The sequence below is a fragment of the Streptomyces scabiei 87.22 genome (assembly GCF_000091305.1).
In the GTDB taxonomy this organism is placed as follows: Bacteria; Actinomycetota; Actinomycetes; order Streptomycetales; family Streptomycetaceae; genus Streptomyces; species Streptomyces scabiei.
Genome location: NC_013929.1, coordinates 4,255,410 through 4,312,485, shown reverse-complemented (window position 1 = coordinate 4,312,485; position 57,076 = coordinate 4,255,410). Strand labels below are relative to the sequence as shown.

The following is a 57,076-nucleotide window of genomic DNA, read 5'->3' as shown; positions in this document are numbered from 1 at the left end:
GGCTGGAGGCGGCCGGGGTCATCACCGGCTATCGCGCCACCGTCGACGCGGCCTCCCTCGGCCTAGGCGTGACCGCGCTCATCGGCATCTCCCTCTCCGACGCCGCCGACCACGAGGACGTGGCGACACGCCTGCGGGACCTGGCCGAGATCGAGGACTGCTGGTTCATCGCGGGCGACGACTCCTTCATGCTCAAGGTGCGCGCCCCCGACGTGGACGGCCTGGAGAAGACCATCCGCCGGCTCTCCGGCACGAAGGGCGTCTCCCGGACCCGTACGACGATCGTGCTCTCCACGAAGTGGGAGAACCGGGTCGGTGAGCTGCCGGAGGAGGAGCAGTAGGGCGGTGCACGTAGGGTTGAGCGGCAAGTCGGTCCAACGGTCGGTCGGTGAAAGGTGTGGGCATGGACGTCGGGCTCAAGCGTGAGCTGGAGGAGAAGGTCCGCTCCGGCGAGCGGCTGACCCGCGAGGACGGCATCGCGCTGTACGAGTCGGACGACCTGGCCTGGCTGGGCGGTCTGGCGCACGAGGTGCGGACGCGGAAGAACGGTGACGTCGTCCACTTCAACGTCAACCGCCACCTGAACATGACCAACGTGTGCACGGCCTCGTGCGCGTACTGCTCCTTCCAGCGCAAGCCGGGGGAGAAGGACGCGTACACGATGCGCATCGAGGAGGCGGTGAAGCTCGCCAAGGCGATGGAGGGCGAGAACCTCACCGAGCTGCACATCGTCAACGGGCTGCACCCGAACCTGCCGTGGCGCTACTACCCGCGCTCCCTCAAGGAGCTGAAGGCCGCCCTCCCGAACGTCTCGCTGAAGGCCTTCACGGCCACCGAGATCCACCACTTCGAGACGATCAGCGGCCTCACCGCCTCGGAGATCCTCGACGAGCTGATCGACGCGGGCCTGGAGTCGCTGACGGGCGGCGGCGCGGAGATCTTCGACTGGGAGGTCCGGCAGCACATCGTCGACCACCGCACCCACTGGGAGGACTGGTCGCGGATCCACCGCCTGGCGCACGAGAAGGGGCTCAAGACCCCCTGCACCATGCTCTACGGCCACATCGAGGAGCCGCGCCACCGGGTGGACCACGTGCTGCGCCTGCGTGAACTGCAGGACGAGACCGGCGGTTTCCAGGTCTTCATCCCCCTGCGCTACCAGCACGACTTCGTCGACATGCAGGACGGCAAGGTCCGCAACCGCCTCCAGGCCCGCACGCAGATGGCGACCGGCGCGGAGGCGCTGAAGACCTTCGCGGTGTCACGGCTGCTGTTCGACAACGTCCCGCACGTCAAGGTCTTCTGGGTCATGCACGGCGTCCAGACGGCCCAGCTGGCGCTGCAGCACGGTGCCGACGACATGGACGGCTCGGTCGTCGAGTACAAGATCACCCACGACGCGGACAACTACGGCACGCCGAACAAGCTGACCCGCGAGGACCTGCTGGACCTCATCCGCGACGCGGGCTTCCGCCCGGTGGAACGCAACACGAGGTACGAGATCATCCGCGAGTACGACGGCCCGGACCCGGCCCGCAGGGAGTCCCCGCAGCCGATGCGGGTCTGAGAGGCCGCAGGCGAGCCTGAAAAGCACGGGGCGCAGCCCCTGCTTTTCAGGGGCGCGGGGAACTGCGCGAGAAGCCCCACCGGGCGGACGTGTGGGGGCGAGGGGCGCAGCCCCTCAAGGATGGGACGGGTAGGGGCGGCGGGGGCGAAATCCCTCTTGAGGCCAGCCGCACGTAATGACTACGGTCACCTCATGCCCCTTACGTTCCACCTGGACCCACCCCTCACCCCCACCCTCCACGAGCACATCCTCACCCTCTGGTCGGACGTCTCCAACGCCGGCGGAGCCGTGGGCTTCGTCCCCCCGGTCACCCCGCAGGACATCCGCCCGGAACTCCTCAAGCACCTCACCGCCATGGCGGACGGCAGACACCGCCTCCTCGTCGGCCTCGACGAGCACGGCACCCCCGCCGCCACCGCGTTCTTCGCCTTCAACACCCACCGCCTGATGACCCACTGGGTCTGGCTCTACACGGTGATGGTCCACCCCGCCCACCAGGGCAGGGGCCACGGCCGCGCCCTCATGACGGCGGCCGAGTCCGCGGCCCGCGGCTTCGACGGGATAGACGCCATCCGCCTCGGCTGCCGGGGCGGCCACGGCCTGGAGCACTTCTACGCCTCCTGCGGCTACAAGGAGGTCGGCCGGGTCCCCGGCGCCATCCGCGTCGCCCCCGGGGACCACCGTGACGACATCACGATGCTCCTGCCCCTGACCTGAGGCCCGGCAACCCCCGTGCAAGATCGCACGCCGACCGTGCTTCACTGGAAGGCGCCCTTCGGCAGACGCGCCCCTCGGCGGCGTCCGGAACGGAAACGGAAGAGTGGATTGAGATGCTCCGCTACACACTGATGCGCCTCGGTATCTTCGCGGGCTGCTTCGTGGTCGTCTGGGGCCTCGTCTATTCCGGCGTCGCGCCGCGCGGCCTCGGCTCCTCCAACGGCATGTGGATGATCATCCTCGCCCTGCTCGTCTCCGCGCCGATCAGCTTCGTCGCCCTGCGCAAGGAGCGCGACCGGGCCTCCGAGCGGATCGCCCCGCGCCTCGACCGCTCCATCGACCGCGTCAAGTCCAACCTGGCGGCCAACCGCAACCAGGAGGACGAGGCCGACGACGAGGCGCGGACGCCGGTGGCGGCCGAGAAGGCGACGGCGGGCGACGGCGTGGACGGCACCGAAGCGGCCGAGCCCGCCAAGACCGCAGAGCCCACGTCGGGCCAGGCTTCGTAGAGTCCCTCCCCGCCGCCGGAACCGTACGCTTGCCCGCATGGGTGCTGTGAAGAGCAAACGGATGCCCCGCGCGGTACGCGAACAGCAGATGCTGGACGCGGCGGTGCGGACTTTCGGGCAGCGCGGCTACCGGGCCGCGTCGATGGACGAGATCGCCGAACTGGCGGGCGTGTCCAAGCCGTTGGTGTATCTGTACCTGAACTCCAAGGAAGACCTCTTCACCGCCTGCATCCGCCGCGAGGTCACGGCGCTCACCACCGCCGTACGCGCCGGCGTCGATCCCGAGCTGCCCGCCGACCGTCAACTGTGGGAAGGGCTGCGCGCGTTCTTCACGCACACCGCCCGCAACCCGGACGCCTGGGCCGTGCTGCATCTGCAGGCGCGTACGCACGGGGAGCCGTTCGCCGCCGAAGTGGCGGCGATGCGGGAGGACATGGTGGCGTTCGTGACCGGGCTGATCCTGGTCGCGGCCCGGGAGGCCCGGCGTGATCCCTCGCTGCCCGAGCGGGAGGTGGCGGGCCTCGCCGAGGGCCTCGTGGGCGCCGCCGAAGCCCTGGCGGCCTGGGCCAACGCGACCCCCGGCATCACCGCCCGGCAGGCCGCCGCGACCCTGATGAACTTCGCGTGGGCGGGCCTGGGCGACCTCATGGAAGGCCGCCCCTGGGCTCCGCCGCCCGAGGGGGAGCCGGGGGAGTAGCGACCTTCGTCGGCCGCGGGTCCGGTGGGGCTTCTCGCGAAGTTCCCCGCGCCCCTGAAAAGCAGGGGCTGCGCCCCGTGCTTTCCGGCCCTCGAACAGCGACCTCCTACGCCGCCCCCCACTTCCGCAGCGTGGGTGCCACCCGCTGCCGCCCCACCCGGTACAGCGACTTCGCCCCGCTGCGGGCCACCCGCCGGACCACGGCCTTGACCCGCCCCGCGTCACCCGCGGCGAACGTCCCCGGCAGGGGCCGCCCCTGCTCGTCCAGGCCGTGCCGGACGAGGAGGTCGCCCAGGTAGAGCCCCGCGCGCTGGGGCGTGTAGTAGGGCCGCAGCGGCGGCAGAACGGCACCGGCGCGCAGCGCGTCGATGCGGGCGCGCGCGGCGGCGTACGGCTCGGACTTGCCGATGCCCTGCGCCCCCGACCAGGCCGGGTCGGGCTGCGGCAGCGCCCCCGCGTCGATGTCGTCCCAGGAGGCCAGGCAGCCGGAGTGGAGGAAGTAGTGGTTGCCGTGCGCCTCCCGGACACCGAAGTCGGTGAGGATCGCGGTGGGGATGCCCCGGTGCATCGACTCCAGCGCGGCCGTGGAGCTGACCGTCACCAGTAGATCCGTACGGTCCAGGACCTCGCCCATGTTGCCGTAGACGAGCCGCAGGTTGGGCGGCACGGTGTCGGCCAGCTCCTCGACGAGGAGCTGGTACGGGTCGGCCTCGACGTGCGTGGTCGCCTCCCCCGGCATGCTGCGCAGCTTGATCAGCACCTCCCGGCCGGGATGCAGACGGGCGTGCGCGGCCGCCCGTTCGAGGAGCGCCAGCCGCGCCGCCCTGCCCTTCGGCACGGACGGCTGCACGGCGAAGGTCAGCGTGAACGGCCGCTCGACGGCGGCCGACGGCAGGTACGGGTCGCCCCCCAGGAACGGCAGCGCGCACTCCACGACCGTGTCCGGGTCGACGCCCACACTCGTGAACGCCTTCCGGAAGCGGGCCGCGTCGTAGGCCGAGTTGGCGAGGACGAGATCGCTGCCGGCGCGGGTCAGCAGGCCGTCGACCATCTTCTCGTAGACGACACCGACGTACCCGGTGACGGTGACGGGCCGCCGCTCCCGCCCGTCCCACGCGAGCCCCAGGCTGTGCGTCAGCGTGAGGACCGTGCCGCCCAGCAGCGCCATCACGACGACGTCGGCGGCGGCCAGCTCCTCGTCGCCGACCAGCTCGGCGGCGGACACCTCCCGCCGGGTGTCCGGCACGATCCCGATCTCGGCGAGCTGCCGCTCGGTCGGGGTCGACCGGCCGCTCAGGAAGTACGCGTCGAGCGCGTGCCCGGGCGCGAGCTGCCGAGCCACGGACGCGCCCCACTTCCAGCGGGTGTCGGAGTCGGCGAGAACGGCGATGCGTCTGGGAGGCATGGCTCAGGGCCCTTCCTGGCGTGAATCGTCCGGCGCGCGCCCCGGTTCGGCATGTTCGCGCGGTGCGGAGAGATTAAGAAGAAATCCTGAGCGTCGGATGAGCGATTTCCCGCGGAATGCGGGCCCGGCTGATGCGGAAGCGGTGCGTCCGCCGGGCCGGGCGCCGTAACTGCCCCGGTTTGCGGGGCAGTTGACGAACGAGAGCGCCGATCCGCGTCGCCTCCGCGTCAAGAAGAGTTCGAGCGATGTTCACGTGTGCTCAGACAACGAGCGGGTACACACGGCCGCTCACATGGACCCGCGGCCGGACCCCCTGTCCGCCCGGCGCCGCGGCGTCGCCGCGCAGCTCGAAGCCGCCCCAGGTCTGTCCGTCGGCCGCGTACGTCACCGTGCCCGGCAGGGACACCGGGGCCCGGAACTCCGCGCGGACCCGGGTCGCCGGGGGTGTGCCGTGCTCGGCGAGGCAGCGGGCCACGGTCCACATGCCGTGCGCGATGGCCCGGGGGAACCCGAACAGGCGGGCACCGAGCGGATGCAGGTGGATCGGATTGCGGTCCCCGGACACCGCCCCGTACCGCCGCCCCACATCCCCGCCCCACCGCCACTCGACCACCCCGGGCAGCACCGGCTCCCCCTCCGGCCCACCCCCACGAACGGCCTCCGCCCGGTCCGGGTCGCCCGGCACCCGCCCGGCCCCACCCTCTCCGGCCGGCCCGCTCACGTTCCCGGGCGCCTTCCCGTCCCTGCGTCCGTGCCGGGCGAGATAGGTGCTCCGGGACTCCCAGGAGACTCCCACCCCCACCCCGAAGCCGCCCTCCTCCTCGCTGCCGTCGCGCACCTCGGTCACCACCGTCGCCTCGGTGCCCCGGCGGTGGGGTGTCAGCCCGTCGACGTACACGGTGATCTCGTACTCCCCGTGGGCGGGCAGCCGTCGGCGGCGGGTGATCTCGATCGACGTGTGCACGAGTCCGAGGAGGGGGAGAGGGAAGGAGCGGCCGGACATGATGCGCATGGCCAGCGGAAAGCCGAGGACGTGCGGATACGTCAGCGGGAGGGCGTCCTCCCCGGTGGGGAACCCGCAGACGCGCTCGTACGCGGCGAGCCGGGCGAGGTCGATCCGGACGCCGGGCAGGACGAGCCGCGGGAATCCGCCGGCGGGCACGTCCGGGGAGTCCGCGCCCGCGAGCCCCCGGCTCTTGCGCGGCGAGCGGAGGGCGCCCCTGGCCAGCGCAGGGCCGAGGGCCGGTGGGGCGGCGAGGACGTGCGTCGGCTGCATCGGACGGTCTCCCCTTCCTCGCGCCGGGCTTCCACTCCCCGCGCCGGACCCGCTTCTTACTCACGAGTCAGGTTACCCGAGGTAAGGGCTGAGTGGGTCTCTCCGGGCCCGGTGGACATGAACGACCCTCAGGTAACTTGGCACCCCCTTGACCTGCGCATGTACCGCGCACCGGCGGTCTGCGACACTGCACATCCCCGGCCCCGTTCCGCCTCCGGACCATCGCTACACTCACACGCACCTCACACACCAACCCCGTACGATCCGGGCACAACGAACGCCCAGGAGCCGCCCGTGTCCAGCCTCGAACACACCGAACCCGCGCCGGTGGAGCCCGAGTTGAAGCGGCTGGACGGCACCGTGCGGGAGGCGTACGTACCCGCGCTCGCCGAGTCGGCGGCCTACGGCTCCCTCGCGGACATCCCGTTCGACAACGCGACCCACGCACCCGACTCGGTCGTCCTCAGCCGCAAGCGCGGCGGCGGGCCGGCGGACGGAAACGCCGACGGGAGCCCGGACCGGGAGCGGGACGCCGACGCGGGCGACGGCGAGTGGCGGGACGTGACGGCGGCCGAGTTCGCCGCCGAGGTGCTGGCGCTCGCGAAGGGCCTGATCGCCGAGGGCCTGATGCCGGGCGACCGCATCGCGATCATGGCGCGGACGACGTACGAGTGGACGCTGCTGGACTTCGCGGCCTGGGCGGCGGGTCTGGTGACGGTCCCCGTCTACCCGACCTCCTCCGTCTTCCAGACCCGCTGGATCCTCCAGGACTCGGGCGCGGTCGCGCTGGCCGTGGAGACGGCGGGCCAGGCCGCCGCCCTCGGCCCCGAACTGGACCGCATCCCCGACCTGCGCCACATGTGGGTCTTCGACAAGGGCCACCTGGGCCGGCTGGCCGAGCTGGGCCGGGACGTGTCCGACCAGGAAGTCGCCGTACGGCGCGGGGTGCTGGGCCCCGACACCCTCGCGACCCTCATCTACACCTCGGGCACGACCGGCCGCCCCAAGGGCTGCGCCCTCACCCACGGCAACTTCTGCGCCGAGGTCGACAACGCGATCGACCTCCTCTACCCGATCTTCCGCGCGAAGACGGACGAGGAGGCGTCCACCCTCCTCTTCCTCCCCCTCGCCCATGTGTTCGGCCGCATGGTGGCGATCGGCTGTATGCGGGCGCGGGTGCGCCTCGGCCACTCGCCGAGCTTCCGCACCGAGGACCTCCTCGCCGACCTCAAGTCCTTCCGCCCGACCTTCCTCCTGGTCATCCCCTACGTCCTGGAGAAGGTCTTCAACACGGCCCGCGCCTCCGCCGAACGCATGGGCCGCGCCTCCTCGTACGACAGGGCCGCCGCCGTGGCCCGCCGTTACGGCGAGGCCCTGGAGGCCGAGCAGCACGGCACCGGCCCCGGCCCCTCCGCCTTCCTCAGAACGGCCCGCACCTTCTACGACCCCCTGGTCTACCGCCGCATCCGCAAGGCGCTGGGCGGCAGGGTCCGTTACGTCATCTGCGGAGGCAGCCCCCTCGGGCGCCGCCTGGCCGCCTTCTACGCCGGCGCGGGCATCGACGTCTTCGAGGGCTACGGCATGACGGAGACGACGGCGGCCGTGACGGTCACCCCGCCCAACCTGCCCCGCCTGGGCACGGTCGGCCGTCCCCTCCCCGGCACGCGCGTGCGGATAGCCGCCGACGGCGAGATCCTCCTGCACGGCGGCCAGATCTTCCGCGGCTACTGGGACCCCCAGGCCGGCGGAGTCGTCCCCGCCGGCCCCGACGGCTGGTTCGCCACCGGGGACATCGGGCGGCTCGACGACGAGGGGTACCTCACGATCACCGGCCGCAAGAAGGAGATCCTCGTCACCGACAGCGGCAAGAACGTGGCGCCGGCCCCGCTGGAGAACTGGCTCCGCTCCCACCCCCTGATCGCCCACGCCATGGTCATCGGCGACCGCCGCCCCTACGTCACCGCCCTGCTCACGCTGGACCCCGAGGGCATCACCCACTGGGCCCTGATGAACGCCAAGCAGGACCTCCCCCTCGACCGCCTCGCCACCGACCCGGACCTGCGCGCCGTCCTGCAGCGCGCGGTGGACGAGGCCAACCGCCTCGTCTCGCGCCCCGAGTCCATCCGCAGGTTCACGATCGTCCCCGGCGGCTTCACGGAGGAGGAGGGCCACCTCACCCCGTCGATGAAGCTGCGCCGGGAGGTCGTGGAGCGCTCCTTCGCGGACGAGATCGAGGGGTTGTACGAGAAGTAGTCCGCGCCGGGGGCCGACGCCCGCGGAACGGACCTACATCCCGGCGGCCGGATCACCCTCCCCCAGCCCGACCCACCAGTGCCCGTCGTCCCTCACCAGCAGCAGCTCCTGCTTCTGGCCGGTCCTGTCGTAGGTGAGCCGGACGGGATTGAAGTAGTCCACGACCCCCTCCTCCACCATGACGTCGACGTGCCCGCGGGCGCCCTCGCCGAACTCCCGGACCTGGTCGCGGGCGGCGCCCCGGGGCTCCTCGTACGCGGGCCCGGCCAGCTCCGTCAGCCCCTCCACATCACCGGCCCTGAGCCGCTGCACGTACGCCCGCACGACGGTGTCGACGTCCTCGGCGGTCTCCCGGACATCGGGGTACCTCGACGTCTCGGCCCGCACGGTGACGTCGACGCGGGGGGAGGAGGCGAGCGAGTACGGCGCCCGGAACCAGTTCCCCCACACGACCGCCCCGACCCCGAGCACGACGACCAGCCCTCCCCAGCCCAGCAGCACGCCCCGTCTCTTCAGCGACCCCACGACCCACCCCGTTCCGATCCGTTCCGACCACTCGGCCGATGCCGACCCTCCCTGAGAGAGTCGTCTCGGCAGGGGGAGGTTGTACGGCCTGACGCATGCCCAGGTCAACGGCCTGTCGCACGCCGGGACGCAGCCGATACCGTGCGGTCACATGGAACGAAGACGCATGAGGCAGCTGTTGTCCTCGACGTGGGGCCGGCTCTCGGCTGCCGCCCTGCTCCTGGCCGCCGCGCTCTGGGGCTGGTCGGCGGTCCGGACCTTCGGAGAGCCGGGCGACGGGGACCCCTTCGCGGACCACCTGTCCCTCCGTCGGCTGGGCGGTCTACGCCGCCGCCGTCCTGTTCCTCGGCCTCCACCGGCGTCAGCTGCTGCCGGAGGCCGGAGCCCAGGACGCACGACGGGTGCTGGACGGCATCCGTTCCCTGCCCACCTCCGCCAACGGCAAGGTCGCCCTGGCGTTCGCCGCGCTCGGCGTGACCGGGTGGATCTACGTGGGGGTAGGGGTGCGACTGCTCGGCTGGGACCTGCCACTGTTCCCGCCCGGCGACGACGGAGAGCTGGTCGTCCTCGCCGGGACGGTCGCCTGCGCCACCGCCGTGCTCTTCGCGGGCACACACATCAAGGAGCGCCGCTGACCCGGCCGACCGACGTCGCGGACAGCTCGGCGACCACCTCGTCGTCCGCGTCCCCCTCACCGGAGGGCACCGGCACGAACCCCAGCGAGGTGTACAGGCGCTCGGCGGCGGTGTTCTCCGGGCGGTACGACAGGCGCAGGACCGTACAGTCCGGACGGTCCGCCAGCCGGCGCAGCAGGGTCCGCGCCACCGCCCGCCCGACCCCCCTGCCCTGCTCGGCACCGTCGATCAGCATCCCGCCGACCCAGTACGAGCCGTCCTCGTCCCGCCCCCACATGACGTGCCCCACCACGGTGTCGTCGGCGCGGACCGCGAGCGAGTGCCACACGCCCTCGCGAAGGGACAGCAGGAGATACCGAGCGGCCAGCGCCGGAACGTACCGCCGCTGGCCGTCCAGGGGAGCGATGTCCGCGACGGCCCGCCAGTTCTCGTCGTCGACCTCGTGCAGGGCGATCCGCCGCCCCACCCCGTCCACCAAGCCTTGATCGATCATGCGGGAAGGCTACGGCCGGCCCGGCCGGCGAGGAAGGCGGTTCGCGAGCCCTCGCCCTGACTCCCGGGGCGAGTTGATTCCCCGGCCCCGTTCGGGAACGCCCCCACGTCCCGTGCCGTCATAAAGGGCGCGGTGTCACTCCGGGGGAGGCTGACAGCAGTGGAGTCGGGGACGGATCTGCCGGGGCGTGGTGGCGCCCCCACGGGCGAACGCGGGCCCGGTACGGGAGGCGGGGGGACGGATCGTCCTCCGCGTCCGCGCGGGCCGGTCGCGGCCGTCGTCGCCCTGCTCATCGTGGGCGTGCTCGTCGCCGCCGGGGTGTACGTGGCCAACCGGGACGGGACGACCGGTGCGTCCCCGGGCCACGGGCCCGCCTCCTCGGCGGCCGACGGGTCCTCGGGCGGCGCGCGGGACGGGGCGAACGACGTCACGGTCCGTGTCACCGCCGAGGACGGCGGGAGCTGGGTCTCGGCGAAGGACGCGGCCGGCGAGCTGCTCTACGAGGGACTGCTCCGGCGGGGGGAGGCCAAGACCTTCTCCGCCGAGGAGTCGATCGATCTGGTCCTCGGCGAGGCGAGCGCCCTCCGCCTCGTGGTCAACGGGAAGAAGATCGACGGGGACTTCGCCTCCGGCAAGGTCACCCGACTGACCTATACGAAGGACGACTGACTCTCCGCGCCCCCGAAAGCCCCGGCACCGGGAAAAGGCAGGAGCCCCTTCGCCGAAAGGCAAGGGGCTCCTTGGGTACTGCAATCAGACGTCGTCAGAGGGGCATCCCTCGATCAGACGGGCGTGACGTTCTCCGCCTGCGGGCCCTTCGGGCCCTGCGTCACGTCGAAGGAGACCTGCTGGTTCTCCTCCAGCGAACGGAAGCCGTTCGCGTTGATGGCGGAGTAGTGGACGAAAACGTCCGGGCCGCCACCCTCCTGGGCGATGAAGCCAAAGCCCTTTTCGGCGTTGAACCACTTCACGGTTCCGGTAGCCATAAGCCCTCCTTGGGCCCAAAGGGTTGCCCTGCTCCAGAACCCTGCAAGTGTGAAAACAAGATGCCGCACAACTGCATACGTCTGAAAAGACGAGAGCCCGCGGTTACATGCTCCGCAGGCTCTGTACTGCAAGGGAAACCAAACTGCAACTTGCGGCGAGCCTAGCACGCGGGCAGGGGAATGCAATAGAGGGCAAGATCACGTCACCCGGATGTTTGATCGGCCCGACTCGGGGGTTGACGCATCGCCTCTTCCGCCTCACCGGCCCCGCCGACGACACGCCGCCGAAAGCATTGACACGTGAAGGGCATCCGGTGTCGGGAGCGCCTCCCGGCCCCCGGAGCCCGCACCGTACCCCATGAGGGCTAGCCTCGCGATGTGGACAATTCTCGCAACCGGCCGCGCGTCGGCCACATCCAGTTCCTGAACTGCCTGCCTCTGTACTGGGGGCTCGCGAGAACGGGCACGCTCCTCGACTTCGAGCTGACCAAGGACACCCCCGAGAAGCTCAGCGAGCAGCTGGTGCGCGGCGACCTCGACATCGGGCCCATCACGCTCGTGGAGTTCCTGCGCAACGCGGACGACCTGGTCGCCTTCCCCGACATCGCCGTCGGCTGCGACGGGCCGGTGATGTCCTGCGTCATCGTCTCCCAGGTGCCCCTGGACCGCCTGGACGGCGCACGCGTCGCACTGGGCTCCACCTCGCGCACCTCCGTACGCCTGGCGCAGCTGCTGCTGTCCGAGAGCGTCGGCGTGCAGCCGTCGTACTACACCTGCCCGCCCGACCTCCCGCTGATGATGCAGGAGGCGGAGGCGGCGGTGCTGATCGGGGACGCGGCGCTGCGGGCCAACCTGCTCGACGCGCCGAACTTCGGCCTGGAGGTGCACGACCTGGGCGCCATGTGGAAGGCGTGGACGGGACTGCCGTTCGTCTTCGCGGTGTGGGCGGCGCGGCGGGACTACCTGGAGCGGGAGCCCGAGGTCACCCGCAAGGTGCACGAGGCGTTCCTGGCCTCCCGCGACCTGTCCCTGACCGAGGTGGCGAAGGTCGCCGAGCAGGCCGCACGCTGGGAGTCCTTCGACGAGCAGGTTCTGGAGCGGTACTTCACCACCCTGGACTTCCGCTTCGGCGGGCCTCAGTTGAGCGCGGTCGCCGAGTTCGCGCGGCGGGTCGGCCCCACCACGGGATTTCCGGCGGACGTGAAGGTCGACCTGCTTTCCTGAACATTCACCCCGGAGTTCCCGTCGAAGTTACGGGAATTTCGTTTGACGAATTCCACGGTCCGTGGCATCTCCCGCCGACCGGTCGCCGCCGCCCGCATTCCCCTTCGGGCGTACGGCACTACGCTGCTGGGGAGTCGTGCGCCGGGACGAGTTCGTACGGGGGAACGTACGGGGTGACGCGCGAGAGACGTACGGGGGAGGTGCCGCCCATGCAACCGCTCGATGCCGGCGAGCCCACGGTCGTGGGGCCCTACCGGCTGCTGGGCCGGCTCGGGTCCGGCGGGATGGGCCGTGTCTATCTGGGGCGCAGCGCGGGCGGCCGTACCGTCGCCGTCAAGATCGTGCATCCGCACTTCGCCCTGGACGAGGAGTTCCGCGCGCGGTTCCGGCGCGAGGTCGACGCGGCCCGCCGCGTGGGCGGCTCCTGGACGGCCCCGGTGCTGGACGCGGACCCGGAGGCGTCCGTCCCCTGGGTGGCGACGGGCTACGCGGCCGGCCCGTCCCTCGCGGCGGCGATCGCGGACGGCGGGCACCTGCCGCCGCACTCGGTACGGGTCCTGGGCGCGGGCCTGGCGGAGGCGCTCTCGGCGGTGCACGCGCTGGGCCTCGTCCACCGCGACGTGAAGCCGTCGAACGTCCTGCTCACGGTGGACGGCCCGCTCCTCATCGACTTCGGCATCGCCCGCGCCACGGACGGCACGGCCTCGCTCACCTCCACGGGCGTGTCCATCGGCTCCCCCGGCTACATGTCCCCCGAGCAGATCCTCGGCAAGGGCATCACCGGCGCGGCGGACGTCTTCTCCCTGGGTGCGGTCCTCGCGTACGCCGCGACCGGGCAGTCCCCCTTCCCCGGCGACTCCTCCGCCGCCCTCCTCTACAAGGTCGTCCACGAACCGCCGCTGCTGGACGGTCTGGAGGGCGACCTGCGGGACCTGGTCGAGCGCTGCCTGGCCAAGGACGCCGCGGCCCGCCCGGGCCCCGACGAGATCGCCCGCACCCTGGCCCTCGAGGGCGCGGCCCGTCTGGTGTCGGCGGGCTGGCTGCCGGGGCCGCTGGTGGAACAGGTCGGCCGCAGCGCCGTGCAGGTGCTGAACCTGGAAGCGGCGGCGGACGTCCCGTCCGGGCCGGTGGGGTTCAGCAGCCCGTCGGTGGCGGGAGGCCCGACCGGTGACGGGCCCGCCGCGAGCGGGGTGTTCGGTCCGCCGCCGGTGATGTCGTCACAGGTGTCGCAGGCATCGCAGGCGTCACCCGCGTCGCCCGAGACGTATGTGCCGGGGCAGCGGACCGAAGGGGTGGTGGCGGACGCGGCGCCCCCGGCGCCCGGCAAGCTGTCGGTGAGCGTGGCTGCCTCGTCCACGGCCGCCGCGAACGGGCGCGGCCGGAGGGTGAGTTGTTCGGTCGCCCTGGCGATCGCGGGAGTGTTCGCGCTGGTGGGCGTGGGCATGCTGGTCGGGCCCGGGACGCTGTGGGGCCGGGAGGACAAGGGCGACGCGGCGGACAAGGTGCCGTCGGCCGAGGCCAGTCCGAGCGGCAGCGGCCAGGACACGGGGGCGCCGGGGGACGCGACCGGCGAGCTGCCCAAGAAGTATCTGGGCACCTGGGAGGGCGACGGCTACGCCCTCTCCGGCAGCCTCCCCGCCGGCACCTTCACCGTCACCCTCGAACAGACCGCGGTGGGCGGGACCTTGGGCACGTTCCGCTCCGTCGACCTCCTCGGCGGCACCTGCGACGACAAGCTCGTCCTCAAGAAGGTCACCGAGAAGAACATCGTCGCCACGAGCATCGCCGACACCAAGAACAACCCCGGCACCTGCACGAGGAACACCCACGAGATCACCCTCACCCCGGTCGGCAAGGAACTCGACTACACCTCGACCAACGCGGACGCGGGCAGACCGACGGCCCGCTTGGCAAAGGTGGAGTAGCGCGGCGGGCCCTGAGAAGCAGCGGGCGAAGCCCTGCTTCTCAGGGGCGCGGGGAACTGCGCGACCAGCCCCCACCGAACCCGCGGCGGGGCATCGAAGGGGCACAGCCCCTGGAGGAGGGACGGGTAGGGGCGGCGGGGGCGAGAACACCACCGCGGCGAGGGCGAGAACCCCGGTTCACCCCCACCCCGCCCCCTCATAGGCTGCCCCCGTGGATCCGGACCCCTGGCTGATCGCACTCACCCTGGCCGCCACCCTCTGGGGCGCGGCCGCGGGCACCCTGCTACCCCGCCCCGCCTACCGCTTCACGGCCGACGAGGACACCCCCTGGCACCACGCATGCCCCGCCGGTCACCCCCTCGCCGGCCCGGCGGCCGGCTGGCTGGGCCCCGCACGCTGCCCCAGCACCCCCACCGCCTCCCCGGCACCTACCGCCCCGCCCTCCACAACCCCGCCCTCCACAGCCCGACCCCTCGCAGCCCCACCCCCCACCTGCGCCTACGGCCCCCGCACCCCCGTCGTCGCGACCGTGACCGCTCTCGTCTGCGCCTCCCTCGCCCTCGCCACAGGCTTCCGCCCCGAACTCGCCGTATGGCTGCTCCTCGCCCCCCTGGGCGTCCTGCTCGCCCTGGTGGACCTCGGCGCGCAACGCCTCCCCGACCCCCTGACGCTGCCCTTCGCGGGCCTGGCGCTCACCCTGCTGGGCGGTGCCGCGTTCGTCCCCGAGCACGCGGGGGAGTGGCGGACGGCGGCCTACGGTGCCCTCGCCCTCGGCGGCTTCTACTTCCTCTTCTTCCTCATCCGACCCGTCGCCCTCGGCTTCGGCGACGTGAAGCTGGCCGTGGGCCTCGGTGCCGTCCTCGGCTGGTACGGCTGGGGCGCGCTGTACCTGGGCACGTTCGCCGGCGCGCTCATCGGCAGCGCGTACACAGTGGTCGTGGCGGTCCGGGGCCGCGCGGTGCGCGGGCAGCTGGTGGCCCTGGGGCCGTTCATGATCGCCGGGGCGTACGTCGCGCTCCTGCTGGAGGCGTACGCGGCCTGAACGGGCCCCCGTTCCCGGGTTGTCCACAGGCGGACGGGCTGACGTCGGGTGAGGCCCGGCCCTGGCGTAGGCTGGCTCGGTCTGTTCAACCCTTACGAAAGGGACGCTCCCGGTGACCGAGAAGGCCGACCTCCAGTCCGTTCTCGACCGTGCCGCCGCGGGCGGGCGGATCACGCCAGAGGAGGCGCTCGACCTCTACCGCGACGCCCCGCTGCACGCGCTCGGCGCCGCCGCCGACGCCGTCCGCCGGCGCCGGTACGCGGGCACGGAACACATCGCGACGTACATCATCGAGCGGAACATCAACTACACGAACGTCTGCGTGACGGCGTGCAAGTTCTGCGCGTTCTACGCCCCGCCGAAGGCCAAGGACAAGGGCTGGACGCGCGATCTCGACGACATCCTGCGCCGCTGCGCGGAGACCGTCGAGCTGGGCGGCACCCAGATCATGTTCCAGGGCGGACACCACCCGGACTACGGGGTGGAGTACTACGAGACGCACTTCGCCGCCATCAAGAAGGCCTTCCCGCAGCTGGTCATCCACTCCCTCGGCGCGTCCGAGGTCGAGCACATGGCCCGGATCTCGAAGGTCGGCGTGGAGGAGGCGATCACGCGGATCCACGCGGCCGGTCTCGACTCCTTCGCCGGCGCCGGCGCGGAACTGCTTCCCGAGCGCCCCCGCAAGGCCATCGCCCCGCTGAAGGAGAGCGGCGAGCGCTGGCTGGAGATCATGGAGATCGCGCACAAGCTGGGCGTCGAGTCCACGTCCACGATGCTCATGGGCACCGGCGAGACCAACGCCGAGCGCATCGAGCACCTGCGGATGATCCGAGACGTACAGGACCGGACGGGCGGCTTCCGGGCCTTCATCCCGTACACCTACCAGCCCGAGAACAACCACCTCAAGGGCCGTACGCAGGCGACGCTCTTCGAGTACCTGCGCATGATCGCCATCGCCCGGCTGTTCATGGACAACATCGCCCACATCCAGGGCTCCTGGCTCACCACCGGGAAGGAGGTCGGCCAGCTCTCCCTGCACTACGGGGCGGACGACCTCGGTTCGATCATGCTGGAGGAGAACGTGGTCTCCTCCGCCGGTGCCAAGCACCGCTCCAACCGCATGGAGATCATCGACCTGATCCGCAAGGCCGGCCGCGTCCCGGCCCAGCGGACCACGACCTACGAGCACATCGTCGTCCACGAGGACCCGGCGAACGACCCGGTCGACGAGCGCGTCATGTCCCACATCTCCTCCACGGCCATCGAGGGCGGCACGGCCCACCCCGAGCTGAAGCTGCTCAACGCCAACTAGGGCTCCTGTGCTGACGATTCACGCCGCCGAAGAGGTGCGGCGCACCTGGGACGACCCGGAGCCGATCAAGGACGGCGCCGTCGTGGTGGACGGCGCCGTGGTCCGGGCCGTCGGGGCGGCGGACGCCGTCCGGCAGCGGTTCCCGGACGCCCGGGTGCGGCAGTGGCCCGGCGTCCTCGGGCCCGGCCGGGTGCACGAGGGCCCGCTCCCGCAGGCCCCGTCGCCCCGCGAACGTATCCACGAGGTACTGAAGTCGGGCGCGACGGCCGTCCTGGACCAGCACGCCGGCACCCCGGAACTCCGTGCAGCCGCCGCGCGCAACCACCTGGTCGTACTGCCCCGCCCGCACACCCCGGCGATCGTCGAACTGGGCCGGGCGGACCTGGTGGCCTTCGACGACTCCGGCGCCTGTGTGGCCACGGTGTGCGCGGGGCGCCTGGTCCACCGTCGCCGCTGAGCCGCTGAGCCGCTGAGCCGCTGGGGCACCGTCGGCTCCCGCCGTCAGGGGCGTGGGGAGAACGCCTTCCCGAACGCCCCGTCCTCCTGGTCGACCCCACTGCAGTCGACCAGCGCGTCACGTGCCGCGCCCCCGCACTCCCGGTCCCGGAACGTCGCCCACATCGACACCCAGGCCACTCCCTTCTCCTCCGCGAACTCCCGTACCTGCGCCGCGTCCTCCAGGGTGAACGTCTCGTTGTCGATGTCGTTGACGCCCAGCATCGGGGTCAGCGCCAGCGCCCCCCACGCCGTGGCCTCGCTCGTGCCGAAGACCGCGCGCAGCTGCCGGTGCGCCGACTCGGCCGCCCGCTGTGCGTAGTCGCCCATGTCACCGTCGTACGAACGGGCGTAGTTCATGGTCATGATGTTGACCGTGGTGACCTCCACGCCCTCGGCGGCGGCCGAGTCGAGCAGGGCCATGCCGTGGGCGTCGAGGCCGGACGGCATGACGGGGAGGGTGAAGGTCACGGAGAGGCCGGGGCGGTCCCGCTGGAGCAGCGCGATCGCCTCGGAACGCAGGCCGACGGAGGCGGTGTCCTGCAGCGCGTCGCCCTCGACGTCGAAGTCCGCCGCGGTCGAGCCGGCCGCGTCCAGGGCCGCGCCGTACGCCTCGGCCAGCTCGGGCGCGCTGTCGCAGACCTCCGCCAGCTCCGGCCCGGAGGCGCCGCCGAAGGAGACCCGCGCCGAGGCCCCGGAGGCGGTGAGTGCCGTGATCCGGGACCTGACCGCCGGGTCGTCGACGGCCTTCGTGCCGTTCCACGCGGGCGTGCACGCGTCGCCGTCGGCGATCACGAACGCCAGGTGGTAGGAGGCGGCCGACCCGGCGCCGTCGAGGTCGGAGGCGTCGGTGGCGCTCACGTACGGCGCGTACTCCGTGACCGGCCCGGGGGCCGACGGGCCCGTGGCCGTACCCGCCGACCCCGCCGGGCCCCCGGGTACGGACCCGGCCTCGTCGGTGCTCGCGGTGCAGCCCGCGCAGGCCAGGACCGCCAGGCAGAGCAGTCCGGCGGCCGTTCCCAGGGAATTCCTCACGGTACTCACAAGGGAAATGAAGCACACCCGACCGTGCCTTATCCGTGCTTCCACGGAATTGCGGAACCGAATCCGCGTCACGGCACGGTGACCGGCAAAGGGTTGGCCGGTCGGGCAAAATTGGCCTTACCGGCCGCATGCTCGGCCCTGAAAGCAAACCCCTCATGCTTCGCAGTCGTTCACGGATTATCCGGGAAAGCGGACGGGGCGAGGTGTCTCCTTCCGGAATCCCGCGGGAACAGTCGGGAATTGCCCGACCGATGACCGCTCCCTGTCCGGAAGAACACGGGCCCGGTCCGTCGATGAAAATCTCGCCCCTCCGTCGGCGCGCGACAGGGCCGGGTGCCGTGGGGGAGTCCGGGCCGTACTGCCACAATGGGGCCCGTGACCCGCGCATCCCTGGACAAGCAGCCGCACGAAGTCGCCTCGATGTTCGACCGCGTGGCGAAACGGTACGACCTGACCAACGACGTGCTGTCCCTCGGACAGGACCGGCGCTGGCGCAAGGAGGTCGCGCAGGCGGTCGACGCCCGCCCCGCCCAGAAGATCCTGGACCTCGCGGCCGGCACGGGCACCTCGTCCCAGCCCTTCGCACGGACCGGCGCGTACGTGGTCCCGTGCGACTTCTCCCTCGGCATGCTCCGCGTCGGCAAGGAGCGCACCCCCTGGCTGCCGTTCACCGCGGGCGACGCCACGAGACTGCCGTTCAAGGACGACACCTTCGACGCGGTGACCATCTCCTTCGGCCTGCGGAACGTGCAGGACACCGACACCGCGCTGCGCGAGCTGCACCGGGTGACCAAGCCCGGCGGGCGCGTCGTGATCTGCGAGTTCTCCCACCCGACCTGGACACCGTTCCGGACCGTCTACACCGAGTACCTGATGCGCGCGCTGCCGCCGGTCGCCCGCGCGGTGTCCTCCAACCCGGACGCCTACGTCTACCTCGCCGAGTCCATCCGCGCCTGGCCCGACCAGGCGGGCCTCGCCGAGCGGCTGCTCAAGGCCGGCTGGGAAAAGGTGGCGTGGCGCAACCTGTCGGGCGGGATCGTCGCGCTGCACCGGGGGTTCAAGGCCCTCTCCTAGGGCCCGCGAGGCGCCCGCCGCGCCCCCGTTTCACCCGTACGAGGGATGCCCGCGAGGGAATCCTGTTGACGGGAACCGGTCAACAGAAACTACCGTCCGTTGATACGTCGGCACGCGCCGGTGATGTCCCTGACGCACCGGCGCTTCCCCGACCACGGCGCATCACGGCCCGAGTTCTCTGGATGACGGAGCGTTCCATGACGTCCTACTGCCCGCACTGCGGAACACCCGGCCCCGACGAGGCGCGCTTCTGCATGAAGTGCGGCCGGGAACGCCCGCCGGTCCCGGCGGCGGCGCCCGGCACGGGCAGCGGGGCGACTCCGGTGCCACCACCCGCCCCACCGGCCGCCCCGCCGACGGTTCCCCCGGCGGTCTCCCCGACGGCGGGTCCGCCCTCGGCTCCGCCGGGTGCCCCACCGCTCGGCCCGCCCCTTCCTCCGCCTCCGCCCGAGTACGCCCCCGTCCCCGCCCGTCCCTCGCCCGTCGGCGCCTTCCTCGGCCGGGCCTTCCGGGGCGACTGGGCGGGTTCGGCCCTGGCCGCGCTCTGGCCGGTCGGGCTCCTCCTGGTCACGGCCGTCGCCCTGGCCGTCCCGTCGTACGGCCAGGGCGACGGCGCGGGCGAGGAGGACTTCGTCGGCTTCGGCGACCGTCTCGCCCTCGCCCTCGCGGGCCTCCTCCAGGGCCTCGGCGGCGGCTTCACGATCTCCGAGCCCGGCGGCGGCGACTATGCGGGCGACTATCCGTCCGCCGGGGGCGCCCTCGCCGTGTCCCTGGTCCCGCTCACGGTGACCGCCCTCTTCGTCGGGGCCCTCTTCATCGGCGTACGGCTGCTCCGCACGCGGCTGGCGACCCGGGGCGCGTACGGGGGCGCGTACACGAGTGCTCACGGCAGCGCGCACGGGAGCGCTTATGGGGGTGTGCCGGGCGGCACGTACCCCGGCGCGTACGGCGGCACGCACGCCGGAGTACCCGGGGCGACACCCGGTGGCGGCCGTACCGCCGGACTCGAAGCGGCCGTGCGGGTCACGCTGCTGGTGACGGCCGCCGTTCTCGTGCTCGCGCTGTTCGGGCAGCCCGAGATCGCGGCCGTCGAGGTCTCGACGTCGGTCTGGCGCGCGACGCTCGGCGCACTGCTGCTCACCGCCGCCGTCAGCGCCGGCCTGCTGCAGCGCGACGACCTGGCGGCCTGGCTGGCCGTCCGCCCCGGCCCCCGGGCCCTGTTCCGGGCGACCGGAACGGCCGTACGGGCCATGGCGATCGTCCTCGCCCTCTGCTCGCTCGTCGCGTTCGTCGTCCTCGCGGCGAACGACGAGTGGCAGGCCGAATGGGACGAGGACCTCAGCCCGCTCCTGCTCGTCCTGCTCGTCCTGCCCAATCTCGCCGTCCACCTCCTCGGTCTCTCCTGGGGCGCGTCCGTCCAGGGCGAGGCGGGCCGTACGAGCCTCGGGGGCGGCTCGTCGTACGACGGCGACTCCTCCGGGGACTACGGGCTCACCGAGTCCAGCCCCTACGGCGGTGGCTACGAGCACCGGGCCTTCGGGCTGTCCGAACTGGGTGACGCAGTCAACTCCTGGGCGGTCGTGGGCGCGTTGACGCTGGGCGCGGTCTGCGCCCTGACCCTCGGGATCGTCGCGGCCCGCCGCTCCTCGGGCCGCGGCGAGCAACTCCTCGCCGCCGGTGTCTTCTTCGGTCTCTTCCTCCTGCTCGCCGGGGTCGGCGGCTTCGGCATGGAGGCGTCCGGTTCCGCCAGGACGGAGCTCAGCAGCGAGTTCTCGGCCGCGGGCCAGGTGGACGTCGGCCTCGATCTCGCCGAGGCGCTGCTCTTCGGTCTCCTGTGGGTCTTCGGCGCGGCCTTCCTCGCGCCCTATCTGCTCCGGATGACGGGAGCGCGCACGGCGGTCCTCGCCCCACCGGTCCCGGCCATGCCCAGCGGCGGCCCGACGGCCCCCGGGGTCCCGCACCAGGCCTCCGTGCCGACCTCGACCCAGGTCACGGCTCCGGTCACGGCGGCGTACGAGCCGCCGCTCGTCGAACTCGGCCACCAGTACCAGCACCAGCAGCCGCCCGCGGCCCCGGCCGGGACCCACGGCCGGGCGCTCGTCTGGATCGTCACGATCGTCGCGGCCCTCGTGATCGGCGGGGGAGGGGCGGCGGCGATCCTGCTCTGGCAGAAGTAGAGGGGCCCGGAGGGAAGTGGCGGCGACCCGCGCCCGGCAGGGGCGCGGGGGCGCCCCGGGCCCCGGAGGCGTACGCCGGGCTACCGACGTGCCGCGAAGGGATCCCCCGGCTCGTCCAGCGCCCTGCGCAACCCCGGCGGCGGCCCGCCGTGGCGCGGTTCGCGCACCCCGCCGCCGTCGTCGCCCGACTCGAACCACACGGTCACCGCGGCCCCGCGCGGCACCTTCACGCCCGGCGGCGGGTACTGCCGTACGACGTGGTCCACGGCGGCGAGTCGGAGGTCGGGCCGGTCGGGTGCGACGAGGGTCAGCCCGTCCGCCTCGGCCGTCTCGCGCGCGTCCACGGCCATCAGGCCGACGAACCGTGGCACACGCACTTCGAATGACTTGGGTGTTATGCGCACAGATGTTCACCCCCAGCGGTACCGGCAGGGTAGCCGCCGGGCGGGCCCGACCGGAAGCACTGCGTGGCAATCTGCGGCAAATCGCTACTCTGGGTGACGAGTTGACGAAATACCGAACGAAGAGCCCCTTGAACGGCTCTCGTCGAACGGCTCCCCTCGATCAGCCCCTCACAACGCCAGCCGGTAGCAGTGCCCCTCCTGCCGGGTGACCGGTGTCGTGTAGGTCTCCGCCAGCTCCATGCCCAGCCGCCGGGTCACCGCTATCGACCGCTCGTTGCGTGCGTTGACCATCGCGACGACGCTGCCGACGCCCGCCGCCCGCACCCGCTCCAGGGTCTGTACGGCGGCGGCGGTCACGTACCCCTTGCCCCAGTGGCCCCGCGCGAGCCGCCAGCCGATCTCGATCTCCCCGGTCGGACCCCACTCCCGGGGCCACGGCTGGGCGCCGGTGAAACCGATGGCCCGGCCCTCCTCGTCGAGCATCGTCCACAGGCAGAAGCCGTGTTCGGCGTCATGGCGGCGCTGGCGCGCGGTGAGCTCCTCGTAGACGGACAGCTCGGCGCCACGGCCGCCGTGGAACTCCATGACCTCGGGATCGTCGAAGATCCGGTGCCAGGCGAAGGCGTCCTCGTCGGTGGGGACGCGCAGCCGTACGTCGGGCAGAGCTCGGTTCACAGGGGCAGCCCTTCAGCCGATGATCGATACCGCTGAATAGACTGCCCATGTCCGACCCCTGTCGGCACATGTTTTCCGGCCGTCCGGTTCCGCCGACGGCCGGCAGGCTTCGCTCCGTACCGTCTACTTCTTGGGGAGAACCCGTCGTGACCGAGCCCCAGCCCCTTACCGAACACACCGCCGATGTGATCGTCGTCGGGGCCGGGCCAGCCGGTTCCACCACCGCGTACTACCTGGCCAAGGCCGGCCTGGACGTACTGCTCCTGGAGAAGACCAGCTTCCCGAGGGAGAAGGTCTGCGGCGACGGCCTCACCCCGCGCGCCACCAAGCAGCTGGTGTCGATGGGCATCGACATCTCCGAGGAGGCCGGCTGGCTCCGCAACAAGGGTCTGCGGATCATCGGCGGCGGCGTCCGCCTCCAGCTCGACTGGCCGGATCTCGCCTCCTACCCGGACTACGGACTGGTCCGCAAGCGCGACGACTTCGACGAGCAGCTCGCCCGCCAGGCACAGAAGGCGGGCGCCCGGCTGTACGAGCGCTGCAACGTGGGCGCACCGGTCATCGACGACCGCACCGGCCGGATCACCGGCGTGCACGCCAAGCTCGGCGAGGAGAAGCGGGAAGTCACCTTCCACGCCCCGCTGGTGGTCGCGGCCGACGGCAACTCCACCCGGCTCTCGCTCGCGATGGGCCTGCACCGCCGCGAGGACCGCCCGATGGGCGTCGCCGTCCGCACGTACTTCACCTCCCCGCGCCACGACGACGACTACCTGGAGTCCTGGCTGGAGCTGTGGGACAAGCGCGGGCCGGGCGAGGACCGCCTCCTGCCCGGTTACGGCTGGATCTTCGGCATGGGCGACGGCACGTCCAACGTCGGTCTGGGCGTCCTCAACACCTCCGCCGCCTTCAAGGAGCTGGACTGGCGCGACGTGCTGAAGGCATGGTGCGCGTCCATGCCCGAGGAGTGGGGCTACACCCCCGACAACATGACCGGGCCCATCCGCGGCGCCGCCCTCCCGATGGCCTTCAACCGCCAGCCCCACTACACCAAGGGCCTGCTGCTGGTCGGCGACGCCGGAGGCATGGTGAACCCGTTCAACGGCGAGGGCATCGCCTATGCCATGGAGTCCGGGCAGATCGCCGCCGACGTCATCGTCCAGGCCCACGCCCGGGCCACCCCCGGGCAGCGCGAACTCGCCCTGCAGCGCTACCCGCAGGTCCTCAAGGACACCTTCGGCGGCTACTACACGATGGGCCGCGCCTTCGTGAAGCTCATCGGCAACCCGAAGATCATGAAGCTCGCGACGCAGCGGGGGCTCACCCACCCGCTGCTGATGAAGTTCACCCTGAAGATGCTGGCCAACCTCACCGACCCCACCGGCGGCGACGCGATGGACCGCATCATCAACGGCCTGAGCAAGGTGGCCCCGAAGGCGTGAGGACCGGGCCGGCCCGACGGGGTGTTCCGGGCCGGACCGGCACCACACGACGGGCCGGCACCACCCGCCGGGGAGGTGTCACCCGTCGGCCGCCGTCCCGGTCGCGTCCACGCGCGGACGGTGAGGTGTAACGGCCCCGGACGCGGGAACCCGTCAGGCGCGACGACAGGGCCCCGTGGCGGCGGGAGCCGTCCCGTACCCCCGTGCGGGGCGGCGGCGGCCCTGTGGGGCTCCTGGGGCCTTTCCGAGGGCAGCCCGGAGGGCCGCTTCCCCTCGGGGAGAGCGGCCCTCTCGAAAAGCGTCCGGGGCGACCGCGTGCGGGCGCAGCCTCAGAGCACGCGCACCGCGCCGGTGGCCGGGTAGCCGGAAAGGTCCTGGATGACGACGCCCTTGGAGGGGTTCGCCGCGTCCAGGTACTGGCCGTTCCCGACGTAGACACCCACGTGGTACGCGGAGCCCTTGGCACCCCAGTACAGGATGTCGCCGACCTGCAGGTTGGACAGCGAGACCTCGGTGCCCTGCATCGACTGGTCCTGCGAGACCCGGGGGAGGCTCACGCCGACCTGCTTGAAGGCGGCCTGTACCAGCGAGGAGCAGTCCCACGCGTTGGGGCCGGTGGCGCCCATGACGTAGGCGTCGCCGAGCTGCGCCTTGAGGAAGGCGATGACCGTGCCGACGCTGCCACTGGCGGGCGCCGTCGTCGTCGTGGTGGTCGTCGCCGAGTTGGTGGTGAGGGTGGTCCGCTCGCTGTCGCGCGCGGCACGCTCGGCCTCGGCCTTGCGCTCGGCCTCGGCGGCGGCCTTCTTGCGGGCCTCTTCCTTCTTCGCCTTGACCAGGTCCTTCTCGGCCTGCTTGGCAGCCTGTTCGGCGGCCGTGTCACGCTCGGCCTGCAGCTGGTAGTCGGCCGCCATCGCCTGCGTGGCGTCCGCGGACTGCGCCGCCTGCGTGGCCAGGTCGGCCGTGAGGGTGGGCAGTTCGAGCGTCTGCGTCACCGGCTCCGCCGCGAAAGCCGACGTGGACGCGCCGGCCACTGCCACGGTGCTGAGAACGCCACCGGCGACTCCGGCGCGCATCGCGATCGAGGACGCGTTGCGGCGGGGTTTCCGGTGGCTGCGTATGTGAGCGGTGTGGGACATGGGTACAAGCGGTACCAGCGACTCCTCCATACCTTCAAGAAACGTGTGCTGCGCCACAGTTGTTCAACGGAGGCCCCAAATTCCCTGTGCGTCACTCTTTATTGACGCCGTAACGGGCATAGCGGACACCGGCCATCATGGCCGTGATCATGCGCTTTCGTGAATACGCCCGAATTGCCCTGTGCTTACCATCGATCGCAGCGAGTGGCCAAGGCTCGTTGATTTGATCTCCCTGTGATGTGACACAGGTCACAGCGCTGTCGCTGTCGACGCGGCGTCCCGCGCGGAGGGCGTCCGCCTCCGGCGCTCGTGAACGCGTGCACGCGTCCACATCCGTGCGCGGGACTCCCTCCGAGGTGTGAACGCCGCGCTCTACCAAGCGACCCCGTCCAGCACCAATTTGCATGCAGCGGAAATCTCTTGATATGGAGACGACCCTCGTGACCAGCGGTAACGAACGAAAATGTCACTTCTGGTGATCAGTCTGGCGCTTCCGGTATGAAGATCGACGGCCGTCCGAGTCCATGATCCACCGTCAGGTGGTGGAGATCACAAACTCGGTGCTGTACCCCGTGTCGCAGATCACAGACCGGCAGGCATAGGATGCGGGGCAGTTGGGCTTGTGACCTGCTTCACATGTTCGCGATCTTCGTCGGGACGGGCGGAGTTCGTGGGACCGGTGGGGCCGGTGAACAGGGCCGACGCAATCCGCCAGCAGTCAGTGCCGACTGAGAGGAGCGAGGAGCGGTGAACGCCTATGCGCCCATCCTCGTACTGGGAGCCCTCGGGGCAGGCTTTGCGATCTTCTCCGTGATCATGGCCTCGCTGATCGGCCCGAAGCGCTACAACCGGGCCAAGCTCGAGGCTTACGAGTGCGGGATCGAGCCCACCCCCACGCCGGCCGGCGGAGGGCGTTTCCCCATCAAGTACTACCTGACGGCGATGCTCTTCATCGTCTTCGACATCGAGATCGTCTTCCTCTACCCCTGGGCCGTCACCTTCGACGCCCTGGGTGTTTTCGGGCTCGTGGAGATGCTGCTCTTCGTGCTCACCGTCTTCGTCGCCTACGCGTACGTCTGGCGCCGCGGCGGCCTGGAATGGGACTGAGGGGCCTTTAAGCCATGGGACTCGAAGAAAAACTGCCGAGCGGTTTCCTGCTGACCACCGTCGAGCAGGCCGCGGGCTGGGTGCGCAAGGCGTCCGTCTTCCCCGCCACCTTCGGCCTCGCCTGTTGTGCCATCGAGATGATGACCACGGGCGCGGGACGCTACGATCTGGCGCGCTTCGGAATGGAGGTGTTCCGGGGGTCGCCGCGCCAGGCGGACCTGATGATCGTGGCCGGCCGGGTCAGCCAGAAGATGGCGCCGGTGCTGCGGCAGGTCTACGACCAGATGCCCAATCCCAAGTGGGTGATCTCCATGGGGGTCTGCGCGTCGTCGGGCGGCATGTTCAACAACTACGCGATCGTCCAGGGCGTCGACCACATCGTCCCCGTCGACATCTACCTGCCGGGCTGCCCGCCGCGGCCCGAGATGCTGATGGACGCGATCCTCAAGCTCCACCAGAAGATCCAGACGTCCAAGCTGGGCGTGAACGCCGAGGAAGCGGCCCGCGAGGCGGAGGAAGCGGCACTCAAGGCGCTCCCCACCATCGAGATGAAGGGGCTGCTGCGATGAGCGACGCGAACGGGTCGAACGGGGTGAACCCCGAGAAGGACCTCGCCGCCTCCAACCTCCCCGGCCAGCGCGGCGACGGCGGTGAGGAGATCCGCGTCCAGCGCGGCATGTTCGGCGCGAACAACGGCGGCGACACCTCCGGCTACGGCGGCCTGGTCCGCTCCGTCCGGCTCCCCGGTGAGGCGAACCGCCCGTACGGCGGCTGGTTCGACGAGGTCGCCGACGAGCTGGAGGGCGCCCTGGAGGAACAGGGCCTGGTCCCCGAGAACGTGATCGACAAGACGGTCGTCGACCGCGGCGAGATCACCTTCCACATCGAGCGCGAGCACCTGCCGACCGTCGCCCGCACCCTGCGCGACGACCCGGCCCTCCGCTTCGAACTGTGCACCGGCGTCTCCGGCGTCCACTACCCCGGCGACAAGGGCCGCGAGCTGCACGCCGTCTACCACCTGCGCTCGATCACCCACAACCGGCTGATCCGCCTGGAGGTCTCCGCCCCCGACGCCGACCCGCACATCCCGTCGCTCGTCCCCGTCTATCCCACCAACGACTGGCACGAGCGCGAGACGTACGACTTCTTCGGCATCGTCTTCGACGGCCACCCCGCGCTGACGCGGATCATGATGCCGGACGACTGGCAGGGCTTCCCGCAGCGCAAGGACTATCCCCTCGGCGGCATCCCCGTCGAGTACAAGGGCGCCCAGATCCCGGCTCCGGACCAGCGGAGGTCGTACTCATGAGCACGCAGCACGCATCGGCGGATTCCACCGCCTCGGCGCGCGAGACCACCGAGGGCACCGTCTACACGGTCACCGGCGGCGACTGGGACGAGGTCGCCCAGACCGCGGCCCGGTCCGACGACGAACGCATCATCGTCAACATGGGTCCCCAGCACCCGTCCACCCACGGGGTGCTCCGGCTGATCCTGGAGATCGACGGCGAGACCGTCACCGAGGCCCGCTGCGGCATCGGCTACCTCCACACCGGCATCGAGAAGAACCTCGAATACCGCACGTGGACCCAGGGCACCACGTTCGTGACGCGCATGGACTACCTGACGCCGTTCTTCAACGAGACGGCGTACTGCCTCGCCGTGGAGAAGCTCCTCGGCATCGAGGACGAGATCCCCGACCGCGCCACGATCATCCGCGTGCTCCTGATGGAGCTGAACCGGCTCTCCTCCCACCTGGTGTGCATCGCCACCGGCGGCATGGAGCTGGGCGCCACCACGATCATGATCTACGGCTTCCGTGATCGTGAACTCATTCTCGACATCTACGAGCTGATCACCGGCCTGCGCATGAACCACGCGTACATCCGGCCCGGCGGACTCGCCCAGGACCTGCCGCCCGGCGCGGTGGACCAGATCCGCGAGTTCGTGAAGAAGATGGAGAAGAACCTCCCCGAGTACGACAAGCTCGCCACCGGGAACCCCATCTTCAAGGCCCGTATGCAGGACATCGGCCACCTCGACCTGGCCGGCTGCATGGCCCTCGGCGCGACCGGCCCGATCCTGCGCTCCGCCGGCCTCCCGCACGACCTGCGCAAGGCGCAGCCGTACTGCGGGTACGAGACGTACGACTTCGACGTCCCGACCGCCGACACCTGCGACTCCTACGGCCGCTTCCTGATCCGGCTGGAGGAGATGCGCCAGTCCCTCAGGATCGTCGAGCAGTGCCTGGACCGGCTGCAGCCCGGCCCGGTCATGGTCGGCGACAAGAAGATCGCCTGGCCCGCCCAGCTCGCCCTGGGGCCGGACGGACTCGGCAACTCCCTGGACCACATCAAGAAGATCATGGGCACCTCCATGGAGGCCCTGATCCACCACTTCAAGCTGGTGACCGAGGGCTTCCGCGTCCCGCCGGGACAGGCGTACGCGGCGGTCGAGTCGCCCAAGGGCGAACTCGGGGTGCATGTCGTCTCCGACGGCGGCACCCGCCCCTTCCGGGTCCACTTCCGGGATCCGTCCTTCACCAATCTGCAGGCCATGGCGGCGATGTGCGAGGGCGGCCAGGTCGCCGACGTCATCGTCGCCGTCGCGTCCATCGACCCCGTGATGGGAGGCGTCGACCGGTGACCACCACCCCCGAGGGCGTCAGCCTGGGCATGCCCCAACTGCCCGCGCCCGACTTCCCGGACGACGTTCGAGCACGGCTGGAGCGGGACGCCGCCGAGGTCGTCGCCCGCTACCCGGACTCCCGGTCCGCCCTCCTGCCGCTGCTGCACCTCATGCAGGCGGAGGAGGGACATGTCACCCGCACCGGCGTGCGGTTCTGCGCCGACGTGCTCGGCCTGACCACCGCCGAGGTCACCGCGGTCGCCACCTTCTACTCCATGTACCGGCGCAGGCCCTCCGGCGACTACCAGGTCGGCGTCTGCACCAACACCCTGTGCGCGGTGATGGGCGGCGACGCGATCTTCGAGGCGCTCCAGGACCACCTGGGCGTCGGCAACGGCGAGACCACCGACGACGGCAAGGTCACGCTGGAGCACATCGAGTGCAACGCGGCCTGCGACTTCGCGCCGGTCGTGATGGTCAACTGGGAGTTCTTCGACAACCAGACCGTCGACAGCGCCAAGCGCCTCGTCGACGACCTGCGCGACGGGGCGGAGGTCGCCCCCACGCGAGGGGCGCCGCTGTGCACCTTCAAGGAGACCGCGCGGATCCTCGCCGGCTTCCCCGACGAGCGGCCCGGGGCCGTCGAGGCGAGCGGCGGCGCGGGCCCCGCCTCGCTGGTCGGCCTCCGCCTGGCCAAGGGCGAGACCGGACCCGCGCGCGTGGTCCACCCACGGGACGGTGGTCCGCAGGACGAGCCGCGCGGCAAGGTGCACGAGCCGTCACCCACCGAGCACCTCAGTTCGCACGACGCGCCGCAGGACACGTCGGCCTCGGACCCTGCCCACCCGGCCGGGCCTGCAGCCGAGGAGGGGGAGTGATGACGTTGGCACCCGAGATCAAGGGCACCAGCCCGGACAAGCTGCTCGCACCCGTGCTGTCGGCCTTCTGGGACGAGGACCGGGCCTGGTCCCTCGACGTCTACCGCAGACACGACGGCTACGAAGGGCTGCGCAAGGCACTGGCCATGTCCCCGGACGACGTCATCGCGTACGTCAAGGAGTCCGGGCTGCGCGGCCGGGGCGGCGCCGGATTCCCGACCGGGATGAAGTGGCAGTTCATCCCGCAGGGGGACGGAAAGCCGCACTACCTCGTCGTCAACGCCGACGAGTCGGAGCCCGGGACGTGCAAGGACATCCCGCTCCTCTTCGCGAACCCGCACAGCCTCGTCGAGGGCATGATCATCGCGTGCTACGCCATCCGCTCCTCGCACGCCTTCATCTATCTGCGCGGTGAGGTCGTCCCGGTCCTGCGGCGGCTGCACGAGGCCGTCCGTGAGGCCTACGAGGCCGGCTTCCTCGGCGAGAACATCCTGGGCAGCGGACTCGACCTCGACATCACCGTGCACGCGGGCGCGGGCGCGTACATCTGCGGTGAGGAGACCGCGCTGCTCGACTCGCTCGAAGGCCGCCGTGGTCAGCCGCGACTGCGTCCTCCCTTCCCCGCCGTCGAGGGCCTCTACGCGTGCCCCACTGTCGTGAACAACGTCGAGTCCATCGCGTCGGTTCCCGCCATCCTGCACAAGGGCAAGGAATGGTTCCGGTCGATGGGCAGCGAGAAGTCCCCCGGCTTCACGCTCTACTCGCTCAGCGGCCACGTCACGAGCCCCGGCCAGTACGAGGCACCGCTCGGCATCACGCTGCGCCAGCTCCTGGAGATGAGCGGCGGAATGCGCCCCGGACACCGCCTCAAGTTCTGGACCCCGGGCGGCTCCTCGACCCCCATGTTCACCGACGAGCACCTCGACGTGCCTCTCGACTACGAGGGCGTGGGCGCCGCCGGTTCCATGCTCGGCACCAAGGCACTGCAGTGCTTCGACGAGACCACCTGCGTGGTGCGGGCCGTCACCCGCTGGACCGAGTTCTACGCCCACGAGTCCTGCGGCAAGTGCACCCCCTGCCGCGAAGGCACCTACTGGCTGGTCCAGTTGCTGCGTGACATCGAGGCCGGCAAGGGCGTCATGAGCGACCTCGACAAGCTGAACGACATCGCCGACAACATCAACGGCAAGTCCTTCTGCGCCCTCGGCGACGGCGCCGCCTCGCCGATCTTCTCCTCCCTCAAGTACTTCCGCGCGGAGTACGAGGACCACATCACGGGCCGTGGCTGCCCGTTCGACCCGGCCAGGTCGACGGTCTGGGCCGACAAGGACAAGCACGCGGAGGTGAACGCATGACCGTGACCACGAGCGCTCCCTCCGGGGGCGGCGAGGCGGCGGTCCCGCCGGAGGACCTGGTCTCGCTGACCATCGACGGCATCGACATCAGCGTGCCCAAGGGCACCCTGGTCATCCGGGCCGCCGAACAACTCGGCGTCGAGATCCCCCGCTTCTGCGACCACCCCCTCCTCGACCCGGTCGGCGCCTGCCGCCAGTGCATCGTCGAGGTCGAGGGCCAGCGCAAGCCCATGGCGTCCTGCACGATCACCTGTACCGACGGGATGGTCGTCAAGACCCACCTCACCTCCCCGGTCGCGGAGAAGGCGCAGAAGGGGGTGATGGAGCTCCTGCTCATCAACCACCCCCTGGACTGCCCGGTCTGCGACAAGGGCGGCGAGTGCCCCCTGCAGAACCAGGCCGTGTCCCACGGACAGGCCGAGTCCCGCTTCGAGGGCAGGAAGCGCACCTACGAGAAGCCCGTACCGATCTCCACGCAGGTGCTGCTCGACCGTGAGCGGTGCGTGCTGTGCGCCCGCTGCACCCGGTTCTCCAACCAGGTCGCCGGCGACCCGATGATCGAACTGGTCGAGCGGGGCGCGCTGCAGCAGGTCGGCACCGGAGAGGGCGACCCCTTCGAGTCGTACTTCTCCGGCAACACCATCCAGATCTGCCCCGTCGGCGCGCTGACCTCGGCGGCGTACCGCTTCCGCTCCCGCCCCTTCGACCTCGTCTCCTCGCCGTCGGTCTGCGAGCACTGCTCCGCCGGCTGCGCCACCCGCACCGACCACCGGCGCGGCAAGGTCATGCGGCGCCTCGCGGCCAACGACCCCGAGGTCAACGAGGAGTGGATCTGCGACAAGGGACGGTTCGCGTTCCGCTACGCGCAGCGCCCGGACCGGCTCACCACCCCCCTCGTCCGCAACGCCGAGGGCGTCCTGGAACCGGCGTCCTGGCCGGAGGCCCTGGAGGCCGCCGCCCGCGGACTCCTCGCCGCCCGCGGCCGGGCCGGAGTGCTGACCGGCGGCCGGCTCACCGTCGAGGACGCCTACGCGTACAGCAAGTTCGCGCGCGTGGCCCTCGACACCAACGACATCGACTTCCGCGCGCGCGTGCACAGCGGCGAGGAGGCCGACTTCCTGGCCGCCCGCGTCGCCGGCCGGGGCCGGGACCTCGACGGCACCGGCGTCACGTACACCTCCCTGGAGAAGGCCCCCGCGGTCCTGCTGGTCGGGTTCGAGGCCGAGGAGGAGGCGCCCGGCGTCTTCCTGAGGCTGCGCAAGGCCTGGCGCAAGCACAAGCAGCAGGTGTACTCACTGGCCACCCACGCCACCCGGGGCCTCGCCAAGGCCGGCGGCACGCTGCTGCCCGCCGCGCCCGGCACCGAGACCGAGTGGCTGGACGCCCTCGCGAGCGGTTTCGGGCTGGACGAGGACGGCACCCGGGCGGCCGAGGCGCTGCGCACCGAGGGCGCCGTGATCGTCGTCGGGGAGCGGTTCGCGTCCGTGGCGGGCGGCCTCACCGCCGCCGTCCGGGCCGCGTCCCTCACCGGCGCGAAGCTGGCGTGGATCCCGCGCCGGGCCGGGGAGCGGGCCGCCGTCGAGGCGGGCGCGCTGCCGTCGGCGCTGCCGGGCGGACGCCCCGCGACCGACCCGCGCGCGCGGGCCGAGGTCGCCGCCGCCTGGGGCGTCGCCGAACTCCCGACGCGCTACGGCCGGGACACCGGACAGATCGTCGAGGCCGCCGCGACCGGAGAGCTCGGGGCCCTGGTGGTCGCGGGCGTCGAGGTCGCCGACCTGCCCGACCCGCCGCGCGCGCGTGAGGCGCTCACCGCGGTGGGCTTCCTGGTGTCGCTGGAACTGCGGCCCAGCGAGGTCACCGACCGGGCGGACGTCGTCCTTCCGGTCGCCGCCGTCGCCGAGAAGGCGGGCACCTTCCTCAACTGGGAGGGCCGCGCCCGGATGTTCGAGGCCGCGCTGAAGCCCGACCAGATGACCCGCCGGGTGGCACCCACCGACGGACGGGTCCTGCAGATGCTGGCCGACGCCATGGACGTCCACCTGGGGCTGCCCGACCTTGCCACCACGCGCGCGGAGCTGGACCGCCTCGGCGGCTGGGACGGCGCGCGGGCCCACGAGCCGGTGGAGGTCGCGGCCGGACTGCCGCGCCCGGCCGCCGGGGAGGCCGTCCTCGCCGGACACCGGCTGCTGCTCGACCAGGGCCGCCTCCAGGACGGCGACGAAGCCCTCGCCGGTACACGGCACGCCGCCCACGCGCGCGTGTCCGCCGCCACCGCCGCCGAGGCGGGCGTCAAGAACGGCGACGTCCTCGCGGTCAGCGGCCCCGCAGGAAGTGTCGAACTCCCGCTGCAGATCACCGAGATGCCCGACCGCGTGGTCTGGCTGCCGCTGAACTCCACCGGCTCGGGCGTCGCCTCCGACACCGGGGCGCAGCCCGGCGCACTCGTCCGTATCGGCCCCGCGACGCTCGCCGCCGAGGCCCCCGAGGAGGTGGAGGCATGAGCGCGTACTACCTCGCCGCGGAAGACCTCTCGATGTTCGGCCGCGACCCCTGGTGGCTGGTCGTCGTCAAGGCGGTGTTCTGCTTCGCCTTCCTGATGATCACCGTGCTCTTCTCCATCGTGTGGGAGCGCAAGGTCGTCGCCTGGATGCAGCTGCGCATCGGCCCCAACCGGCACGGCCCCTGGGGCATGCTCCAGTCCCTCGCCGACGGCATCAAGCTGATGCTGAAGGAAGACGTCATCGTCAAACGCGCGGACAAGGTCGTCTACGTCCTCGCACCGATCGTCGCGGCCATCCCGGCCTTCATGGCGATCGCGGTGATCCCCTTCGGCCCGGCCGGCAACGAGATCTCGATCTTCGGCCAGCGCACCACGATGCAGCTCACCGACCTGCCGATCGCGATGCTCTACGTCCTCGCGGTCGCCTCGGTCGGCATCTACGGCATCGTGCTGGCGGGCTGGAGCTCCGGCTCCACCTACCCGCTGCTCGGCGGCCTGCGGTCCGCCGCCCAGATGATCTCGTACGAGATCGCCATGGGCGCCGCGTTCGCCTCCGTCTTCCTCTACTCGGGGTCGATGTCGACCTCCGCGATCGTGGAGGCGCAGCAGGACCGCTGGTACATCGTGCTGCTGCCGGTCTCGTTCCTGATCTACATCGTGACCATGGTCGGTGAGACCAACCGGGCCCCGTTCGACATGCCGGAGTCCGAGGGCGACCTGGTCGGCGGATTCAACACCGAGTACTCGTCGATCAAGTTCGCGATGTTCATGCTCGCCGAGTACGTCAACATGGTCACCGTCTCCGCCGTGTCGGTGACGCTCTTCCTCGGCGGCTGGCGGGCCCCCTGGCCCATCAGCACCTTCTGGGAGGGCGCCAACCACGGCTGGTGGCCGATGCTCTGGTTCGTGGTGAAGGTGCAGCTGCTGCTGTTCTTCTTCATCTGGCTGCGCGGCACCCTCCCGCGCGTCCGCTACGACCAGCTGATGAAGCTCGGCTGGAAGGTCCTGCTGCCGGTCTCCGTGGTCTGGCTGATGCTCGTCGCCACGGTGCGGACCCTGCGCAACGAGAACTACGACTTCGCCGAGATCGCCCTGTACGTGGCCGGCGCCGTCATCGTGCTGTTCCTGCTCTCCGTCGTCGCCGACATGTTCCGCGACCGGCGCGAGGCCCAGGACCAGCCCGCCGAACCGGCCGCCTTCGACCCCATGGCCGGCGGGTTCCCCGTACCGCCCCTGCCCGGACAGACCCTCCCGCCGGTGCCGCGCAGGCGTCCGCGCCGGGAGCGGGAGCTGATTGTCAGTGGCGGGTCCGATACTGACAGTGACGGATCTTCGAATGGGAGGGAGGCGTCCGATGGCTGAGGAGCCGAAAGAGAACAAGCAGGGTTTCCAGAACCCCGTCGCCGGCTTCGGCGTGACCTTCAAGGCCATGTTCAAGAAGCGGCTGACCGAGCAGTACCCGGAGCAGCAGAAGACCACGGCCCCGCGGTTCCACGGCCGGCACCAGCTCAACCGCCATCCGGACGGCCTGGAGAAGTGCGTCGGCTGCGAGCTGTGCGCCTGGGCGTGCCCCGCCGACGCCATCTACGTGGAGGGCGCCGACAACACCGACGAGGAGCGCTACTCGCCGGGCGAGCGGTACGGCCGCGTCTACCAGATCAACTACGCCCGCTGCATCCTGTGCGGCCTGTGCATCGAGGCGTGCCCCACGCGCGCGCTGACGATGACCAACGAGTTCGAGCTGGCGGACAGCAGCCGCGCCAACCTCATCTACACCAAGGAGCAGCTGCTCGCCGGGCTGGAGGAGGGCATGGTCGACTCGCCCCACTCGATCTTCCCGGGCACCGACGAGCAGGACTACTACCGGGGCCTGGTCACCGAGGCCGCGCCCGGTACGGTGCGGCAGACGGCCGTCTCCCGGGGCGAGAAGCCCCAGGAGGCCGCCTCCACCTTCGGTGAGGACGAGCCGGCGTCACAGAAGGCGGGCGGCCGATGACGCAGCAACTCGCCGCCGCGGCCACTCTTTCCGCCGGCACCTCCACCGGTGAGGCCTTCCAGTTCTGGGTGCTCGGCACGGTCGCCGTGATCGGCGCCCTGTGCACCGTCTTCATGAAGCGGGCCGTGCACAGCGCGCTCTGTCTCGCGGGCACGATGGTGATCCTGGCGGTGTTCTACCTCGCCAACGGCGCCTACTTCCTCGGCATCGTGCAGATCGTCGTCTACACCGGCGCGATCATGATGCTGTTCCTGTTCGTGGTGATGCTCGTCGGCGTCACCGCGGCGGACTCCCTGAAGGAGACCATCAAGGGCCAGCGCTGGCTGGCCCTGCTGTGCGGCGCCGGCTTCGGCATCCTGCTGATCGCGGGCATCGGCAACGCCTCGCTGACGGAGTTCAGCGGCCTCGGCACGGCCAACGCGGGCGGCAACGTGGAGGGTCTCGCGGCCCTGATCTTCACCGACTACGTGTTCGCCTTCGAGCTGACCGGCGCCCTGCTCATCACGGCCGCCGTGGGCGCCATGGTCCTCACCCACCGCGAGCGCACCGAGCGCCCCAAGACCCAGCGCGAGCTGGCCGAACAGCGTGTACGCGAGGGCAAGCACCTCCCGCCGCTGCCGGCCCCGGGTGTCTATGCCCGGCACAACGCGGTCGACATCCCGGGCCTGCTGCCCGACGGCACCCCCTCGGAGCTGACCGTCAGCAAGACGCTGCGGGACCGGGGCCAGGTCCGGGACGTGTCGACCGAGGCGCTCAACGACCTCAAGGCCCTGGAACAGCGCGCCGAGGACCGCCTGGAGCGCACCCCCGGCGGAACCGGCGGCAAGAGCGGGGAGGCATCGAAGTGAATCCCGTCAACTACCTGTATCTCGCCGCCCTGCTGTTCACGATCGGCGCCACCGGCGTCCTGATCAGGCGGAACGCGATCGTGGTGTTCATGTGCGTGGAGCTGATGCTCAACGCCTGCAACCTCACCCTGGTCGCCTTCTCCCGGATGCACGGCAATCTCGACGGCCAGATCATCGCCTTCTTCACGATGGTCGTCGCCGCCGCGGAGGTCGTGGTCGGACTCGCGATCATCGTGTCGCTGTTCCGGTCCCGCCACTCGGCCTCGGTCGACGACGCCAGCCTGATGAAGCTGTAAGGGGTCGGAAGAATCGTGGAGAACCTGATTGCGCTGCTGATCGCGGCGCCCCTGCTCGGAGCCGCGGTCCTGCTCTGCGGCGGCCGGCGGCTCGACGCCGTCGGCCACTGGATCGGCACGGCGCTGGCCGCCGCCTCCTTCGTCATCGGTGTCGTCCTCTTCGCCGACATGCTCGGCAAGGAGGCCGAACACCGCGAGATGGGCCAGTTCCTGTTCAGCTGGATCCCCGTCGAGGGCTTCCAGGCGGACGTCGCCTTCCAGCTCGACCAGCTGTCGATGACGTTCGTCCTGCTGATCACCGGAGTCGGCTCGCTCATCCACGTGTACTCCATCGGGTACATGGAGCACGACGAGCGCCGCCGCCGCTTCTTCGGCTATCTGAACCTGTTCCTCGCGGCGATGCTGCTGCTCGTCCTCGCCGACAACTACCTGCTGCTGTACGTCGGCTGGGAGGGCGTCGGCCTCGCCTCGTACCTGCTGATCGGCTTCTGGCAGCACAAGCCCAGCGCCGCGACCGCCGCGAAGAAGGCGTTCCTGGTCAACCGCGTCGGTGACGTGGGCCTGTCCATCGCCATCATGCTGATGTTCACCACCTTCGGGACCTTCGCCTTCGGGCCGGTCCTGGCGGCCACCGGTGAGACGAGCGAGGGCAGGCTCACCGCCATCGCGCTGATGCTGCTGCTGGCCGCCTGCGGCAAGTCCGCCCAGGTGCCGCTGCAGTCCTGGCTCGGGGACGCGATGGAGGGCCCGACCCCGGTCTCGGCCCTCATCCACGCCGCGACCATGGTGACCGCCGGCGTCTACCTGATCGTCCGTTCCGCGGACATCTTCAACGCCGCCCCGGACGCCCAGCTGGTGACCACCGTCGTCGGCGCGGTCACGCTCCTCTTCGGTGCGATCGTCGGTTGCGCGAAGGACGACATCAAGAAGGCCCTCGCCGGCTCGACGATGTCGCAGATCGGGTACATGGTGCTCGCCGCGGGCCTCGGTCCCATCGGCTACGTCTTCGCGATCATGCACCTGGTGACGCACGGCTTCTTCAAGGCCGGGCTGTTCCTCGGTGCCGGTTCGGTCATGCACGGCATGAACGACGAGGTCGACATGCGCAAGTACGGCGGCCTGCGGAAGTACATGCCGGTCACCTTCGTCACCTTCGGCCTCGGCTACCTCGCGATCATCGGCTTCCCCGGCCTGTCCGGCTTCTTCTCCAAGGACAAGATCATCGAGGCGGCGTTCGCCAAGGGCGGCACCGAGGGCTGGATCCTCGGCGGCGTGGCCCTGCTGGGCGCGGCCATCACCGCGTTCTACATGACGCGCGTGATGCTGATGACGTTCTTCGGCGAGAAGCGCTGGCAGCCCGACGAGCACGGCCACGAGCCGCACCCGCACGAGTCGCCCAAGGTCATGACGATCCCCATGATCGTCCTGGCCGTCGGATCGGTCTTCGGCGGCGCGTACTTCAGCATCGGCGACCGGTTCCTCCACTGGCTGGAGCCCGTCACCGGTCACCAGCACGGCCACCCGCCGATCGGCGCCGCCGCGGTCACCACGGCCACGGTCGCCGTGATGGTCATCGGCGTCGGCCTCGCCTGGCTCCAGTACGGGCGCAGGCCCGTCCCCGTCGTCGCCCCGCGCGGATCGCTGCTCACCCGGGCCGCCCGGCGCGACCTCTACCAGGACGACTTCAACCACGTCGTCCTCGTCCGCGGCGGGGAGCACCTCACGCGCTCCCTCGTCTACGTCGACCACACCCTGGTCGACGGTGTCGTCAACGGCACGGCGGCCTCGATGGGCGGCCTCTCCGGGCGGCTGCGCCGGATCCAGAACGGCTATGCCCGGTCGTACGCGGTCTCGATGTTCGGCGGTGCTGCGATCCTCATCGCCGCGACCCTGCTGATGAGGGCGGTCTGATACCGATGTCCTTTCCTCTGCTGACAGCGACGGCGGCGCTCCCGGCCCTCGGGGCGATCGCCACGGCCGCGGTACCGGCCCAGCGGCGCAACGCCGCGAAACTGCTGGCGCTGACCGTCTCGCTGGCCACGCTCGTGCTCGCCGCGATCGTCCTGTTCCGCTTCGACCCGGACGGCGACCGCTACCAGCTCACCGAGTCCCACGCCTGGATCGCGGACTTCGGGGTGCGCTACGAACTGGGCGTGGACGGCATCGCGGTGGCGCTGATCGCGCTCACCGCCCTGCTGATCCCGTTCATCATCCTCGCGGGCTGGCACGACGCCGACCCCGTGGAGACGGGCAGCAAGCGCTGGCGGCCCACACAGGGCTACTTCGCTCTCGTCCTGGCCGTCGAGGCGATGGTGATCATCTCCTTCGAGGCCACCGACGTCTTCCTCTTCTACATCTTCTTCGAAGCCATGCTCATCCCGATGTACTTCCTCATCGGCGGCTTCGGCGACCGCGCCCACCAGCACGGCGAGGAGACGGCGGCCACGCAGCGCTCGTACGCCGCCGTGAAGTTCCTCCTCTACAACCTGGTCGGCGGTCTGATCATGCTGGCCGCGGTGATCGGCCTGTACGTGGTCGCCGGGAACTTCTCGCTCCCGGAGATCGCCGAGGCCCGCGCCAACGGCACGCTGGAGATGGCCACCAGCACCGAACGGTGGCTGTTCCTCGGCTTCTTCTTCGCCTTCGCGGTGAAGGCCCCGCTGTGGCCGCTGCACACCTGGCTGCCCAACGCCATGCAGGAGTCCACCGCCCCGGTCGCCGTCCTCATCACGGCGGTCGTCGACAAGGTCGGCACCTTCGCGATGCTCCGCTTCTGCCTGGGGCTGTTCCCCGAGGCCAGCGAGTGGGCGACGCCCGTGATCCTCGTCCTCGCGCTGATCAGCATCATCTACGGGGCGCTGCTCGCGGTCGGCCAGCGCGACATCAAGCGGCTGGTGGCCTACGCGTCGATCTCGCACTTCGGGTTCATCATCCTGGGCATCTTCGCGATGACCAGCCAGGGCCAGTCCGGCGCGACGCTCTACATGGTCAACCACGGCATCTCGACCGCCGCGCTCATGCTGGTGGCGGGCTTCCTGATCTCCCGGCGCGGCTCCCGGCTCATCGCCGACTACGGCGGTGTGCAGAAGGTCGCCCCAGTGCTCGCCGGCACCTTCCTGATCGGCGGCCTCGCGACCCTGTCGCTGCCCGGACTCGCCCCGTTCGTCAGCGAGTTCCTGGTCCTGGTCGGCACCTTCGCGCGCTACCCGGTGATCGGGATCATCGCCACCGCCGGCATCGTCCTCGCCGCGCTCTACGTCCTCGTCCTCTACCAGCGGACGATGACCGGCCCGGTGAAGGCCGAGGTCGAGGGAATGCCCGATCTGCGGGCACGGGAGCTCGTGGTGGTCACCCCGCTGATCGTCCTGCTGCTCGTCCTCGGCGTCTACCCGAAGCCGCTCACCGACATCGTCAACCCCGCGGTGGAGCACACCATGTCCGACGTCCAGAAGAAGGACCCCCAGCCCGAGGTGGAGGCGGCCAAGTGAGCGCATCAGCCGTCCACAGCCTGTGGACAACCGCGGCCGACCCGATCACGAAGATCGACGCGCCGAAGATCGAATACGGGCAGCTGTCGCCCACCCTGATCGTCATCGCGGCGGCGATCCTCGGGGTGCTGATCGAGGCCTTCGTCCCCCGCAAGTCCCGCTACTACGCGCAGGTGTTCCTCTCCGTCGTCGCCCTCGGCGCGTCCTTCGCCGCGGTCGTCGCCCTCGCGGCCCGCGGCTACGGCACCACCAAGGCGGGCATCGCCGCCATGGGCGCCGTCGCCGTGGACGGACCGGCCCTGTTCCTCCAGGGCACGATCCTGCTGGCCGGCATCCTCGGCGTCTTCACCTTCGCCGAACGGCGCCTCGACCCCGAGACGCACGGCAACAAGGTCGACTCCTTCGCCGCGCAGGCCGCCTCCGTGCCCGGCAGCGACAGCGAGAAGGCGGCCGTCAAGGCCGGCTTCACCACCACCGAGGTGTTCCCGCTGCTGCTGTTCGCGATCGGCGGCATGCTGATCTTCCCGGCGGCCAACGACCTGCTGACCCTGTTCATCGCCCTGGAGGTCTTCTCCCTCCCGCTGTACCTGCTGTGCGCCGTGGCCCGCCGCAAGCGGCTCATGTCGCAGGAGGCCGCGGTCAAGTACTTCCTGCTCGGCGCCTTCGCCTCCGCCTTCACCCTCTTCGGCATCGCCCTGCTGTACGGCTACGCCGGCTCGGTGAACTACGCCACGATCGCCCAGGTCGTCGACGGCACCATCGGCGACATCAACCCCGCCCTCGCCGACACCATGGGCAACGACGCACTGCTGCTCATCGGCTCCGCCATGATCGTCATGGGCCTGCTGTTCAAGGTCGGCGCGGTGCCGTTCCACATGTGGACGCCCGACGTCTACCAGGGCGCGCCCACCCCGGTCACCGGCTTCATGGCCGCCGCGACCAAGGTGGCCGCCTTCGGCGCGCTGCTCCGGCTCCTGTACGTCGTCCTGCCCGGCCTGCGCTGGGACTGGCGGCCGGTCATGTGGGCCGTCGCCGTCGTCACCATGCTGGGCGGCGCGATCGTCGCCATCACCCAGACCGACATCAAGCGACTGCTCGCCTACTCGTCGATCGCCCACGCCGGGTTCATCCTCGCCGGTGTCATCGCGGCCTCGCCCGACGGCGTCTCGTCCGTGCTGTTCTACCTGGGCGCCTACTCGTTCGTCACGATCGGCGCGTTCGCCGTGGTGACCCTGGTGCGCGACGCGGGCGGTGAGGCGACCCACCTGTCCAAGTGGGCCGGGCTCGGCCGCAGATCGCCCCTGGTGGCGGCCGTGTTCGCGGTCTTCCTGCTCGCCTTCGCGGGCATTCCGCTGACCTCCGGGTTCGCGGGGAAGTTCGCCGTGTTCAAGGCGGCGGCGGAGGGCGGCGCGGGCGCGATCGTCGTGGTCGGTGTGATCTCCTCTGCCATCGCCGCGTTCTTCTACATCCGCGTCATCGTGCTGATGTTCTTCAGCGAGCCGCGCCCCGAGGGGCCGACCGTCGCCGTGCCGTCGCCGCTGACCATGACCGCGATCGCGGTCGGTGTCGCCGTCACGCTGGTGCTCGGCATCGCCCCGCAGTACTTCCTGGACCTCGCGGGACAGGCGGGGGTGTTCGTGCGGTAGCGCTCCGCTCAGGCTGTGCGGACATGGCGGGACCCGGCGCCTTCAGGCGCCGGGTCCCGCTGCTCGTACGGGGCCGGGTCCCGCTGTCGCCACCCGGCCGGGACCGCCCCGCACGGGTGGAGCCTGTGGATAACTCTGAGGCTGTCGGTGCGGGCGCCTATGGTGGCAGGGGCTGGAGGAAGCACGGACGGCCCCGGCGCGATGGTGCGGTACGCGGGAGCGCGGGCCGCGAAGACGCAGCGACGCAAGGGCGCAGGGCGCAGGAACGCAAGGGCGCGGGGGACGGGCGATGATCGGAACGGGCGGGACGAGTGTGATGGCGGACGAGGGCAGGACCACCGGGACGGACAGCGAGGCGCTGGCCGTCCTCCACCGGGTCTTCGGGTACGACGCCTTCCGGGGCGAGCAGGCGGCGGTCATCGAGCATGTGATCGCGGGCGGCGACGCCGTCGTGCTCATGCCGACCGGCGGCGGCAAGTCCCTCTGCTACCAGATCCCCTCCCTGGTCAGACCCGGTACGGGCATCGTGGTCTCCCCGCTCATCGCACTGATGCAGGACCAGGTGGACGCCCTGCGGGCGCTGGGCGTGCGTGCCGGGTTCGTCAACTCCACCCAGGACCTCGACGAGCGGCGCCTGGTGGAGGCCGAGTTCCTCGCGGGGGAGCTGGACCTGCTGTACCTGGCGCCGGAGCGCCTGCGGCTCGACGCCACCCTCGACCTGCTGGGGCGCGGCAAGGTCGCGGTGTTCGCGATCGACGAGGCGCACTGCGTCTCCCAGTGGGGCCACGACTTCCGGCCCGACTACCTGTCCCTCTCCCTGCTCGGCGAACGCTGGCCCGACGTGCCGCGCATCGCGCTCACCGCGACCGCCACCCGCGCGACGCACCGCGAGATCACCGAGCGGCTGGCCATGCCCCGCGCCCGCCACTTCGAGGCCAGCTTCGACCGGCCCAACATCCAGTACCGGATCGTGCCCAAGGCCGACCCGAAGAAGCAGCTCCTGTCCTTCCTGCGCCAGGAACACGCGGGCGACGCGGGCATCGTCTACTGCCTGTCCAGGAACTCGGTGGAGCGCACGGCGGAGTTCCTGAGCAAGAACGGCGTCGCGGCGGTGCCGTACCACGCCGGTCTCGACGCCGGCACCCGCGCCGCGCACCAGTCGCGGTTCCTGCGCGAGGAAGGGCTTGTGGTCGTCGCCACGATCGCCTTCGGCATGGGCATCGACAAGCCCGACGTCCGTTTCGTCGCCCACCTGGACCTGCCGAAGTCGGTGGAGGGCTACTACCAGGAGACCGGCCGTGCCGGACGCGACGGACTGCCCTCCACGGCATGGATGGCATACGGCCTCAACGACGTCATCCAGCAGCGGAAGATGATCCAGAGCAGCGAGGGCGACGAGGCGTTCCGCCGCCGTGCCGCCGGCCATCTGGACGCGATGCTGGGGCTCTGCGAGACCGCCCAGTGCCGCCGGGGCCAGCTCCTGCAGTACTTCGGCCAGGAACCGCAGGCCGAGGGCTGCGGCAACTGCGACACCTGCCTCGAACCGCCGGAGACCTGGGACGGCACGGTCGCCGCGCAGAAGGTGCTCTCCACGGTGGTGCGGCTGCAGCGGGAGCGCGGCCAGAAGTTCGGCGCCGTGCAGATCGTCGACATCCTGCTGGGGCGGCGGACCGCGAAGGTCATCCAGTTCGACCACGACCAGCTCTCCGTCTTCGGCATCGGCGAGGAACTCTCCGAGGGCGAGTGGCGGGGCGTCGTCCGGCAACTGCTCGCGGAGGGCATCCTCGCGGTCGAGGGCGAGTACGGCACGCTCGTGCTCACCGAGGAGAGCGGGGCGGTGCTGCGGCGGGAGCGGGACGTGCCGCTGCGCAAGGAACCGAAGAAGCCGGCGACCACGCGGTCGGCGTCCTCCGGCCCGGGCTCCTCCGGCTCCGGCCGGGGCGACCGCAAGCCGAAGGCGGCGGTCGAACTCCCCGACGAGCTGCTCCCCGTCTTCGAGGCCCTGCGCGCCTGGCGCGCAGACCAGGCCCGCGAACAGGGCGTCCCGGCGTACGTCATCTTCCACGACGCCACCCTCCGCGAGATCGCGGCCATGGCCCCCGCGTCCGTCGCCGAGCTCGGCACGATCAGCGGAATCGGCGAGAAGAAACTGGCCACCTACGGGGAGGGGGTGCTGGGGGTGCTGGGTTCGCTGGGCGGGGACGCCGACGGGGCGCCGGCCTCGGCTCCGGGGCCGGCCCCGGCAGAGGGGAACGCGCCGGGTTCGGCCTCGCGGGGCGACACCGACAGGGGGCGACAGGACTACGACTGGCCCGACGTGGAGCCGGAGCCCGAGCACGACGACTGGGCCTAGGGCTGTGAGAACACGACGGCCGCCGTCGCCCAGGACATAGCGGTGGAACTCATGCGCCTTGCCGACGACGAGAACAGCGTCGTCGTCCGCGTGGTGGGACCGGATGCCGGGTGCCCGCCGAGGGACGGCTGCCTCGACGTCGAGATCACGGTGACCAGCGCATTCGCCAACGGGCATCTCAAGGAGGTGTATCTGCTGCCGGAAGACCTGGAGGACTGGGCGGACGCGCTCGACCTGCTCGCCGAGGGCCGACCGGTGGTGTGGATGGACGACGGCCGCAATCCGGAGGTCCGGATCGCACCGGCGGGGCCGTACCACTCCCGAGGTCGTGACCTCGAAGCCGTCGAGGTCACGGTGAGGGACCCTGTCGTGTCGCTCACCTCGGTCCGTGTGCTGGTGCGGCTGCCGGACGACTGGGTCCAGGCCCAGCGTCTGAGACTCGACCGGGTCCGGAAGGCCTGGCCGTTTCCGCCGGGCTGACTCCGTCCCCGTGGTGTTCCCGCACGTGACCTACGCGAGGCGGTCCGGCCGGTCCGACAGCGCGCGGGACGCGTACGCCCTCACGTCCGCGTCGGAATCCTTTGTGGCGGTGGTGAGGGCGGTGCGGGCCTCCTCGGTGGTGGTGTGGCGGGTGAGGGAGAGGACCGTGGCCTTGCGGACGTCGGCGTTGGGGTCGGTGAGGGTGGTGGTCAGGGCGGGCACGGCCACGGGGGAGGGTGCGGTGGACAGGGCCGTGGCGGCGCCGGCGCGGACCTGCCAGGCGGGGTCGGTGAGGGCGGTCACCGCTCGGGCGGCGAGCGGCGGCGGGCAGCCGACGGTGCCGAGGGCGGCGTAGGCGGCCGCGCGGACCAGGGGGTCGGGGTCGCAGGCCAGGGCCGTCAGGGCGGGGAGGACGGCCGGGGGCAGAGGGTGCGCGGCGTCCGCCGCGACCGTGGCCAGCGCCTTGGCGATCGTGACGCGGACCTCGCGGGAGGGGTCGGTGGTCGCGGCCCCGGCCAGTTCGGCGGCGGCGTCGACCGAGACGAGGGCGCGTACGGCCTCGATGCGGACGGCGATGTCGGAGTCCGTCAGGGAGGCCGCGTACAGGGCGGTGTCGCCGAGGCTCAGGGCACGCAGCACGTCCAGGGCGACGGCCCGGACGACCGGGTCGGGCTCGGCCAGCGCGGCGGCGAGGCCGTCGCGGAGGGCGGGCTCGGGCGGGAGTGTCTCGACGAGTTCCCGGAGCGAGGCCGCCGCGGCGGCGCGGACCTCGGCGGCACCGTCGCGGAGCGCCCCGGCGAGGGCGCGGCCGGTGCCCGGCGGGAGCGTCTCGGTGAGGACGGCGACCGCCTCACGGCGGACGGCGGGCGCCGGGTCGGCCAGGTAGGGCTGCAGCGCGGCGAGTTCGGGCTGCTCCTCGGCGAGGGCGACCAGTTCGAGGAGGCGGGGGGAGGAGGTCTCGGGGGTGGGGTGGGAGGGGAGGGGGAGGGCCCCCTCCCCCGACCCGGCACTCGCCGCCCCCGGAACCCCCGCGGCCACCGGCGCCACCTCCCGGGACCCCGCCGTAGCCACGTTCTCCGCGTGGACCTCGCCGAGGTGGCGGGAGGGCCCGCCGACCGGGGTGAACTCCTCGACGGGCACGAGGTAGGGGGCGACGGGGCGGGCGGTGAACTCCATCGCACCGGACGGGGACTTGCGCAGGTCGAGGTGGTGGAACCAGGAGGCGTCGTCGCGGTGGGGATGGTCGAGGCGGTCGTGGTAGAGACCCCAGCGGGACTCGGTGCGGGCCAGGGAGGCGCGGGCGGCCATCTCGGCGCAGTCGCGGATGAAGGAGACCTCGGCGCAGCGCATGAGTTCGTGCGGGGTGCGGGCGCCCATCCCGGCGATGTCGTCCCGCATCCGCTCGAAGGACTCCAGCGCCAGGGACAGGCGGGCGCCGGACTTCGGCGGCGCCACGTAGTCGTTGACGAAACGGCGGAGCTTGTACTCGACCTGGGGCTGCGGAGGACCGTCCGGGTGGCGCAGCGGACGGTAGATCAGGTCGTGCGCCTCGCGGAGCTGGTCGGCGGGCAGTTCGCCCTCGTACGGGGTGTACCGGGAGGCGTCCGCGCCCGCGAGGTCGCCGAAGACGAAGGCGCCGATCATGTAGTTGTGCGGGACACAGGCGAGGTCACCGGCCGCGTACAGGCGGGGGACGGTCGTACGGGCCTGGTCGTCGACGCGTACGCCCGAGGCGGAGTGGCCGCCGCACAGGCCGATCTCCGAGATGTGCATCTCGATGTCGTGGGTGCGGTAGTCGTGGCCGCGGCCCGCGTGGAAGGTCCCGCGCGTGGGGCGTTCCGTCGTGTGCAGGATCGACTCCAGGGCGGAGACGGACTCCTCCGGGAGGTGGCTCAGCTTCAGATAGACGGGGGCGCGGTCGGAGGCGATCTCGGCGGCGAACTCGGCCATCATCTGGCCGGACCAGTAGTCGGAGTCGACGAAGCGTTCGCCGTGCCGGTTGACCTGGTAGCCGCCGAAGGGGTTGGCGACGTAGGCGCAGGCGGGGCCGTTGTAGTCCTTGATCAGCGGGTTGATCTGGAAGCACTCGATGCCGGTCAGGTCGGCGCCCGCGTGGTAGGCCATGGCATAGCCGTCGCCCGCGTTGGTGGGGTTCTCGTAGGTGCCGTAGAGGTAGCCGGAGGCGGGCAGCCCGAGGCGGCCGCAGGCGCCGGTCGCGAGGATCACCGCTCCGGCGCGCACGGTGACGAACGCGCCGGTGCGGGTGTTGAACCCGACGGCGCCCACCGCCCGCCGGTCCTCGCCCTCGCCGGCCGTCAGCACACGCACCGGCATGACCCGGTTCTCGATGCGGATCCGCTCCCGCATCTCCCGGCGCCGCAGCTGCCGGTAGAGGACCTTCTTGACGTCCTTGCCCTCCGGCATCGGCAGCACGTACGACCCCGAGCGGTGCACCTGGCGGACCGCGTACTCGTTGTGCTCGTCCTTCTCGAACTTCACCCCGTACGACTCCAGCCGGCGCACCATGCCGAAGCCGCGGGTGGCGGTCTGGCGGACGGTGGACTGGTCGACGATGCCGTCGTTGGCGCGGGTGATCTCGGCGACGTAGTCGTCCGGCTCGGCGCGGCCCGGGATGACGGCGTTGTTGACGCCGTCCATGCCCATGGCGAGGGCGCCGGAGTGGCGGACGTGCGCCTTCTCCAGGAGCAGGACGTCCGCGCCGTGCTCGGCGGCGGTCAGGGCCGCCATGGTGCCGGCGGTGCCCCCGCCGATGACGAGGACGTCGCAGGTCAGCTCCTCGGCGTCGGCGAGCGCCGGGATCGTGAGGGAGGTCTCCACCGTGTCCACCGGGATGCCTTTCGGGTGCTCGGACACCTGAGTACTCGGGTACCTGGGTGCGCGGATACTGGGGTGCTCGGATGCCTGGGTGCGTGCTCGCTCAGCCGCCGAGCGAGGTCAGGACGTCGCGGCGCAGGGCCGCGCGCGCCGGGTCGTCGTGGGCCGCGCGGTCGCGGGGGCGCGGAACCTCCCGTACGGCGGTGAGCCGGCCGGAGCCGAGGAGGGCGACGCGGTCGCCGAGGAACAGGGCCTCGTCCACGTCGTGCGTGACGAAGACGACCGTGGCGCCCGTGCCCCGCAACACCTCCACCAGCAGGTCCTGCATCCCGGCGCGGGTCTGTGCGTCGAGCGCGCCGAACGGCTCGTCCATCAGGACGGCGCGGGGGCGACCGGCGAGCGCGCGGGCCAGCTGTGCGCGCTGGCGCTGTCCGCCGGAGACGCGGTGCGGGAGCTGCCGCGAGTACTCGGCGAGCCCGACCCGGGCCAGCCACGCCTCGGCCTGGCCGCGGCGTTCGGCGCGGGGCACGCCCCGGACGGCGAGCGGGAGTTCGACGTTGGCGCGCAGGGTGCGCCAGGGCAGGAGGGCGTCCTCCTGGAAGACGAGGGCGCGTTCGGCACCGGGGCCGGTCAGCGGGGTGGCGTCCTGGGTGATCTCCCCGGCGAGCGGGGGCAGCAGGCCCGCCAGGGTGCGCAGGAGGGTCGACTTGCCGCAGCCGGACGGGCCGACGACGGTGAGGATCTCGCCGGGGGCGATGTCCAGGCCCACGTCCGTCAGGGCGACGGCGTCGGGGCGGCCGAGGTCGGCGCGGTGGAGGGCGAGACGGGTGCCGCGCCCGGCGGCGGGCGCCCGCCGCCCCTCGGCGGCCGGGGCAGATGTCCCCGTGCTCTTCCCGGCGGCCGGGGCAGAAGCCGCTGTGCTCTCCCCTGCGGCCGGCGTCGGCGTCGGTGCCGGTGTCCCCGTCCCCTCCTCGACGGCCGTCGCCGGTGGCCGCGTACGGACCTGGGCCGGGGTCTCAGACGAGGTGCTCATCACGTGCCTCCTCGGGATCGGTCGTGGCGGTGTCGGTGGCGGTGGCCGCGGGCTCGGTGGTCGCTGGGGCGGCCTGTGGTCCGGTGGCGCGGGGCGCGGTGGTGCGCGGTCCCCGGGGACGGGTGGCGGGGGCGGCGGACGTGCGGGGCAGCCAGTGGGTCAGCCGGCGGCCGACCAGCTCCACGGCGGTCGACGTCAGCCAGCCCAGCACCCCGATCGTGGCCATGCCGACGAAGACGCCGGGGTAGTTGACGACCGTGTAGTCCTGCCAGGTGCGGTAGCCGACGCCGTACTGCCCGGAGATCATCTCGGCGGAGATCACACAGATCCACGACACCCCGATGCCGACCGACAGACCGCCGAAGATGCCCGGCAGCGCGCCCGGCAGGACGACCGAGGCGAGGATCCGCCCGCGGCCCCCGCCCATCGTGCGGACCGCCTCCTCCCACACCGGGGTCAGCGCCCGTACCGCGTGCCGGGTGGAGACCAGCACCGGGAAGAACGCGGCGGTGAAGGTGATGAAGACGATGCCCTGCTCGTTGGAGGGGAACAGCAGGATCGCCACCGGGACGAGGGCGATCGCGGGGATCGGGCGGATCACCTCCAGGACCGGCCCGAGCAGGTCCTCGGCGAGGCGGGACCGGGCGACGAGGATGCCCACCGCCACACCCAGCACCGCGGCCAGCAGGAAGCCGGTGAGGATGCGGGTGAGGCTGTCGGCCAGATCGGTCCAGTAGTCCGGCCCGGTCACCCGCTCCGCGAAGGTGTGCGCCACGTCGGTGACGGTGGGGAACTGCGAGAAACGCAGCCACACGTCGACGTCCAGGCTGGTCAGCAGCTGCCACAGGGCGAGGGCCGCGACCAGGGACAGGGCGCGCAGGCCGTAGCGGGTGGCGGGACGGGGGCGGGGGCCGGGGGCCCGCACGCGCCGGGCGCCGGTTTTCGCGGGGCGGCTCACGAGGCCCGTTCCAGTGCGGCGGCGTAGGTGATGACCTCGGCGCCCTCGTGCCCGGCGACGTACGCCTTCGCCGTGGCCGGAGCGACGAAGGGCAGGAGCCGGTCGCCGTCGGCCACCCAGACCGCCTTGTCGGCGAACCACTGGGTGCCGGTGGTGGCGTCCGGGACGTAGGCGGCGCGGATGCCGTCCTTGTGTCCGGCGACGTAGGCGAGGAGTGCGCCGGGCGTCTCGAACGACCTGGTCTCGTCGGCGTTCCTCGGCCAGACCTCGCTCGCGGCCGGGGCCGGTTCCGCCGCGAGCTGCTGCGCGTAGGAGGCGCCGAGCGCCTTGCGGACGTACCGGTCGTCGACGAAGGAGTCCACGTCCACGTCGCCCGTCAGTTTCGCGGCCTTGAGGACCGGCACGTCCTTCTTCAGGGCGGCGATCAGCGCGGGCTTGAGCGCGGGGTCGAAGGTCGCGATGCCGTGGGCGCCGTTGTAGAGGTAGACGACCTCGGCGGGCAGACCGGTGGCGTCGGCGACCTTCTCGGCGGCCTCGACGGGGTGCTCGTGGAGGTAGTCCGTGGCCTTGGCCTGGGCCTTGAGGAAGGCTTCCAGGACGGCCGGCCGCTGCTGCGCGAAGTCCTCGCGGGCGGTCACGCCGTGGAAGGTCGGCAGGTCCAGCTGGGCCCCGTCGTACAGGGCCTTCGCCTTGCCCTGGTACGTCAGCAGTCCGGGCCAGGCCACGAACTGCGACAGCGCGTCGGTGCTGCCGGCGGAGAGGGCGGAGGCGCCGACGGCCGGCTGCTGGTTGAGCTTCTCGATGTCCTTGTCGGGGTCGAGGCCGGCCTCGCGCAGCGCCCGTACGAGGGTGCCGTCGGCCGCCGACCCGATGCTCGTCGAGACCTTCCTGCCCTTCAGGTCCTTGAGCGTGCCCAGCTTCGAACCGGGCGCCGTGACGATGGTGTTGAGGCCGCCCCGGAGGTTGTAGCCGGTGGCCGCGACGAGCCGGGTGGGCTTGCCGAGCTGCTTGCCGCGGGCCGCGTTGAGCAGCAGCGGGAAGTCGCCCATCGAGCCGATGTCGATCTTCCCCGCGGTCATCTGGGCGGTGATGGGGGCGCCGGTGGCGTAGTCCTGCCAGTCGACCTTGTACGTAGTCTTCCCGCCGAGCGCGTTCAGCTCGTCCTCGAAGTAGCCGAGGGAGCGCAGGAGCGTGCCCGCGGTGACGGTGTTGATGGTCTTGGACTGGTAGCCGACGGTGACGGTGACCGTCCCGCCGTCCGCCGCGGTGTCACTGCCGTTGCCGCAGGCGGTCAGCGTCAGGGGCAGCAGGAGGGCTGTGGCCAGGGTGACTGCTGTGGTGGCTGGGGTGGTCTTCATGGGAGTTCGGGCCTCTCACCGGAGCGTTCAGCGGAGCAGGTAGGGCATGTTGACCGTGACGGCGCCGGTGGGACAGCGGGCCGCGCACGGGCCGCAGTACCAGCACTCGTCGACGTGCATGTACGCCTTGCCGTTGCTCTCGTCGATGGCCAGGGAGTCCAGCGGGCACATGTCCACGCAGAGGGTGCAGCCGTCGATGCACTTCGACTCGTCGATGGTCACGGGCACGTCGGCCCGCTGGGGCGCCACAGGCATGGCTGTCTCCAGGGAGGGGCGGAACAGGGGGCTGTTACAGGGAGCGGTGCAGCAGACCGCTCATCGAGATGCGGTCGCCCCGGAAGCGGATGAATTCCAGGTCGACCGGCCGGCCGTCGGCGAGGTGGGTGAGCCGTTCCAGCATCAGGACGGCCGAGCCGCGTGGGGCTTCGAGCACGGCGGCGGAGTGGGTGTCCGCGTTCACCGCCTCCAGGGTGATCTCCGCATGGCCGAGGCGGTGGCCGGTGATCGTCTCCAGCAGGCGGAAGACGTCGGTGTTCTCCAGGTCGGCGCCGAGCAGTGCCGTGCCGAGGTCCAGGGAGCCGAGGGTGAGGGGGATGTAGGTGAGGTCGAGGGAGAGGGGGAGGCCGTTCAGCCGGCGCAGGCGCTCGATGTAGAGGACGTCGGTGCCGGTCGGGAGCCGGAGGCGGTCGGCCACCGGGGCGGGGGCCGGTGCGGGGCTCATGGTGCGGACCTCGTTGGTGACCGTGCCGTGTTCGCGGAGGGTCTCCGCGAGCCCCTCCAGATGGTCGAGCCCGTGGGGGTACTTCCGGGCGACGACGACGGTGCCGACGCCGGGGAAACGTTCCACCAGGCCCTCGGCGCGCAGCAGGTCCAGGGCCTCGCGGACCGTGTTGCGGGTCGCGCGGTAGTCGGTGGCGAGGACGGACTCGTGGGGGAGGGTGCCGTCCCCGAAGCCGCCGGTGAGGAGCTGGCGGCGCAGGAGGTCGGCGAGCTGCCGCGCCTGGTCCGCACGCAGCCGGCGGCGCGCACGGTGGGCGGCGACGGTGGTCGCGCCCTGGCCGGCGTGCTCTCGGACGCGGTCGGTGGGTGGCATGTTTCGAACCATACCGAAATGGTGGGGAAGGAAATGTTGCCGGAGTATTGCGCCACGTGGCCGCCCCGGCCCGGCTGTTCTGAGCTGGGCTTATGCGACGGTGTGACGAAGATCTGCCACCGACCTGTCCAGGGAGTGGGACCAGAGGGCCGCCAACTGGGACGCCCCCTCCTCCCATGCCGCGCCCCCGAAAGGGGCGCGGGGAACGGCGCGAGCAACCACGACGTACGCGGGCGCCGCCGACGAACCGCGGCCTTCACGGCGAAGAGGCGCCCGTCGACGCCCGAGTGCGGGGCGCACTTGATCTGCTGCCGCGCCCCCGAAGGGGCGCGGGGAACGGCGCGAGCAACCACGACGCACGCGGGCACCGCCGACGAACCGCCGCCCTCACGGCGAGGAGGCGCCGCCCGGCGTCCGAGCGCCGGGCGCACTCGATCCGGCGAACGCCCCCGCCGCAGGCGACTAGTCCCGCGCCCGCACCCGCCCCCTCACCTCGCCCAGTTCCACCCGCGTCCCCCCGGGCCCGGGGGCCCAGCCCGTGAGGGTCACCTCGTCGCCGTCCTCCAGGAACGTCCGCTTGCCGTCGGGGAGGTCGAGGACGTCCCGCCCGTTCCAGGTGAGCTCCAGCAGCGAACCCCGCTCACCCGCCTCCGCCCCGCTGACCGTGCCGGACCCGTAGAGGTCGCCCGTACGCAGGGACGCGCCGTTGACGGTCATGTGCGCCAGCTGCTGCGCGGCCGTCCAGTACATCGTGGAGAACGGCGGCTCCGAGATGACCTGCCCGTTGATCGCGACGCTGATCCGCAGGTCGTACCCCCCGAGGTCGACGTCCGGCCCGGAGTCGTCCAGATAGGGCAGCAGCGGATGCGTGCGCTCCGGCGGGGCCACCCGCGCCTCGTCCAGGGCCTCCAGCGGAGTGATCCACGCCGAGACGGACGTCGCGAAGGACTTGCCGAGGAAGGGGCCGAGTGGAACGTACTCCCATGCCTGCAGGTCACGGGCGGACCAGTCGTTGAGCAGGCAGAGCCCGAACACGTGGTCGCGGTAGTCCCGCAGGCCGACCGGCCGCCCCATCTCCGAGGGGACGCCCACCACGAACCCGACCTCCGCCTCGATGTCCAGGCGTACGGACGGGCCGAACACGGGCGCCGGTTCGGCGGGTGCCTTGCGCTGCCCGGACGGCCGTACCACCTCCGTGCCGGAGACGACCACCGTGCCGGACCGGCCGTGGTAACCGATCGGCAGATGCTTCCAGTTGGGGGTCAGCGGGTCCGGAGAGTCCGGACGGAAGATCCGGCCCACGTTCCGCGCGTGGTTCTCCGAGGCGTAGAAGTCGACGTAGTCGGCCACCTCGAACGGCAGATGCAGACGTACGCCGGACAGCGCGTGGAAGTGCGGCGCGATCGTCTCCCGGTGCGAGGGCACCGTGAGCCACGCGGTCAGCGCCCGGCGGAGGTCCGACCAGGCGGTGCGCCCCGCCGCCAGCAGGGGGTTGAGCGTGGAGTGGGCCAGGAGCGCCGCGTACGGGGAGCCGAGGGCGTGGGCCGCGGCGGCGGCGTCCAGGACGTGGTCGCCGAGGCGGACGCCGACCGTACGGGCGTCGGAGCCGGCGGGGGAGAAGACGCCGTAGGGGAGGTTGTGCGGCCCGAAGGGGTGGCCCTCGGGGACGTCGAAGGGATCGCCTTCGGGGACATCGAAGGGGGGCATCGGGTGCTGCCTCGCTCTCGTGCTTTCCGTCGTTCCTCTGGTCGCGGCACACGTTACGGGGCGGTGCGAAGATCGGGGAGTGTCTGAAGAGTGCGTAATGCACCGATAAGTTGGCGGAAGGGGGGAAAGGTTCCGTCTTGACGTCCCCCGGGGGACTTGGGCCGGCCGAGACCCGGAGCGGGTGCGGCCCGCGTGCCACCGTGAACCCACCAACCCACCAACCCACCAACCCGCGCACCCGCGCACCCGTGCACCCGTGGTCCCGGCGGTGGCCGGAGGCCGGCGCGCGGGTGCGTGTGGTGGCGCGCGGCCGGGGTGTGGCGGCCGTCGGCGCGCCCCCGTGGAACCGGCCACGGCCGCACCCCGGGCCGCTGTCCGGAACGGCCCGGTTCTGGCGCGAGGGTTCGACGGACATAGGTACGGACGTGCGGAACTGCGCGAGGTCGCCGGCGGCGGGGGTGCGGCGGGCCGGTCACGGGGTTCGTGCGCGGGATCGGCGGACAGGGGCGTCCGGGCTCGCAGGCCGAGAGAGGGCGACTGAACTACCGTTCGGGCAAAGGGTGTTGACGCGAGGGGCGGTCACGGTGGCCGGGATGCCGGACGTCGTCCGGCTACCGTCGAACCGATGGGGTGTGGCATCCGTATTCTCTGATCATGGCCGCTCCCACCGCATATTCACTCATCGCCACTGACCTGGACGGAACGCTCCTGCGCAATGACGACACGCTCTCCGACCGGTCCCTCGCCGCGCTGGCGCGGGCCACGGCGGCGGGTGCCAGGCACCTCGTGGTGACAGGACGGCCGGCGCCCAGAGTGCGCCCACTGCTGGAGGATCTCGGCGGCAGGGGGCTCGCGGTGTGCGGACAGGGCGCGCAGTTGTACGACCACGGCGCGGACCGGCTGCTCTGGTCCGTCACCCTGGACCGCGAGCTCGCCGAGACCGCGCTCGGCAAGATCGAGGCCGAGGTCGGGCAGCTGTACGCCGCCGTCGACCAGGACGGCGTCGACGGCCTCACCCTGATCGAGCCCGGCTACCTCATGCCCCACCCCACGCTGCCCGCGGTGCAGGTGCCGCGCCGGGACGACCTGTGGTGCGAGCCGATCAGCAAGGTGCTGCTGCGCCATCCCTATCTGTCGGACGACGAGTTGGCGTCGGCGGCGCGGATGGCGGTCGGCTCGCTGGCGACGGTCACCATGTCCGGGCCCGGAACCGTCGAACTCCAGCCGTGCGGCATCACGAAGGCGACGGGTCTCGCCCTGGCCGCCGACCATCTCGGGCTGACCGCGGACCGGACCATCGCCTTCGGTGACATGCCCAACGACATCCCGATGTTCGACTGGGCCGCGTACGGGGTCGCCATGGCCAACGCCCACCCCGAACTCAAGGCCGTCGCCGACGAGGTGACCCTCTCCAACGAGGACGACGGCATCGCGGTGGTCCTGGAGCGGCTCTTCCCGTGAACGGGCTGTTCCCCTGGGCCCGCCGGCCCAGGGGAACAGATGGAACAGATGGAACAGATGGAACAGATGGAGCAGGTGAGCCGCAGGGCTCAGTAGGCGCCGAAGACGTTGTCGATCGAGCCGTACCGGTCGGCGGCGTAGTTGCACGCCGCCGTGATGTTCGCGACCGGGTCGTACGGGTCGTACGGGGTGCCGGACACGTGGTACGCGGCGAACGTCGGGTCGATGACCTGGAGGAGGCCCTTCGACGGGGTGCCCGCGGCGGCGTTGGAGTCCCAGTTGTTGATGGCCAGCGGGTTGCCCGAGGACTCGCGGATGACGTTGCGGTAGATCCCGTTGTACGTGCCGGGGATCCCCTTCTGCGCCATGATGTCCAGCGACTCGCGGATCCAGCCGTCGAGGTTGTTCGCGTACGTCTTGGCCGACGCCTGCGTGGCCGTGGACGTCTTGGACGCGGTCGACGCCTTCTTGGCCGCGACCGGCTTGGTGCCGTTCAGCGTCAGCTTCAGGCCCGGGCGGATCAGCGCCGGGTTGTCGCCGATGGCCGCGCGGTTGTTCTTGTACAGCTGCTGCCAGCCGCCCTTGGTGTGGTGCTTGCGCGCGATGGAGGAGAGCGTGTCGCCGGAGACCACGGTGTACGTCGTGGCCTTGGGCACCACCGCGGCGGGCGCGGCCTGCGGGGCCGACTGCACGGAGGTGACGGCCTGGGCCGGGGCGGCGGCGTTCGCGGTCGTGGCGACCGTGAGCGGAAGGGCCAGCGCGGCCCCGCCGGTGCCGGCGGCGACGAGGCCACGGGTCAGCGCGTTGCTTCTGGGACGACGGTGTTTGCCTTGTGCGGGCATGCTGAATTCCTCTCCGTCGCCTGCGAGGTGAGCTGTCGGGTTCGGGCTGGAGATGCCCGGCCTCGCGCGTCGTCCCGGCGGCCGCTGTGCGTGCGGCGTCCGCTGGGCGTACTGCGCGTGGCTTCACCCCTAGCCGGTCCGAAGGGGGTTCTCCGGACCGACGGCTTACCTGGGTCCCCCGCTCCTGCCGTGCGTGGATGAGTGGTGATGGGTGGGGAGTCCGGGGCGGCGGCAGGATTAGGCGGTCCGTCCGGACGAGGTGTGAACGTATGCGAGAGCACACGATCGGAACAAGTCCCGGTTTGGCGCTTTGGTCCAGTTGACCTTGAGTTTGCTGTGATTCGACCCAAGATCGGCTTTTCGTCTCCTGGCTCAACTTGCCTACCGCAAAGGGAAACTCGACGGCGTGGCATGCGTGCGTCGCGCGGCGGGACGGAGAGGGCTGGTGACTCAACTCACGGGAGGAGTCGGGTGAAATGAAAGTAAGCGGCAAATCGGTCAACTCGGACCAAGGGGGGTGGGTTCAAAATGGGTGAAATCGGCACACGCGGGGAAGGGTGGCCGGTCCGGGGTGGGCCTGGTGACGGCAGGAGTGCGGGCCGGAGGTGTGGCTGGAGGTGTGGCCGGGGGTGCGGAGGCGTTTCCGCCGGGGAGAACGGGTACGCGTCGCGGGTGGGCGCGGGCAGGGGTGCGGGCAGGGGCGTGGGTGGGTGCGCGGGTGGGCGCGGACGGGTGCGGCACGCGCGTCGATGGATATCGGCGTGTATGAGTTGATCAAGAATGGGAGGAGTGCGGTCCCATACCACTCCAGGCGAAGCCGTGGGCGCTCGTGGTGATCGAAAGGTGACCGGATACGCTGACTCGGGTGATGACAGCGACAGATCGACAAACCGTGTCATCGACCGTGAAAGCGACCTAGACCGACCGTGTGACCGTCATCAGACGTCAGCAGACAGGAGAACCCTCGTGACCGTCGTCGAGCCGTTCGGGCTGAGCGCGCGGGACCAGGCTCTCGAAGCCGATGTCCAGGCCGGAATGGCGGCCGTCGAGGAGGGTCTGCTGGAGGCGACCAAGAGCGAGGTCCCGTTCATCCAGGAGGCCGCCCAGCATCTGCTGCGCGCGGGGGGCAAGCGGTTCCGCCCGCTGCTGGTGATGCTCGCGGCGCAGTTCGGCGACCCCTACGCGCCGGGTGTCGTGCCCTCGG

Annotated in this window: 51 protein-coding genes (2 of these 51 only partly in view); 34 read left to right on the top strand and 17 right to left on the bottom strand. The window is 71.4% G+C overall.

Annotation, left to right across the window (positions count from 1 at the left end; genetic code table 11):
• The 5 genes from SCAB_RS18200 to SCAB_RS18180 form a co-directional block, all read left to right on the top strand.
• On the top strand, window positions 1-341 hold the 3' portion of the coding sequence (locus SCAB_RS18200; RefSeq protein WP_013001540.1) for an Lrp/AsnC family transcriptional regulator. Its footprint begins 118 nt before the window's first position; the window shows 341 of its 459 coding nt (coding positions 119-459); its start codon lies off the left edge, out of view; it ends in the stop codon at window positions 339-341.
• Window positions 342-403: 62 nt separating this feature from the next.
• Complete coding sequence (gene mqnE, locus SCAB_RS18195; protein ID WP_013001539.1) at window positions 404-1,567, top strand: aminofutalosine synthase MqnE; 1,164 nt, start codon at window positions 404-406, stop codon at window positions 1,565-1,567.
• Window positions 1,568-1,759: 192 nt separating this feature from the next.
• Window positions 1,760-2,284 (top strand): GNAT family N-acetyltransferase, encoded by a 525-nt coding sequence (locus tag SCAB_RS18190; RefSeq protein ID WP_037723056.1) that lies wholly within the window; start codon window positions 1,760-1,762, stop codon window positions 2,282-2,284.
• A gap of 113 nt (window positions 2,285-2,397) precedes the next feature.
• Window positions 2,398-2,793 carry a DUF4229 domain-containing protein gene (locus tag SCAB_RS18185; RefSeq protein ID WP_013001537.1) on the top strand — a complete coding sequence of 132 codons (396 nt, stop codon included), beginning with the start codon at window positions 2,398-2,400 and terminating at the stop codon, window positions 2,791-2,793.
• Between the two features lie 37 nt (window positions 2,794-2,830).
• Complete coding sequence (locus tag SCAB_RS18180; RefSeq protein WP_037723058.1) at window positions 2,831-3,490, top strand: TetR/AcrR family transcriptional regulator; 660 nt, start codon at window positions 2,831-2,833, stop codon at window positions 3,488-3,490.
• A gap of 106 nt (window positions 3,491-3,596) precedes the next feature.
• Here SCAB_RS18180 and SCAB_RS18175 read toward each other — a convergent pair whose 3' ends face one another.
• Entirely contained in the window at window positions 3,597-4,895 is a 1,299-nt protein-coding gene (locus SCAB_RS18175; RefSeq protein WP_013001535.1) for a DUF6716 putative glycosyltransferase, read from the bottom strand.
• 259 nt (window positions 4,896-5,154) lie between these two features.
• Entirely contained in the window at window positions 5,155-6,171 is a 1,017-nt protein-coding gene (locus SCAB_RS18170; protein WP_013001534.1) for a MaoC/PaaZ C-terminal domain-containing protein, read from the bottom strand.
• A gap of 294 nt (window positions 6,172-6,465) precedes the next feature.
• On the opposite strand from SCAB_RS18170, the gene SCAB_RS18165 reads away from it, so the two are divergent.
• Window positions 6,466-8,424 (top strand): AMP-dependent synthetase/ligase, encoded by a 1,959-nt coding sequence (locus SCAB_RS18165; RefSeq protein ID WP_013001533.1) that lies wholly within the window; start codon window positions 6,466-6,468, stop codon window positions 8,422-8,424.
• A 33-nt stretch (window positions 8,425-8,457) separates the two neighbouring features.
• Here SCAB_RS18165 and SCAB_RS18160 read toward each other — a convergent pair whose 3' ends face one another.
• On the bottom strand, window positions 8,458-8,949 hold the full coding sequence (locus SCAB_RS18160) for a hypothetical protein (protein ID WP_013001532.1): 492 nt from the start codon (window positions 8,947-8,949) through the stop codon (window positions 8,458-8,460).
• A 401-nt stretch (window positions 8,950-9,350) separates the two neighbouring features.
• Between SCAB_RS18160 and SCAB_RS18155 the strand changes: the two genes are divergently transcribed.
• Window positions 9,351-9,584 (top strand): hypothetical protein, encoded by a 234-nt coding sequence (locus SCAB_RS18155; RefSeq protein WP_013001531.1) that lies wholly within the window; start codon window positions 9,351-9,353, stop codon window positions 9,582-9,584.
• Here SCAB_RS18155 and SCAB_RS18150 read toward each other — a convergent pair.
• A complete protein-coding gene (locus SCAB_RS18150) occupies window positions 9,568-10,077 on the bottom strand; it encodes a GNAT family N-acetyltransferase (protein WP_041669345.1) in 510 nt (169 codons plus the stop codon). The two genes, SCAB_RS18155 and SCAB_RS18150, sit on opposite strands and share 17 nt — an antisense overlap.
• Before the next feature lie 159 nt (window positions 10,078-10,236).
• Between SCAB_RS18150 and SCAB_RS18145 the strand changes: the two genes are divergently transcribed.
• On the top strand, window positions 10,237-10,746 hold the full coding sequence (locus tag SCAB_RS18145) for a DUF4115 domain-containing protein (RefSeq protein WP_037723063.1): 510 nt from the start codon (window positions 10,237-10,239) through the stop codon (window positions 10,744-10,746).
• A 113-nt stretch (window positions 10,747-10,859) separates the two neighbouring features.
• Here the strand turns inward: SCAB_RS18145 and SCAB_RS18140 are convergent, their stop codons facing one another.
• Window positions 10,860-11,063: a cold-shock protein gene (locus tag SCAB_RS18140; protein ID WP_007490911.1), complete on the bottom strand. Its 204-nt coding sequence runs from the start codon at window positions 11,061-11,063 to the stop codon at window positions 10,860-10,862.
• A gap of 378 nt (window positions 11,064-11,441) precedes the next feature.
• Between SCAB_RS18140 and SCAB_RS18135 the strand changes: the two genes are divergently transcribed.
• The 5 genes from SCAB_RS18135 (at window position 11,442) to SCAB_RS18115 (ending at window position 17,023) form a co-directional block, all read left to right on the top strand.
• Entirely contained in the window at window positions 11,442-12,287 is an 846-nt protein-coding gene (locus SCAB_RS18135; protein ID WP_013001528.1) for a menaquinone biosynthetic enzyme MqnA/MqnD family protein, read from the top strand.
• A gap of 209 nt (window positions 12,288-12,496) precedes the next feature.
• Complete coding sequence (locus tag SCAB_RS18130; protein WP_013001527.1) at window positions 12,497-14,212, top strand: serine/threonine-protein kinase; 1,716 nt, start codon at window positions 12,497-12,499, stop codon at window positions 14,210-14,212.
• A gap of 211 nt (window positions 14,213-14,423) precedes the next feature.
• Window positions 14,424-15,254 carry a prepilin peptidase gene (locus SCAB_RS18125; protein WP_013001526.1) on the top strand — a complete coding sequence of 277 codons (831 nt, stop codon included), beginning with the start codon at window positions 14,424-14,426 and terminating at the stop codon, window positions 15,252-15,254.
• 112 nt (window positions 15,255-15,366) lie between these two features.
• The gene (mqnC, locus tag SCAB_RS18120) at window positions 15,367-16,566 is read left to right on the top strand and encodes a cyclic dehypoxanthinyl futalosine synthase (RefSeq protein WP_013001525.1); all 1,200 of its coding nucleotides are present in this window, start codon (window positions 15,367-15,369) and stop codon (window positions 16,564-16,566) included.
• Between the two features lie 7 nt (window positions 16,567-16,573).
• Complete coding sequence (locus SCAB_RS18115) at window positions 16,574-17,023, top strand: imidazolonepropionase-like domain-containing protein (protein WP_013001524.1); 450 nt, start codon at window positions 16,574-16,576, stop codon at window positions 17,021-17,023.
• 44 nt (window positions 17,024-17,067) lie between these two features.
• On the opposite strand, the gene SCAB_RS18110 is transcribed toward SCAB_RS18115, so the two are convergent.
• Window positions 17,068-18,096: a chitinase gene (locus SCAB_RS18110; protein ID WP_041670694.1), complete on the bottom strand. Its 1,029-nt coding sequence runs from the start codon at window positions 18,094-18,096 to the stop codon at window positions 17,068-17,070.
• 384 nt (window positions 18,097-18,480) lie between these two features.
• Between SCAB_RS18110 and SCAB_RS18105 the strand changes: the two genes are divergently transcribed.
• On the top strand, window positions 18,481-19,179 hold the full coding sequence (locus SCAB_RS18105) for a demethylmenaquinone methyltransferase (protein WP_013001522.1): 699 nt from the start codon (window positions 18,481-18,483) through the stop codon (window positions 19,177-19,179).
• A 197-nt stretch (window positions 19,180-19,376) separates the two neighbouring features.
• Window positions 19,377-21,356 carry a zinc ribbon domain-containing protein gene (locus tag SCAB_RS18100; protein ID WP_013001521.1) on the top strand — a complete coding sequence of 660 codons (1,980 nt, stop codon included), beginning with the start codon at window positions 19,377-19,379 and terminating at the stop codon, window positions 21,354-21,356.
• An 80-nt stretch (window positions 21,357-21,436) separates the two neighbouring features.
• On the opposite strand, the gene SCAB_RS18095 is transcribed toward SCAB_RS18100, so the two are convergent.
• Window positions 21,437-21,760 (bottom strand): PASTA domain-containing protein, encoded by a 324-nt coding sequence (locus SCAB_RS18095; RefSeq protein WP_013001520.1) that lies wholly within the window; start codon window positions 21,758-21,760, stop codon window positions 21,437-21,439.
• A 168-nt stretch (window positions 21,761-21,928) separates the two neighbouring features.
• Window positions 21,929-22,435 carry a GNAT family N-acetyltransferase gene (locus tag SCAB_RS18090; protein WP_013001519.1) on the bottom strand — a complete coding sequence of 169 codons (507 nt, stop codon included), beginning with the start codon at window positions 22,433-22,435 and terminating at the stop codon, window positions 21,929-21,931.
• Window positions 22,436-22,581: 146 nt separating this feature from the next.
• On the opposite strand from SCAB_RS18090, the gene SCAB_RS18085 reads away from it, so the two are divergent.
• Window positions 22,582-23,874 carry a geranylgeranyl reductase family protein gene (locus tag SCAB_RS18085; protein WP_013001518.1) on the top strand — a complete coding sequence of 431 codons (1,293 nt, stop codon included), beginning with the start codon at window positions 22,582-22,584 and terminating at the stop codon, window positions 23,872-23,874.
• A gap of 329 nt (window positions 23,875-24,203) precedes the next feature.
• On the opposite strand, the gene SCAB_RS18080 is transcribed toward SCAB_RS18085, so the two are convergent.
• The gene (locus tag SCAB_RS18080) at window positions 24,204-25,040 is read right to left on the bottom strand and encodes a C40 family peptidase (RefSeq protein WP_013001517.1); all 837 of its coding nucleotides are present in this window, start codon (window positions 25,038-25,040) and stop codon (window positions 24,204-24,206) included.
• A 717-nt stretch (window positions 25,041-25,757) separates the two neighbouring features.
• Between SCAB_RS18080 and SCAB_RS18075 the strand changes: the two genes are divergently transcribed.
• From SCAB_RS18075 to SCAB_RS18000, 16 genes are all read left to right on the top strand, one after another.
• Entirely contained in the window at window positions 25,758-26,117 is a 360-nt protein-coding gene (locus SCAB_RS18075) for an NADH-quinone oxidoreductase subunit A (RefSeq protein WP_005476348.1), read from the top strand.
• Between the two features lie 14 nt (window positions 26,118-26,131).
• Window positions 26,132-26,686: a NuoB/complex I 20 kDa subunit family protein gene (locus tag SCAB_RS18070; protein WP_003998928.1), complete on the top strand. Its 555-nt coding sequence runs from the start codon at window positions 26,132-26,134 to the stop codon at window positions 26,684-26,686.
• The gene (locus SCAB_RS18065) at window positions 26,683-27,426 is read left to right on the top strand and encodes an NADH-quinone oxidoreductase subunit C (protein WP_013001516.1); all 744 of its coding nucleotides are present in this window, start codon (window positions 26,683-26,685) and stop codon (window positions 27,424-27,426) included. The genes SCAB_RS18070 and SCAB_RS18065 overlap by 4 nt, the downstream gene beginning before the upstream one ends.
• Window positions 27,423-28,763 carry an NADH-quinone oxidoreductase subunit D gene (locus SCAB_RS18060; protein ID WP_013001515.1) on the top strand — a complete coding sequence of 447 codons (1,341 nt, stop codon included), beginning with the start codon at window positions 27,423-27,425 and terminating at the stop codon, window positions 28,761-28,763. The genes SCAB_RS18065 and SCAB_RS18060 overlap by 4 nt, the downstream gene beginning before the upstream one ends.
• A 29-nt stretch (window positions 28,764-28,792) precedes the next feature.
• A complete protein-coding gene (gene nuoE, locus SCAB_RS18055) occupies window positions 28,793-29,623 on the top strand; it encodes an NADH-quinone oxidoreductase subunit NuoE (RefSeq protein ID WP_046773909.1) in 831 nt (276 codons plus the stop codon).
• Entirely contained in the window at window positions 29,623-30,978 is a 1,356-nt protein-coding gene (gene nuoF, locus SCAB_RS18050) for an NADH-quinone oxidoreductase subunit NuoF (RefSeq protein WP_037723939.1), read from the top strand. Before nuoE ends, nuoF begins: the two co-directional genes overlap by 1 nt.
• Window positions 30,975-33,479, top strand: coding sequence for an NADH-quinone oxidoreductase subunit G (locus SCAB_RS18045; RefSeq protein ID WP_013001512.1), 2,505 nt, complete (start codon window positions 30,975-30,977; stop codon window positions 33,477-33,479). The genes nuoF and SCAB_RS18045 overlap by 4 nt, the downstream gene beginning before the upstream one ends.
• Window positions 33,476-34,840, top strand: a complete 1,365-nt coding sequence (gene nuoH / locus SCAB_RS18040; RefSeq protein ID WP_013001511.1) for an NADH-quinone oxidoreductase subunit NuoH — start codon at window positions 33,476-33,478, stop codon at window positions 34,838-34,840. Before SCAB_RS18045 ends, nuoH begins: the two co-directional genes overlap by 4 nt.
• A complete protein-coding gene (gene nuoI / locus SCAB_RS18035; protein ID WP_013001510.1) occupies window positions 34,833-35,474 on the top strand; it encodes an NADH-quinone oxidoreductase subunit NuoI in 642 nt (213 codons plus the stop codon). Before nuoH ends, nuoI begins: the two co-directional genes overlap by 8 nt.
• Window positions 35,471-36,322, top strand: coding sequence for an NADH-quinone oxidoreductase subunit J (locus SCAB_RS18030; RefSeq protein WP_013001509.1), 852 nt, complete (start codon window positions 35,471-35,473; stop codon window positions 36,320-36,322). The genes nuoI and SCAB_RS18030 overlap by 4 nt, the downstream gene beginning before the upstream one ends.
• Window positions 36,319-36,618 carry an NADH-quinone oxidoreductase subunit NuoK gene (nuoK, locus tag SCAB_RS18025; protein ID WP_005481399.1) on the top strand — a complete coding sequence of 100 codons (300 nt, stop codon included), beginning with the start codon at window positions 36,319-36,321 and terminating at the stop codon, window positions 36,616-36,618. The genes SCAB_RS18030 and nuoK overlap by 4 nt, the downstream gene beginning before the upstream one ends.
• Before the next feature lie 15 nt (window positions 36,619-36,633).
• A complete protein-coding gene (gene nuoL, locus SCAB_RS18020) occupies window positions 36,634-38,529 on the top strand; it encodes an NADH-quinone oxidoreductase subunit L (RefSeq protein WP_013001508.1) in 1,896 nt (631 codons plus the stop codon).
• Between the two features lie 5 nt (window positions 38,530-38,534).
• On the top strand, window positions 38,535-40,106 hold the full coding sequence (locus tag SCAB_RS18015; protein ID WP_013001507.1) for an NADH-quinone oxidoreductase subunit M: 1,572 nt from the start codon (window positions 38,535-38,537) through the stop codon (window positions 40,104-40,106).
• Complete coding sequence (nuoN, locus tag SCAB_RS18010) at window positions 40,103-41,752, top strand: NADH-quinone oxidoreductase subunit NuoN (protein ID WP_013001506.1); 1,650 nt, start codon at window positions 40,103-40,105, stop codon at window positions 41,750-41,752. Before SCAB_RS18015 ends, nuoN begins: the two co-directional genes overlap by 4 nt.
• A gap of 289 nt (window positions 41,753-42,041) precedes the next feature.
• Window positions 42,042-44,105: a DNA helicase RecQ gene (gene recQ / locus SCAB_RS18005; protein ID WP_013001505.1), complete on the top strand. Its 2,064-nt coding sequence runs from the start codon at window positions 42,042-42,044 to the stop codon at window positions 44,103-44,105.
• Between the two features lie 51 nt (window positions 44,106-44,156).
• On the top strand, window positions 44,157-44,585 hold the full coding sequence (locus tag SCAB_RS18000; RefSeq protein WP_037723946.1) for a DUF5959 family protein: 429 nt from the start codon (window positions 44,157-44,159) through the stop codon (window positions 44,583-44,585).
• Between the two features lie 30 nt (window positions 44,586-44,615).
• Here SCAB_RS18000 and SCAB_RS17995 read toward each other — a convergent pair whose 3' ends face one another.
• The 7 genes from SCAB_RS17995 to fahA all read right to left on the bottom strand — a co-directional run bounded on the left by SCAB_RS17995 (window position 44,616) and on the right by fahA (window position 53,569).
• Window positions 44,616-47,432: a fumarate reductase/succinate dehydrogenase flavoprotein subunit gene (locus SCAB_RS17995; protein WP_013001503.1), complete on the bottom strand. Its 2,817-nt coding sequence runs from the start codon at window positions 47,430-47,432 to the stop codon at window positions 44,616-44,618.
• A gap of 91 nt (window positions 47,433-47,523) precedes the next feature.
• Window positions 47,524-48,453: an ABC transporter ATP-binding protein gene (locus SCAB_RS17990; RefSeq protein WP_013001502.1), complete on the bottom strand. Its 930-nt coding sequence runs from the start codon at window positions 48,451-48,453 to the stop codon at window positions 47,524-47,526.
• The gene (locus SCAB_RS17985; RefSeq protein ID WP_013001501.1) at window positions 48,437-49,411 is read right to left on the bottom strand and encodes an ABC transporter permease; all 975 of its coding nucleotides are present in this window, start codon (window positions 49,409-49,411) and stop codon (window positions 48,437-48,439) included. Before SCAB_RS17985 ends, SCAB_RS17990 begins: the two co-directional genes overlap by 17 nt.
• Window positions 49,408-50,769: an ABC transporter substrate-binding protein gene (locus SCAB_RS17980; protein ID WP_013001500.1), complete on the bottom strand. Its 1,362-nt coding sequence runs from the start codon at window positions 50,767-50,769 to the stop codon at window positions 49,408-49,410. The genes SCAB_RS17985 and SCAB_RS17980 overlap by 4 nt, the downstream gene beginning before the upstream one ends.
• A 27-nt stretch (window positions 50,770-50,796) precedes the next feature.
• Window positions 50,797-51,024 (bottom strand): 4Fe-4S dicluster domain-containing protein, encoded by a 228-nt coding sequence (locus tag SCAB_RS17975; protein WP_037723925.1) that lies wholly within the window; start codon window positions 51,022-51,024, stop codon window positions 50,797-50,799.
• A gap of 34 nt (window positions 51,025-51,058) precedes the next feature.
• On the bottom strand, window positions 51,059-51,862 hold the full coding sequence (locus SCAB_RS17970) for a GntR family transcriptional regulator (protein WP_037723923.1): 804 nt from the start codon (window positions 51,860-51,862) through the stop codon (window positions 51,059-51,061).
• A gap of 462 nt (window positions 51,863-52,324) precedes the next feature.
• Window positions 52,325-53,569, bottom strand: coding sequence for a fumarylacetoacetase (fahA, locus tag SCAB_RS17965; RefSeq protein WP_013001497.1), 1,245 nt, complete (start codon window positions 53,567-53,569; stop codon window positions 52,325-52,327).
• Between the two features lie 654 nt (window positions 53,570-54,223).
• On the opposite strand from fahA, the gene SCAB_RS17960 reads away from it, so the two are divergent.
• Entirely contained in the window at window positions 54,224-55,030 is an 807-nt protein-coding gene (locus SCAB_RS17960; protein ID WP_037723920.1) for a Cof-type HAD-IIB family hydrolase, read from the top strand.
• An 89-nt stretch (window positions 55,031-55,119) separates the two neighbouring features.
• Here SCAB_RS17960 and SCAB_RS17955 read toward each other — a convergent pair whose 3' ends face one another.
• Window positions 55,120-55,872, bottom strand: a complete 753-nt coding sequence (locus SCAB_RS17955; RefSeq protein WP_013001495.1) for a transglycosylase SLT domain-containing protein — start codon at window positions 55,870-55,872, stop codon at window positions 55,120-55,122.
• A 966-nt stretch (window positions 55,873-56,838) separates the two neighbouring features.
• Here SCAB_RS17955 and SCAB_RS17950 point away from each other — a divergent pair.
• On the top strand, window positions 56,839-57,076 hold the 5' end (the start) of the coding sequence (locus SCAB_RS17950) for a polyprenyl synthetase family protein (RefSeq protein ID WP_013001494.1). 773 nt of this gene lie beyond the right edge of the window; 238 of the gene's 1,011 nt are visible here — the first part of the coding sequence; the start codon lies at window positions 56,839-56,841; its stop codon lies beyond the right edge, outside the window.

What these genes read in the sequence shown, in the direction of transcription:
- nuoI (WP_013001510.1), top strand. Translation starts at nt 34,833, where the DNA reads ATGGCTGAGGAGCCGAAAGAGAACAAGCAGGGTTTCCAGAACCCCGTC.
- SCAB_RS18080 (WP_013001517.1), bottom strand. Translation starts at nt 25,040, where the DNA reads ATGGAGGAGTCGCTGGTACCGCTTGTACCCATGTCCCACACCGCTCAC.
- SCAB_RS18065 (WP_013001516.1), top strand. Translation starts at nt 26,683, where the DNA reads ATGAGCGACGCGAACGGGTCGAACGGGGTGAACCCCGAGAAGGACCTC.
- SCAB_RS17975 (WP_037723925.1), bottom strand. Translation starts at nt 51,024, where the DNA reads ATGCCTGTGGCGCCCCAGCGGGCCGACGTGCCCGTGACCATCGACGAG.
- SCAB_RS18030 (WP_013001509.1), top strand. Translation starts at nt 35,471, where the DNA reads ATGACGCAGCAACTCGCCGCCGCGGCCACTCTTTCCGCCGGCACCTCC.
- SCAB_RS18130 (WP_013001527.1), top strand. Translation starts at nt 12,497, where the DNA reads ATGCAACCGCTCGATGCCGGCGAGCCCACGGTCGTGGGGCCCTACCGG.
- nuoE (WP_046773909.1), top strand. Translation starts at nt 28,793, where the DNA reads ATGCCCCAACTGCCCGCGCCCGACTTCCCGGACGACGTTCGAGCACGG.
- SCAB_RS18180 (WP_037723058.1), top strand. Translation starts at nt 2,831, where the DNA reads ATGGGTGCTGTGAAGAGCAAACGGATGCCCCGCGCGGTACGCGAACAG.
- SCAB_RS18185 (WP_013001537.1), top strand. Translation starts at nt 2,398, where the DNA reads ATGCTCCGCTACACACTGATGCGCCTCGGTATCTTCGCGGGCTGCTTC.
- SCAB_RS18150 (WP_041669345.1), bottom strand. Translation starts at nt 10,077, where the DNA reads ATGATCGATCAAGGCTTGGTGGACGGGGTGGGGCGGCGGATCGCCCTG.
- SCAB_RS17960 (WP_037723920.1), top strand. Translation starts at nt 54,224, where the DNA reads ATGGCCGCTCCCACCGCATATTCACTCATCGCCACTGACCTGGACGGA.
- SCAB_RS18140 (WP_007490911.1), bottom strand. Translation starts at nt 11,063, where the DNA reads ATGGCTACCGGAACCGTGAAGTGGTTCAACGCCGAAAAGGGCTTTGGC.
- SCAB_RS18190 (WP_037723056.1), top strand. Translation starts at nt 1,760, where the DNA reads ATGCCCCTTACGTTCCACCTGGACCCACCCCTCACCCCCACCCTCCAC.
- nuoH (WP_013001511.1), top strand. Translation starts at nt 33,476, where the DNA reads ATGAGCGCGTACTACCTCGCCGCGGAAGACCTCTCGATGTTCGGCCGC.
- SCAB_RS17990 (WP_013001502.1), bottom strand. Translation starts at nt 48,453, where the DNA reads ATGAGCACCTCGTCTGAGACCCCGGCCCAGGTCCGTACGCGGCCACCG.
- SCAB_RS18045 (WP_013001512.1), top strand. Translation starts at nt 30,975, where the DNA reads ATGACCGTGACCACGAGCGCTCCCTCCGGGGGCGGCGAGGCGGCGGTC.
- nuoF (WP_037723939.1), top strand. Translation starts at nt 29,623, where the DNA reads ATGACGTTGGCACCCGAGATCAAGGGCACCAGCCCGGACAAGCTGCTC.
- SCAB_RS18170 (WP_013001534.1), bottom strand. Translation starts at nt 6,171, where the DNA reads ATGCAGCCGACGCACGTCCTCGCCGCCCCACCGGCCCTCGGCCCTGCG.
- SCAB_RS18100 (WP_013001521.1), top strand. Translation starts at nt 19,377, where the DNA reads ATGACGTCCTACTGCCCGCACTGCGGAACACCCGGCCCCGACGAGGCG.
- fahA (WP_013001497.1), bottom strand. Translation starts at nt 53,569, where the DNA reads ATGCCCCCCTTCGATGTCCCCGAAGGCGATCCCTTCGACGTCCCCGAG.
- recQ (WP_013001505.1), top strand. Translation starts at nt 42,042, where the DNA reads ATGATCGGAACGGGCGGGACGAGTGTGATGGCGGACGAGGGCAGGACC.
- SCAB_RS17955 (WP_013001495.1), bottom strand. Translation starts at nt 55,872, where the DNA reads ATGCCCGCACAAGGCAAACACCGTCGTCCCAGAAGCAACGCGCTGACC.
- SCAB_RS17970 (WP_037723923.1), bottom strand. Translation starts at nt 51,862, where the DNA reads ATGCCACCCACCGACCGCGTCCGAGAGCACGCCGGCCAGGGCGCGACC.
- SCAB_RS18175 (WP_013001535.1), bottom strand. Translation starts at nt 4,895, where the DNA reads ATGCCTCCCAGACGCATCGCCGTTCTCGCCGACTCCGACACCCGCTGG.
- SCAB_RS18000 (WP_037723946.1), top strand. Translation starts at nt 44,157, where the DNA reads ATGCGCCTTGCCGACGACGAGAACAGCGTCGTCGTCCGCGTGGTGGGA.
- mqnE (WP_013001539.1), top strand. Translation starts at nt 404, where the DNA reads ATGGACGTCGGGCTCAAGCGTGAGCTGGAGGAGAAGGTCCGCTCCGGC.
- SCAB_RS18015 (WP_013001507.1), top strand. Translation starts at nt 38,535, where the DNA reads ATGTCCTTTCCTCTGCTGACAGCGACGGCGGCGCTCCCGGCCCTCGGG.
- SCAB_RS17980 (WP_013001500.1), bottom strand. Translation starts at nt 50,769, where the DNA reads ATGAAGACCACCCCAGCCACCACAGCAGTCACCCTGGCCACAGCCCTC.
- SCAB_RS18070 (WP_003998928.1), top strand. Translation starts at nt 26,132, where the DNA reads ATGGGACTCGAAGAAAAACTGCCGAGCGGTTTCCTGCTGACCACCGTC.
- SCAB_RS18060 (WP_013001515.1), top strand. Translation starts at nt 27,423, where the DNA reads ATGAGCACGCAGCACGCATCGGCGGATTCCACCGCCTCGGCGCGCGAG.